This is a genomic window from Paenibacillus sp. 2TAB19, assembly GCF_052115185.1.
In the GTDB taxonomy this organism is placed as follows: domain Bacteria; phylum Bacillota; class Bacilli; order Paenibacillales; family Paenibacillaceae; genus Pristimantibacillus.
In genome coordinates this window covers 1-45,699 of the sequence record NZ_JBFRGE010000053.1, presented here as the reverse complement: position 1 = coordinate 45,699, position 45,699 = coordinate 1, and the positions used below count along the sequence as shown (strand labels likewise).

Below are 45,699 nucleotides of genomic sequence, written 5' to 3'. Positions count from 1 at the left end.
TTATTACACATAGCATTCCGTTCCGATTGGGACATTTTCACAAAAATATTTTTTTCCATGAAGTCGAAGTTAACGATTATTATGTATTCCGTTTCCCGCCCTATGATTTATCGCTTGCCAGCAAGATGGCTCAAGTGGCGAAGATGCAGCAGCTAGACCTGCTTCATGTCCATTACGCGGTTCCGCATGCGGTATGCGCTTATTTGGCGAAGCAAATGATTGGCGATGGCTTGAAGACAGTGACGACGCTGCATGGTACGGATATTACGGTACTGGCGCAAGACGAATCGCTTAAGGACTTGATCCGTCTAGCCATTCATCAAAGCGATGCGGTAACCGCCGTATCGAATGATTTGATTAACGAAACGAGAAACCTGCTCGATATTATGACGCCGATTGACTTGACGTATAACTTCGTCGACAAACGGATTTATTATCCGCGCGATTCGGCTTCACTGCGTGCCGATTATGTCAAGCCGCACGAGAAAGTGCTCATGCATATTTCCAACTTCCGTCCCGTGAAGCGGGTCGGAGATGTTATCGATATATTCGCCAAGGTGGCGGAGAAGATGCCTGCGAAGCTGATGCTTGTAGGCGAAGGGCCGGAATTGACCAAGATCCAATGCAAAATTAAAAACATGGGACTTGAAGATCGCGTTGTCTTTCTAGGCAAGCAGGAAGACGTTGCGCAAGTTATTTCACTTGCCGATGTACTGCTGCTGCCATCCGAGAAGGAGAGCTTCGGACTTGTTGCGCTTGAAGCGATGGCATGCGGCGTGCCGACGATCGGCTCTAACGCAGGCGGTATCCCAGAGCTTGTTACGCATGGGGAGACGGGCTTCTTGAGCCCAATTGGCGATGTGGAGAGCATGGCAGAAAACGCGATTCGACTGCTGCAAGACGAGAGGCTGCATGAGCAATTCAGAAAAGCATGTATATTCCGTGCGACGCATGAGTTCTGCAACGATGTGATTACTGCTCAATATGAACAAATTTATTACCGCGTACTCGGAATTGAAGCAGAAATGCCAATGATCGTCTGCGGAGAATAAAGTGCCGGCAAATTGACACATGTATCGGAGGCTGGATAACGTATGAAGCTTACATTGCCCACGCTGCTCGAAGCCGCTGTGCCAATTGTCGCTAAGCTTGAGGAAAACGGTTATGAAGCGGTGTTTGTAGGCGGCGCTGTAAGAGATACGGTAATCGGACTTCCGGTCAAGGACGTCGATATTGCAACCTCTGCGCGGCCTGAACAGGTTATGGCTTTGTTTCCAAAATGTATACCGACGGGTCTCCAGCATGGAACGATTACGATCGTTCATGAGGGTGAGACCTATGAAGTGACGACCTATCGCCAGGAGTCCGCTTACGAGGATTATCGCAAGCCTTCTGGCGTTGCGTACATAACGAGTCTGGAAGGCGATCTGTTGCGCCGCGACTTCACGATCAATGCGATGGCGCTTAAGAAAGACGGGAGCGTATACGATCCATACAGCGGCTCTGACGACATCGAGCTGCGTTACATTCGCTGTGTCGGGGATGCCGATGCGCGCTTTCAGGAAGATGCGCTGCGAATGATGAGAGCTGTCAGGTTCATAGCCGTCTATGGCTATCAGCCGACCGTCTCCACATGGAGGGCGCTTAAGAAGCATAGGGAACTTATGCAGCATATTGCAATGGAACGCGTTCAAGCCGAGCTCGACAAGATGCTTGCCGGCAGTGATCCGCGCAGAGCGCTCTCATGGCTGCATGCGAGCGGCTTGCTGTTTAAGTTGAAAGATAAGCTGCCTCTGCTTCAAAGTTTGATTCGGAATTGTACCTTATCCACTAGACAAAGCAGTAAAGTATATGGGCGGATCAGCCTGCTTGATGATTTGGATTGCAGGTGGGCTGCCGTGTTGATCGAGAGTGCAATTTCTTCGGAAGCTGCTGATGAATCATTACGACTGCTGAAGCTATCGAATAATCGAAGAATGAGAATTACAGGATTGATCCGGTTGCATGAGAACGCCCTTGGTGTGAGGAGTGAAGGAGCTGTCAACGCTCCTTCCCTTAAGCGGTGGTGGGTAGAGACTGTCATTCGCGAAGGCAGACAAATGTCGGAGGATTGGCTTCTCGTCGAAGCGGCCCTTCATCGTCATGAAGTCGGATCAGGTTCTGATGCAATCGATTTGGCGATGTTGAAGGATCAATTAAATGCGTTTCCAATCGTAACGTTAAAGCAGCTGGATGTGAATGGACGTATGCTCGCTCAGCGGCTTATGAAGCCGGCAGGACCTTGGGTGAGCCGATGTCTGCATCGTCTGCTTGTACATGTGGCTAGCTGCGAGCTCGCGAATGAACGAGAGACGCTGTTCGAGCAAGCCGAACTTTGGGATAAAGAGGACAATAACAATGAGTAACGATAAGCTGTTGCAAATGTTTTTGCGTGAGCCGGGTCAATATGTATCCGGAGAGAAGATGAGCCAGGAGCTGCAAGTGAGCCGTACGGCGATATGGAAGCAGATTCAGAAGCTGGAGACCGAGGGCTATAGCTTCGAGGCATCCCGACGTTTAGGCTACCGCTTGTTGAGCATTCCGGACAAGCTCGATTCCGATCTGCTCTCAAGCCGTATGACGTCAAGCCGCTTCGGTAGACACATTCTTATGCACGACACCGTTCAATCGACGCAGATTGTCGCTAGGGATGCGGCAGAGAAAGGCGCTCCGGAAGGGACGCTTATCATTGCAGAACAACAGACGAGCGGTCGGGGTCGCATGGGAAGAGGCTGGGTGTCGCCGAAAGGCAAAGGCATATGGATGAGCATGGTCCTTCGTCCCTCCGTGCCGATTCACTTTGCTCCGCAGTTGACTTTGCTTACTGCTGTAGCGTTGTGCAGAAGCCTGATACGGCTAACGGGGCTATCGATAGGCATCAAATGGCCAAATGACCTATTAATCGAAGGAAAGAAAATAAGCGGCATTTTATTGGAATCTGCTGCAGAAGACGAACGGCTTCGTTATGTAATTGCCGGTGTGGGCATTAGTGTCAATCTGGAGCCATCCGATTATGTTGACGGACTTCTCGAGAAGGCAACTTCACTGCGCATCGCTTCCGGACATACGTTGTCGCGTAGCGATATTATCGTTCAGTTCATGCAAGAATGGGAGCAATTGTACGATCTATACCAAGAGCAAGGGTTCGCCCCAATTATTACGTTATGGGAGGCACTCTCGATTTCGCTTGGCAAACCAGCGAGTTTGGTGACACCGCAAGGCACGATAACAGGCATTCCAGTAGGACTAGATACATCCGGCGCGATTAACATTCAATTGGAGGACGGCAGTATCATTCCCATTTTTTCGGCTGAAATGGGCGAACCGACATAAGCTGCGCGCATCCGTTTACGAATAGACAGAAGTCTGTTAAAATAGCGGTATCAGGCGGTATTCCTTGGAAGCTGCACTGACAATCGTTCGACAATTTAAGTTTTATGCAAATGGTTGGAAAAGCACACTCTGCTCTGAGCCGCTAGGACCGAGACAGAAGGAAGCACCATAAGAAATCGTTTCCTTTTCAGTTCGGGGACCTTTTTAGCGGCGGCTAAAAGGTTTTTTTGTGTTTAAAATATAAGAATAGACTTGTTCTGTTCTTATACCATTCGAAGGGGATGAGAAGCTGATGAGGAAACGACTGACGATCACATCGATGAAAAAAATGAAGCAGGAACGCAATGCGATTTCCGTGCTCACCGCTTACGACTATCCTTCGGCGAAATTAGCCGAGGAAGCAGGTATTGACGTCATATTGGTCGGCGATTCGCTCGGAAATGTCGTACTTGGCTACGAGACGACAATACCGGTAACGATCGACGACATCATTTATCATACAAGGGCGGTAGCTCGCGGAGCGGGGCAAACGTTCATCGTTGCCGACATGCCGTTCATGACATACGGCGCGTCACGCGAGACGACTCTTCGCAACGCGGCGCGGATCATGCAGGAGGGCGGAGCGCACGCGCTTAAGCTCGAGGGCGGAACAGAAATTGCGGCAGACGTCGAAGCATTGGTGAAAGCCGGCATTCCGGTGATGGGTCATATCGGACTTACACCGCAATCCGTGCATCAGCTTGGCGGCTACAAGGTGCAAGGGAAGCTCGACAAGGAAGCTGAACGTCTTATGAATGACGCTAAAGCCTTGGAGCAAGCCGGCGCGTTCAGCATCGTGATGGAGCTGGTAACGGAACCTCTCGCAGCGGCAATAAGCGGAGCGCTCACCATTCCTACGATTGGGATCGGGGCAGGACGCGGCTGTGACGGACAAGTGCTTGTCTACCATGATCTGCTGCAATACGCGTCGCCTTATACACCCAAAAAATTCGTTAAAACGTATGCTGACATCGGCACCACGATTAGAGATGCCATTCAGTCCTATGTTCAAGATGTTAAAGGGGCTGCCTTCCCAGCGGAAGAGCATGCTTTCCTGGGGCATACGTCGGCTGTTCAACCTCTATACGGAGGCAACGGTTCTGGTGCAACAACAGAAGGGCAGCTAGATGCTGAAGCGCAGAGAAGTCAGAGAAGTCGGGCTGCGGAGGTGAGATTGTCATGATCATTAGCCGAACGAAAGCAGACCTTAAGCAGCAATTAGCCACCTTCCGAAAAGAAGGTGCTAGCATCGGTTTTGTGCCGACAATGGGTTATTTGCATGAAGGACATGCAAGCCTGATGCGGCAATCGAAGGAAAATAACGATATTACGGTATTAAGTATATTCGTAAATCCGCTTCAATTCGGTCCGAATGAAGATTTGGACCGATATCCGAAGGATGAAGCAAGAGATCTAGCATTGGCAGAATCGGTTGGCGTAGATGTTGTATTTATGCCATCAGTTGCCGAGATGTATCCGGAGAAACCGCTGACTCGTTTGATCGTCGAGCAGGTTACTGATCGCCTATGCGGGGCATCGCGTCCCGGACATTTTGACGGAGTAGGTCTAGTTGTCAGCAAGCTGTTCCATCTTGTTCAGCCGGATCGCGCTTACTTCGGCATGAAGGATGCCCAGCAAGTAGCCGTGATTGAACAAATCGTGAATGACCTTGATATACCGGTAGAAATTGTGCCTTGTCCGATTGTGCGTGAGCCAGACGGACTTGCATTAAGCTCGCGCAACGTTTATTTAAGCGCGGAGCAGCGCAGCCAAGCGGTTGTGCTGTCGCAAGCTCTCGCACTGGCTAGCGAATGGTACCTGGAGCCTGACATGAACGCTGAACGTCTATTGGCTAAAGTGAAGCTTCATATTAGCCAATCGAGCGAAGCCGTCATTGATTACGTGGAGCTGCTTCATTATCCAAGACTTGACACACTGTCGCAAACGGAATCGTTGTCTGAAGTCATGCAGCCCTTGCTGCTTGCAATGGCGGTTAAATTCGGAACGACAAGATTAATTGATAATTGTTTATTGGAAAGAACGGAGGTACAGGACTATGTTCAGAACAATGATGAAATCAAAGCTTCACCGGGCCACGGTTACGGAAGCGAACCTCAATTATGTAGGTAGCATCACCATTGATGAGGATTTGATGGATGCAGCAGATATATGGGAAAATGAGAAAGTGCAGATCGTAAATAACAATAACGGGGCACGCTTCGAAACGTACGTCATTGTCGGTGAGCGCGGATCAGGCGTCATTTGCTTGAATGGAGCAGCTGCAAGGCAAGTACAGCCCGGAGATCAAGTCATAATAATTTCTTATGCATCTATGAGCAATGAAGAAGCGAAAGCGCATAAGCCGATCGTAACGATATTAGATGCCGATAACAAGCCGCTCCGTTCGCTGACGGAAGAGCTTCATTCAACGATTTTGTAACATTTGCAGTGAAGCGTTCGTTTGTTCTTTAGTTAATTCCTTGCTTATGTAACGGCTGGGATGCTGAATGAAAAGCGTCGTAAAAACAAAAAATGAGCATAACACACTCCTTAATTCTTTGGCGAAGGCGGGATGCGGTATGTTCCAGCATATGTTTACTGAAATGAATGAGCTGCTTGATCGGATGATCCAGCAATATCCTGATGCATGCGAGCAGCAAAAAAGACAGTTCGAGCAGCAAATGAACGAGCTTAAGAAGGTGAGCGATTCGTTCATCGAACAATGGCTTGAATTTGAAGAGAAGCTGTCTGATTTCAAGGACAGCTACGGCGAGCTTTTAAGCAAGTCCGCCCCCGCAACGTCAGGGGCAGGCGGCAGCGAAGCTGTGAAAGCTCTTGAGCAGGAACCAGCTGCATCTTCCGTTTATACAGCTTCTGCTTCGTCTGTTTGCAACAAAGCGGATCTAGAAATTCCTGAAGATGCTGCACCTATTATTTCCAAGGGACAAGGTTATTATAAGTTATTGATGTTCCCTGAAGCCGCGGCGCAGTTTCAAGTCGCTGTAGGGCAATCGCCGGAATGCAACCTTGCTCGTCTGTTTCTGGCCATGACCCATATGCATATGCAGAATTGGAACGAAGCCCAGCGGCATTTTCAATTATTGATTGCATTAACGGACTTCCCTAAATGGCTTGCTTTAGGCTATAATGCGCTAGGATGCATTCAAGCGGTTCATATGAACCTTGCCCATGCGGAGAAGCTGTTCATGAAGGCTCATCAAGTTTATCCCAGCTTTACCGACCCGCTGAACAACTTGAAGTCATGTCAGCAAACGCCTTTGCAATTATCGTTATATTTTGGAAGCACGGAGCTGTGCTGTTTGTGAGAGGATCGGGGAACGAATGAAATTTGCAGTACTGGATTTAGAGACGACCGGGCATAGCCAGTCCGACGATATTTTGCAAATCGGACTGGTCCTTGTTTCGGAAGAGCTTGAAGTATTACAAACGTTCAGCACTTTCGTACGGCCTACTGTACCGATACCGGCTTTTATTACTCAACTAACCGGCATAGACGATGCTGTAGTTGAAGATGCGCCGGAATTGCAAGAGGTGCTCGTACAGCTCATACCCTTGCTTGATGATGCAGTGCTCATCGCGCATAATGTTGGTTTCGATGCAGGCTTTCTGAATCAAGCGCTTGATCGTTGCGGTTACCATGGGTTCGCCGGACGCAGGCTCGATACAATTGAATTGCTTCGCATATTATATCCTTCCATTACGACTTATCAGCTTGGCGCCGTAACGGAAATGTTCGGCATCGAGCATGAAAGCCACCATCGCGCGGATAGCGATGCTCTCGCTACTGCGAACTTATTTATCGAAATTGTTCAGAAGCTTCGCCAATTGCCGCTGCTTACGTTGCAGCGGCTATCTGCGCTCATTAACGATGGAAGCGATTTAAGCTGGTTTATAGCAGAGACGCTGCAGCGTATGGAAGTTCGAAATGTGTTCGAGCCTGCAGAATACGATTACTTTAATCAATTTGCGCTTAAGGTTAGAGAATGGACAGAAGAACAGCCGCCGCGAGCCGAGAGCGACAACTTCTCGCTCGGCGAATTGTCTTTCGAACAATATTTGGCGGATGTGAAGGCGCGTTTCGAAGCTCGCTTCGAAAATTACGAGGAGCGCGAAGCGCAAACGGAAATGTTCCAAGAAGTGTACAATGCCTTAAACAGCGACCAGCACTTGCTTATTGAAGCGGGAACAGGAACAGGCAAGTCGTTAGGGTATCTGATACCGGCCTTGTATTACGGCATTCGCAACAATAAAAAGATTGTTGTCAGCACACATACGATTAACTTGCAAGAGCAGCTTCGGCAACGGGATATCCCGCTGCTCGAGGACGTGCTGCCATTTCCTTTCAAGGCTTCGATCTTTAAGGGGAGAGGCAATTACTTATGTTTGCGCAAATTCGAAGGCAAAGTGAATACGAAAGATCTTGTATCGCCAATAGATGATGTCATTACAGCCGCACAAATGGTCGTTTGGCTTGGTGAAACGGAGACCGGAGATCAAGAGGAGCTGAATTTCGGCAACAAAGGCGCTGATTTCTGGTCAACCGTAGCCAGCGATGCCGATTCCTGCCTCAACCGGGCATGTCCGTGGTTCAAACGTTGTTATTATCACCGTGCCAAGCAGGAATCGAACATCGCAGATGTATGTGTAACTAATCATTCGATGTTATTCACCGATATCCAGGCGGACCATCGTTTGCTTCCAACCTACAGCCATCTTATTATAGATGAAGCGCATCATGTGGAAGAGGTCGCGGGCAAGCATCTTGGCATGCAGGTCAGCTATTTCTCGTTCAATCAGGCCGTACAGCGTCTCTATAAGGACGCCAGGTCTGGCTTGCTTCCAGCGCTTAGAATTAAGCTGCAATACGAGGATGATGCGCATCAATCAGCTTGGCTTGAGACAATCGATACGGTCATCCCTATATTTAACGATATTAAAGAACATTGGGATAAACTATTCGAAATGTTCTATAGCTTTACCTCGATATCGAATGAGCTTGCTTCAGGCGAAGCCGGGCAAGCGGTGTGCCGATTGAAGATCGGCGAGCTGCCAGCCGGGTGGGACGACGCCGTTACGACTGAAGGTAATGTGCATACGGAGCTGAATCGGATTATTCGAACGTTGGACAAGATGGTTAATGATATTAAGGATCGTGTGGATGATTCAACGATTCAAGCCGCCATTACGGATCTTAACGGTGCTTTAAGGGATTTGACCCGCGTAAAAGATGAATTGCATATTTTCATCAAGCTGGAGCAGGCAGCGTCAGTATTCTGGATTGAGGCGAGCAGCGCCTATCGTTATCGTTCGGTTCATTTGTATGCAGCACCGGTAGATGTGAGCGAGCAGCTTCAGAAATATTTCTTCGATGTCAAAGACAGCATTGTCATGACTTCGGCTACCTTATCGGTACAGAAGTCGTTCCAATACGCGGCCGAACAGCTAGGACTTACAGGGTACGAGGAGCAAGGCCGGCTTAAGACCGTACAATTGCCGTCGCCGTTCAATTATCGGGAGCAGGCGCTCGTCGTCATCCCACGCAACTTCCCGGTATTGAAAGGCTCCTATGTGGATCAAGCCTACTTAGATATGTTGACGGAATCATTGGCGGCATCGGCGAAGGAAACGAAGGGAAGAATGCTTGTATTATTCACATCGTATAAGATGCTGAAGCAAGTGTATGAGCCGCTTAAGGAGCGTTTGTCTGAGTCCGGCATACAAGTGCTCGGCCAAGGCATCGACAGCGGCAACCGGACGAAGCTGACGAGACGTTTCCGGCAGCAGCCCGAATCGGTTCTGCTTGGGACGAGCAGCTTCTGGGAAGGGGTAGATATTCCCGGGGAAGCGCTCATCTGTCTAGCCATTGTACGCTTGCCGTTCCAGCCGCCTAACCATCCGCTTGCGGAGGCTAAGTCAGAGCTGCTGCTCAGGCAGAAGCAAAATCCGTTCATGAAGCTGTCCATACCGCAAGCCGTCATCCGATTCAAGCAAGGATTCGGAAGGCTCGTGCGAACATCGCAAGACAAAGGCATTGTCATCATCTACGATACGCGGATCATCGATGCGTATTACGGCAAGCATTTCCTGTATTCCTTACCAGGCCCGAAGATCGAGACGATGCATACGGAGCAAATGGTGCTGCGCATGCGAGAGTGGCTAAGCAGCAGCGTAAGTGCAACAGATAAGAAGGATTCGAATGAGCAAAAAACAGCGATATCAGAGGAGGAGAAAGGTTGAAGCAGACGAAAATATCAGAAGCTGTCGTTAGACGGCTGCCTATCTATCTTCAAGTGTTGAACGAGCTGCACACTCGTGAAGTTCAAACCGTTTCATCTCAGGAATTGGGCGTTAAGCTCGACCTTAATCCTGCTCAGATTCGCAAGGATCTCGCTTATTTCGGAGAGTTCGGCCGCAAAGGGATCGGCTATGACGTTCTGTATCTCATCGAGAAAATCAGACAAATACTGAAGGTCGATCAACCGATTAACGTGGCGCTCGCCGGCGCCGGTAATCTAGGACATGCTTTATGCAATTACAATAAGTATTCCAAAGACAATATGAAAATCACAGCCGTGTTCGACGCTCATCCGAGCAAGATCGGCATGAGCATTAACAACCTGCAGGTACTGCCGATGGAAGAACTGCCGCGAATTATCGTCCAGCAAAGTATTCGAATCGGTATTATTACCGTGCCTGCCCACGAAGCGCAGAACGTCGCGAATCAATTCGTGGAAGCCGGAATCGAAGGCATATTGAACTTCGCGCCCGCCATTCTGCGCGTTCCCGAGCACATTCGGATTCACAACGCCGATTTCACGCGTGATTTGCTTAGCTTGGCCTATTATTTAGCAGGAGAAGGAGAATCAGCTAATGAGTCAACTATGGATTGAGAACGGCTTATTCGTCACGATGGATGAGAGCCGCATGACGTTTAAAGGGCATATGGTCGTAACGAATGACCGTATTACATACTTGGGGGAAGCTGCGCCTGTTGCGCCTGTAGACGTTGCGGCCGATGCGCAGAAGATCGACGGCAGCAAGCTGGCTTTTATGCCGGGATTGATTAATACGCACGGACATGCGGCAATGACGCTGTTGCGCGGATATTCGGACGATCAAAATTTGCAAGTATGGCTGCAAGAGAAGATGTGGCCGATGGAAGCGAAGTATGTCGATCAAGATACGAAGGCGGGCAGCGCACTCGCTATCGTCGAGATGCTTAAGACAGGTACGACGGCGTTCGTCGATATGTATGATCGGATGGACCAGGTCGCTATGATGGTTGAGCAATCAGGTATTCGGGGCTGCTTGACGCGCGGCGTTATCGGCTTGTGCGAGAAGGAAGTGCAAGACGCGAAGCTGGCAGAAGCGATAGCCTTTGCTCGTGATTGGAATGGTAAAGCCGACGGTAGAATTACGACGATGATATCGCCTCATGCACCCTATACATGTCCGCCTGATTATATAGAGCGATTCGTTCAAGCGGCGCATGACTATAACCTGCCTCTTCATACTCATATGTCCGAGACAATTGCTGAGGTAGAGCAAAACGTTCGCGATTATGGACTTCGTCCTGTTGAGCATTTGGACAAGCACGGCTTTTTCTCCCGGCCATCGCTTGTAGCCCATGCCGTTCATCTTAACGATGCCGAGATTGAGCTGCTAGCCGCTCGCGGCGTTGCGGTATCCCATAACCCGGTCAGCAACTTGAAGCTGGCGAGCGGCGTTGCCCGCGTGACTGATCTTCTTAAGGCTGGCGTTACCGTATCGCTTGGGACGGATAGCGTAGCGAGCAACAATAACCTGGACTTGTTTCAAGAAATTCAGCTTGCCGCTCTTCTGCACAAGGGAGTATCTGGCGATCCGACAGCTATCCCTGCGGTTGAAGCGCTTCGTATGGGAACGGTATACGGCGCCCGCTCGATCTGGCAGCAAGATCAGATTGGCGTCTTGCGTGTAGGCATGAAAGCCGACTTTATTGCGATTAATTTGGATCAGCCTCAGTTCTACCCGCTGACAGATATCGTATCGCATTTGGTTTATTCCGGCTCGGGGCGCGATGTGCAGCATGTGTGGGTAGATGGACGTCAAGTTGTTCAAAATGGTGAAAGTACATTGCTGGATGAGGAACAAATCCGCTTCGAAGCGCAAGCGAGCTTCGAGCGTTTGCTGCAAGCCTAATGCGCGCGGATACGAAGAAACGCCAGCCGATTATGACTACGCAGCGATGGATCTTTGTCATCGTCGCCGTCCTGCTCATCATCATCACGACGACAGCGATTTATTATAAGGATATCAAGTCTCCTCGCTGGTCGGATGAGAGGGAGGCGAAAGCCGACGCGATAGAAGCAGCTGAATTGACGGAAGTCGATCAAATAAGCAAGCATATTTGGGATCAAGTAAGTTGGTTTGTTTCTGGTAAAAATGCGGATGGCGAACAGATCTACGTATGGCTGCCGCGACCTGTAGACGAAGAAACTGACGAAGAAACATCGACGCAAGAACCGGAACCGATTGTCGTGAAAGCATCCGAAGCAGAGGCGAAGAAGGCCATTCGGGCCAAGTTCGACCTCGCGAAGCCTGAAGCTGTTGTAAAGCGAATGCAGCCTGGGCTGCTTGGCGACAAACCGGTATGGGAAATCTTTTATACGCTTAAGGCAGACGAGACCCATTACTACTACGATTTTTATTCATTTACGAGCGGCGCTTTTTTGAACGAATATAAGCTGCCAGCGAAGACGGAGCCTCAATAGGCTCCGTTTCCTGTTTTTACACCGACCGATCTGCTGATAGATATGATATAATTTCGTATAGCGTGATTGATATACGGTTTATCTATCAATTAAATCGGAGGCGATAAAGAGATGAAAAAAATAAGCGTCGTACCGGTCATTGTTACAGCCGCTATATCCGTTGCTGTATTGTTCGGCGGATATACGATATATAATCAAGTCGCTGTTGCCGCGCCTCTTGAGGATGCGATTGCAGACGTGCCGGGAATTGTGAGTTCGGCAAAGCCGAAGATGAGCAAGGATCAAGTAACGATTGATGTCACGTTATCGCAAGATGCGAATCTGCGCGAGATCTATCAATCGATTAATCATAATGGTAAAAGCGCCATAGGCAGCCGTGAACTAAAGCTGGATGTTCTTAACGAATCGAACAAGGTGCTGGATGATTATTGGTATCAAGCGCTGTTCGAAGTAGCGGAAGCGATGGAAAATAAAGCTTACTCGAATATTCCTAAGGCGCTTGAAGAAGCAGGACACGATAACCCTGCAATTCATGCTGAAACCGAGATGGACGACAATAACATTTACATTACGTTGCAAACGGATGATGCGGTTAAGTTTATCGTATTGCCAAGAACGCCTGCACAGATGGGAGTGTGGGAAAATGCGTAATATACGCCAATACGGGATGGAAATTGCAATCGGCGTTGTACCGGTACTCATTGCTTTCTTTATTTATATTGGCTTGAATGTCGTTCCGATCGTAATGCTTGGTGTATTAGGATTTGCGCTTGTATATCTGGCAAGAGGCAAAGGACGGATGACGGCTGCATCAAGCCGGAAGCGCAGCGCCGGCACTAAATCGGCACCGCTTATGTTCGAGCAGATTGGCGGTCAAGATCGCGCGAAGCAGGAGCTTATTGAATCCCTTGATTTTCTAGTCAAGCAGGAACAGATCGCGAAGCTCGGCATACGTCCGATGAAAGGCATTTTATTGGCAGGTCCGCCGGGGACAGGTAAGACGTTGCTCGCAAGAGCGGCTGCCCACTACACGGATTCGATTTATTTGGCTGCTTCCGGTAGTGAATTCGTAGAAATGTATGTCGGTGTCGGTGCTGGCCGTATTCGCGATTTGTTCTCCGAGGCACGGACGAAAGCAAAGAAAGCAGGCAAAAAAAGCGCAGTTATTTTTATTGATGAAATCGAGGTTATCGGCGGCAAGAGAGACGGCGGCCAGCATCGCGAGTATGATCAGACGCTCAATCAGCTGCTGACTGAGATGGATGGTATCCATCCGAACGAATCGCCGCGCATCTTGTTAATTGCGGCAACGAACCGCAAGGAGATGCTTGACTCGGCCTTGCTTCGCCCAGGGCGTTTCGACCGTCATATCGGCGTTGAGCTTCCCGACAAGAAGGGCAGACTGCATATTCTAAATATCCACGCAAATAATAAACCTATGGATGATTCCGTAGATTTGGATAAGGTCGCAGCCGAGTCGTTCGGCTTCTCCGGGGCGCAGCTCGAAAGTGTGATGAACGAAGCAGCTATCTATGCGATGCGTGAATCAAGCGCAACGATCATCGAGCGTCATCTATCCATGGCGATTGATAAAGTCATGATGGGCGAGAAGACCGACCGCGAGGCGACAAAGGAAGAGCGAGAGCGCGTGGCGCTTCATGAGCTTGGACATGCGATTATGGCAGAGCTTACTCGCCCCGGCAGCGTATCGCAGGTCGCACTGTCGCCGCGCGGACAAGCACTTGGTTATGTGCGGCACAATCCGCAGCAGGATCGGTACTTGTATACAACGCAGTTCTTGAACAGTCAAATTATGATTGCGCTTGGCGGCGCGGCTGCCGAGGAAATGTTCTATGGCGAGCGCAGCACCGGCTCGCGAGGCGACTTCGAGCAGGCGATGAATATCGTGAAAACGTTAGTGGAATCGGGTCTGACCGAGGAAGGGATCGTAGATTCCTCGATGATGACACCCGAGGCTTGGGCAAGAATAAATCGTACGATATTGGATGAGCTGATGGTGGAAACAAAAACGATGCTTGAACAGAGACGCGGCGTGTTCACCAGCTCGCTTCAGACGCTGCTGAAAGAGGAAATGCTTAGCGGCGATGAATTCCGTAAATTGTTAGTTGCAGCTTGACGAAATATGTTGCATGATAGCAGAACAAATCTTACAATTTGAAGGCGGGCACTATGTCCGCCTTCTATTTTTGTTGAAATTCGTTATAATAAGAATGAACTACATATGCGTTCAAAACGTGCATTCCGGTTATAAGGGAGCATCGTATACCGGATTCAAAGGAGCAATGGGCAGTGTTGATTAAAACAGTTGGTGTCGTCGGCCTGGGAACGATGGGGCAAGGCATTACAGAGATGCTTGCAGCCAATGGCTTGGACGTTATCGTAGTAGAGCGTACTCAAGAACGTTTGACATATGGGATGGAAATGATCGTCCTAAGTCTCGATAAGCAGATCGAGAAATGGGCGCTCACGCAGGCGGAGCGGAAGCTCATTATGAATCGCGTGCAGACAACGTCAGATTATGACAAGCTCTCGGAATGTGAACTTGTAATCGAGACGATAACGGAAGATTTGGAAAGCAAAAAAACGATATTCGAGCAGTTGGACCAAATATGCGGCCCGGACGTGATTCTTGCAAGCAATACGTCTACGCTAAGCTTAACGGAACTTGCCAGCGTGACGAAATATTCGGATCGCGTGATCGGCATGCACTTCATTTATCCGGTATCGAAGATCGATATCGTTGAGCTTGTGCGCGGTTTGAAGACATCCGAGCATACATTCTCCAGAGCGAAACATTTTGTCGATGAGATCATTCACAAAAAAGGCATCATGGTATTCGAGTCGCCGGGCTTTGTTACGACTCGCTTGATCTGCCTGTTCATTAATGAAGCGCTGCATGTGCTGGAAGAAGGCGTCGCTTCCGCCGAAGACATCGATAACGCGATGCGTATCGGCTATTCGTTCCAGCATGGGCCATTCGAGATGGCTGACCGGTTCGGTCTCGATTCGGTGCTAGCTGCGCTAGACCGGATGTTCAGAGAATATGGCGAGCTGAAGTATCGCCCTTCGATCGTGCTCAAGAAGATGGTGCGAGCAGGTCATCTCGGCGCCAAGTCGGGCGTCGGTTTTTTCAAATACGATAAGGATGGAGACCGAATCTAATGAAAGTTCTTGTCATTAATGCGGGAAGCTCGTCGTTAAAATATCAGTTGTACGATATGAGGGATGAGTCTGTGCTTGCGAGCGGCAGAGTGGAGCGAATCGGTATGGATTCCTCGATTGTGACGCATGAGCCGGCGGGCAAGCCCGAGGTTCGCGACGTAAGTGAAATTCTAGAGCACGTAACCGCGGTTAAGCGGGTCATCGACATGCTGACAAATAAAGAGTATGGCGTGATCGGCAGTATGAACGAGATTGATGCGGTTGGGCATCGTGTTGTACACGGGGGTGAAGTGTTCAAGAGCTCGGTTCTCGTTACCCAGGATGTTAAGCTTGAGATTCGCAGGTTATTCGACTTGGCGCCGCTTCATAATCCGGCTCATATGATGGGGATTACGGCTGTTGAGTCGAATCTGCCGCATGTGCCGCAGGCCGTCGTATTCGATACGGCGTTCCATCAGACGATGCCTAATACTTCGTACTTATATCCTATTCCTAAAGTGTTGTATCGCAGACATAAGATTCGTCGTTACGGCTTTCACGGCACCTCCCATTCGTATGTAAGCGGACAAGCAGCCGCATACTTGGGCAAGCCGCTTGCGTCTTTGAAAATGGTATCCTGCCATATCGGTAACGGTGCTAGTTGTGCCGCTATATTGGATGGTCAATCGTTCGATACGAGCATGGGGATGACGCCGCTTGAAGGATTAATGATGGGCACGCGCAGCGGCGATATCGATCCGGCAATCGTTCCATTCGTCATGAACAAAGAAGAGCTTACGCTGAATGAAGTGAACTCGATGCTTAATAAGCATAGCGGCATGATTGCCATATCAGGAATCAGCAGCGACATGCGCGAGATTACTGAGGCGATGGAGGACGGCGACAAAAACGCCAAGCTGGCATTCGATATGTATGTGTATCGGTTGAAGAAATATATTGGCGCTTACGCAGCGGCAATGAACGGTATAGACACGCTTGTTTTCACGGCAGGCGTGGGCGAGAACTCTTCGGCAGTAAGAAAGGCCGTGTGCGAGGGCATTACGTTCCTTGGCATCGAGATCGATGACGAGCGCAACACGGTTCGCAGCAAGGAAGTACGTGAAATATCGAAGGACAGCTCGCGTGTGAAAGTTTTGGTTGTTCCGACAAATGAAGAGCTGCTTATCGCGAGAGATACGTATGAGCTGGTTAAGGCGGCACATTCGTCATAAGGAGAAGGGGGCCGGCAGACGATGAGCAACGAAATATGGAAAGCCTATTCACATGGCATGGCTGCCGCGCTGCAAGAAGGCGGCGTTTATTTGTCAGCCATGCTGCTCCGCAGTTATAGGGATCTGGAATTATCCGACTCAGAGGCGATGCTGCTGCTGCAGCTTATTGCTTTCGCAGAGGTAGAGCACAACGATTTTCCGACGCCGGAGGAGCTTGCGAACCGTATGGGCACGGGCTCAAGAGCGATCGGACAAATGCTGAACAGGCTCATCAAGGATCAATTTTTGACGATAGACGAATATATCGATAGCGTTACCGGTATGCAATCGGAGCGATACAATTGGAGCGGCTGGCTGATGAAGGCGGCTGATTGGACTGCCGAGCACAAGCGGGAGACGAAGAAGGCGGAGCGCCAGCTCATGAAAGCAACAGCAGAACCGGTTACAAGCGCCGGCGAAATGTTCCATGTGTTCGAGCAGGAATTCGGCCGTCTGCTGTCGCCATTCGAGTGCGAGACGATTAGCGTCTGGCTTGATCAAGACCGATATACAGAGGAACTCATTCTTCTCGCATTAAAGGAAGCTGTGTTCGCAGGCAAACTAAGTCTCAAATATATCGACCGGATTTTGTTCGAATGGGGACGCAACCGGGTTACGAACGTAGACGAAGCGCGAGCGCATTCCCAGAAGTTCCGCGGCGGCGGTCGAAACTAGAAGTTCATAATCGGAGCCGGATTGTGGATAACGCTTGAGTATGATTTCATAGGACCGTCAGGATTAACTTTCCTGACGGTTTTTGTTCATTCGAAGGGCATAAAGCAGGTAAACAGACGAGTGGAGCTCTTCGGCAACAACGGAGTAGCCGCGTGCAGTGAGCCAATGTTGCAGAGGAAGAGGCTGAACTGTCGTATCGGTTACTTCTTCGTAAGTCGCGGTTTGCATAATATCGGTAATTATGATTCGACCGCCCGGGAGCAGCACGCGATTCATCTCCTCGAGCGCAAGTAATTGCTGAGACGAGCTGAGATGGCGGAATGCGAAGCTGCAGCCGATAAATGAAAAGTTGGATTCGGCAAGCGGCAATGCGAGCATATTGCCTTGCTTAATCGAGGCATGCGGTATCCGAGCATGAAGCAGGTCGATCATTGCCACAGATTGTTCCACGACGGTGAGACTTGCTCCTGCGCTAGCCAGCATGACTGATAGATTTCCCGATCCGCCGCCAAGCTCAAGGCCTCTATCGCCCTCCTTAGGGTCAATCCAATCAAGGGTGCGAATTAATGCGTGCTCATATTGTTCTGCCGTAATAAGGCCTTCCAGTGCAGCTAGCGGTGCTTCTATGCCATATCGGACGGCCATCTCATTATAGTTCCACTGATCAGACCATGATTCGCGGATCATCCGATTTTGTTTCATACGCAAAGCCGCTTCTTCGGCATCGGCAAGCTGTGTTTCGCCCAGCTGCTGCCATGATCGGATCGTCTGGTCTAACGCTTGAAGCGATTGCGTTGCCGCGACCCAATCTTCGTAGAGCAGAGCTCTTGCCTGGTCAACTATACGAATGAACTCTAAGGGCCGATCGATGGCTTGAAGTGCTTCTTTGATGACGGAAAGGGGCATTCCAAGCTCTCTCAGTGAGACCGCCCAGCGAAGCTTCGTCATATCGATATCCGAATAAGCACGGTAACCGCTGTTTGGTTCTTTGTATGGATGAACAAGTCCTTTCTCTTCATAAAATCGCAACGTTCGCGGAGTCACGCCTAAGCTTCGTGCTGCTTCATGTACTTTCACCTGTTTTCCTCCTGTCCTGCTTGATACCATGATGGACCTTGACGCTGCGTCAAAGTCAAGTCAATCCTTATAGATACGAAGAAACCAGTCGACCTTTAGCGGGTTGACTGGTTCTTTTGTTTACGGATTAGCGTTTGTTCAGAAGCTCCCAGCGATAGACGTATTCGAATAGAAATTCGAACGTTTCGATGTGGCGTTTCGCCTCGAACGCGTTAGCGCCCCAAGCATATATGCCATGCTTGCGAAGCAGAATACCTGGAATTCGGCTATCAAGCCGATCCGTTACTTCAGGGATAATCGATGGTATGTTAGCGAAGTTCGATACGATCGGTATATCAATATGGGCCTCTTCCTCCCATATATTAAGACCTTTAATCAGCTCGACGCCATCTACGGGCACAGCCTTGCGATCCCAGAAATATTCAGAAACGATGCTATTGAATACGGAATGAATGTGAAAAATAGCTCCAGCGCCCGTAAGACGGTAAATCTCGCAATGGATTAACGTTTCGGCCGACGGCTTAAGACGGGTTGACTCGCAAGGCTTGCCGTCTTGGTCGACGAACAAATAATCCTCGGGCGTGTGAACGGTCTTGTCCTTGCCGCTTGCCGTAATGGCAAACTGGAATTGTTCAGGGCTGTAATCGCCGACGCGTACAGACAAATTACCGCTTGTGCCCGGGAACCAGCCGCGTGAGGAGAAAAGCTCTTTTACATCGCGCAGATCAGCGAACGCCTTCTGCTTATCTTCTAATGCAATTTGATCAAAGCTCATGCTGGATGTGACTCCTCTCGGACTTCATGCTATTTATAATGTCATGGAAAGTCTCGTATTCGGTATGTGCGATTCCAAGCTCTCTGCACTTTGTTGTCAGGTAGGAGCGGGAGTAGACGGTGTCAGCGAGCTTCGCGCCTTCAAAATCGGTTACGCTATCGCCAATAATGATTCTCTCATATTCATCAGCGGGAAAACGGCGCATAATCGTCGTCTTGCACATGCCGCAGTTATTGCTGCATTCATGATCGCAAGGATTCGGCCACGTAATCTCGATATGGTCACCCGAGAAGTCGCTTCCATTGCAATAGATATGATCCTCCGGTATGCCGAACTGCGACAAAATCGGATAGATGAAGAAATCGATGCCGCCGCTTGTTACGTAGAATTCGATCTGCTCTTCCTTGCAGTACGCTAGGAACTCTGCGAAACCCTCGCGTATGGCAGCATTCGTGATGCCGAACTCAACGACATCTCGCTCTAGCGAAGCAGGAAGGAGGCGGAACATTTGACCGACGCCATCCATAATGGACAGCTCCTGTGCGAGCGTCTTCTCCGCAATCTCCTTCCAGCCCGGCGGATTGAAGTGATTGATGATGGCAACGATGTTGTCGTTTACCGTAATGGTTCCGTCAAAATCACAAAATACGATGCGTTTCTTAGCTGTCATTATTCCTTAATCCCCCAAGCGTCAATTGCCGCCTTCAGCGGCTCGTTGCCTTCCTGCAGCGCAGCTTCGCGAAGCGGAACGCCGTTCAACGTTGCCGTAAACGCCATACGGAATGCTTGTCCTCCGGCTGCCGTACCCATCGGATGACCGTGAATGCCTCCTCCGGCGTTCACGACGACATCGGTGCCGAAGTCCTTCAAGATGAGCGGCACAAGTCCAGGATGAATGCCTGCCGATGGAACCGGGAAGCTTGTCCGCAATTGATGCAGCGGCTGCAGCAGAGCTTCCTTTACGGCCATATTCTCTTCCTTCGGCATGACGACGGAACCGTACGGGGAAGGGAAGAGCGCAAGATCGGCGCCGGCAAGCCTCATCAGCTTGCCAAGGAGCAAGGAAGCACTAATGCCGTAATGAGGCGATGGATACATAGCGCCGGCCAGAGCCGGATGCGATGCGATCGGAACATTAATCGCACTATCACTGCTTAGCTCATGCAGCACGTCATAGCCATACGACAGTACATTGAACAGCAAAGCATTCGCTCCAGCCGCAATTGCTTTGCGAGCATTAGCAGCAAGCTGCGAGGTTGGACCTGTCAGATTAACCGCGTAGAGCAGTTTCTGACCCGTTTCCTGCTCGGCTTTGCGCGCGGCTTCCATGCACGCTTCGACGCGTTTCTCCAGCGGAGTGAGCGGATTCTCGAACAATATTTCATCGTCCTTAATCAGATCGACGCCGCCAAGCGCTTGTTTGTAGAATTGATCCTGCAGGTTAGCGAGATCATGGCCGACAACGGACTTGAAAATACTCATAAGCAGCGGACGGTCGTGAACGCCAAGCAGATCACGAACGCCGTTCAAGCCGAACTTCGGACCAGGGAACACGGATGCGAAGTCGTCCGACACGTCGAGATCAAGCAGCTTGATGCGTCCGTCCATGGACAGCTTGCCGAATACGGTGACGAGCAGGGCAGGGATGTCCTGGCTGAAGTTAATATCGGGATATGCGATACGAATATCGGCATATCGCTCGCCGGGTGCGGCATTAGCCGGTTCATGCACATCGATCGACAACACTTTGCCGAGATGCTTCTCCATCTCTGCTTTCTTCGCTTCGGGAAGCTCCGTCCAACTGCCAACCGTTAAACCTACCGCGATCGAGAGCGCCTTTTTGTTAAAATCAGCTTTGTCGTCATAGGAACGATACGTCGCTATACAAACTCCGCTCATTCGTTAATGCTCCTCTCGATAGCAGCGCCTAACTCGCCTGCACGCTCAGCGGAGCGGTGCATGCCTTTAATGATCGTTTCCGTGAGCTGGAATTCTGCCATTTTCTCAATGGCAGCTTGTGTCGTTCCGTTCGGAGACGTTACTTTGCGCCGAAGCTCGGCTGGCTCTTCGCCGGTCTCGCGAACCATTTGCGCCGCGCCGAGTACCGTTTGCACGACAAGCTCCTTCGCTGCGCCGGCGTCAAGACCAAGCTCGCCAGCCGCCTTCATCATCGCTTCCATGAAGTAGTACACATATGCCGGGCCGCTGCCGGATACGCCGGTAATAGCGGATTGAAGCGGTTCTTCAACCGTCGCCGTAATGCCGACCGACTTGAAGATCGCCTCTGTCAGTTGTCGCTGCTGCTCCGTAACATGCTCCGAATAGCTGATTCCCGTAGCGCCAAGTCCAATCGTACTGGACGTATTCGGCATCGCGCGAACAATCGGTACAGGCGCGCCGAGCAGTTGTTCGATCGATGCGATCGATAGTCCCGCAATGACCGAAATAATAAGCTGATTCGTCGATACGAGCGACTTCATTCCTTTAATAGCTTCCGCGGCATCCTTCGGCTTCATGGCGAGGAAGATAATATCCGCTTGCTGGATATAAGCATCGTTGCTCGCCCCTTGAAGGATCGTTTGAACGCCGTATTGGGAATGAAGCTCCGTCAGTCTCTCTTGATTTTGACGATTAAGCATTGAGATTTGTCCTGAGGCAAGTAGTTCTTCATTAATGATTCCCCGTGCGATTGCTTCGGCCATGGAGCCGGCTCCATAGAAGCAGAGCTGCAGCGATGCAATGCCGGTTTGCGTTAATTGCGTCATGAGATTCTCCTCCAAGCTAAATAGTTGATTATGATTAACCGCGAATTTGTCCGTTGCCGTATATGCGGTATTTGGTCGATGTTAATGCAGGCAGTCCCATTGGACCGCGTGCGTGAAGCTTCTGCGTGCTAATGCCGATCTCCGCTCCAAAGCCGAATTCGAAGCCGTCCGTGAAGCGAGTGGAGGCGTTATGATAAACGGCTGCCGCATCTATTTCTTGAATAAAACGTTCAGCATTATCCGCGTTCTCCGTAACGATACATTCCGAATGCTTCGTTCCGAATTTACGAATATGCTCGAGCGCTTCATCCAGATTAGCGACAATGCGGACATTCATAATGTAATCATTATATTCCGTTGCATAATCCTCATCCGTAGCAGGCTTAACTTGAACGCCGCTCAGAAGCTCGGCGACACGGCTGCTGCCTCGAAGCTCAACGTTCGCTTCAACGAAAATTTCAGCAAGCTGCGCGAGATGGCGCTCGGCGAATGCTTCGTGTACGAGCAGCGTCTCCATGGAGTTGCAGACCGAAGGACGTTGAACCTTCGCGTTGAATGCAATGTCAGCCGCCATTTGATAGATTGCGCTATCGTCAACAAACGTATGACAAATGCCTGCGCCCGTCTCGATGACCGGCACTGTCGCGTTCTCGACGACATTCCGGATAAGTGAAGCGCCGCCGCGCGGAATAACGACGTCTAAGAGCCCGTTAAGCTTCAGCATTTCATTGACGGAAGCGCGGTCAGAGTCTTCGATGAGCTGGATGGCATCTGCCGGCAGAGCCGTCTCGGCAAGCGCGCTGCGCAGCACCTCCACGATTTTGCGGTTCGATTCGATAGCCGCAGAGCCGCCTCTTAGGACGACACTATTGCCAGTCTTGAGGCATAAGCCGGTTGCATCAACGGTTACGTTAGGACGCGCTTCATAAATCATGCCGATCACGCCAAGCGGAACACGGCGCTTCTCGACGCTCAGGCCGTTAGGACGATCGAATTGCTCAAGCAATTCACCTACAGGATCAGGAAGTGCGACAATTTGACGAAGCCCTTCCGCAATCGCTTCAACGCGGGCCTCATTCAATGCTAGTCGGTCGAGCAGGGATGGGCTGGTGCCTTGATCCCGTCCCCGCTGCAGATCAAGACCATTCGCCGCAATGATGGCCTCGCTCTCAGCGATTAACCGATCGGCCATACGCGCTAGCGCTTCATTCTTCTGCTCGGTTGTTAGATTATTCATTGTGCTCGCGGCTGTCTGCGCAAGCGTAGCTTTCTGTCTCACTTCACTTAACATTTCAATGTGCCTCCTTTATGAATCGTTATGGTTATAACGTAATCCATTCATCTCGATGTATGACTTCGATTCTTCCGACGTCAACCCGGCGCTTCACTTCCTCGGTCGACAACCCGACGACCGCTTGGATTTGCCAAGCCTCATAATTAATGACGCCGCGTCCGATCGTCTCGCCTTGAGGCGTGACAACCTCTACGACGTCTCCAGAATGAAACTCGCCTTCAATTGCCGTTATCCCGGCAGGGAGGAGGCTCTTGCCGCCCTTGATCAGCGCGGTAACGGCGCCGTCATCAACCGTGATCCGGCCTTGCGGCATCGAATGGAAGCCAAGCCATTGCTTCTTCATTGGAAGACTATGCAGCTTCGTGTCGAAGTACGTGCCTCGTCCATTGCCGCCAACGGCTAACGCAAGATCACCTTCCTGCTGCACCTTGCCGATGAAGGCAGGGACGCCGCCGCGCATGGCAATGCGGGCTGCTTCAATCTTAGAGCGCATGCCGCCTGTGCCAACCGACGAGCCTGCTCCGCCGGCAAGCTTCATAATATCCTCGGATATTTGCTCGACGCGCTCAATCTTGACCGCTTGCGGGTTTTTGCGAGGGTCCTCGGTATACAAGCCGTCCATGTCCGTAATGATGAGCAGCTTGGAGGCTTTCGCCATAGCAGCTACAAGAGCAGACAGATTGTCATTATCGCCGAACTTGGGCACCAGCTCATCTGTAGCTACCGTATCGTTTTCATTGATGATTGGAATAATTCGCTTATGCAGCAATTCTTCAAGCGTCATCAGAGCGTTCTGAATGCGCCTGCGATTGGAGAAATCGGCGCGTGTAAGCAAGATTTGGGCAGCGACCATACCGTACTTGCTGAAAGCTTCTTGATAAGCCTGCATAAGCAGTGCTTGGCCGACGGCCGCAGCCGCCTGCTTCTCATGAACGGCCTTCGGCCTTGATGCGTATCCGATCTGACGGAATCCGGCCGCAACAGCTCCCGATGTAACGAGCATAACGCTGTGACCGCTCGCATGTAGAGCAGCTAGCTCCGAGGCAAAATAATGGATCCGCTCGTTGTTCAAGCCGCCTTCCTCGGACGTGAGAGAGCTGCTGCCGATCTTAACAACAATTCGTTCGGACATAATAAAATCACTTCCCCGATTATGATTCATGAATCAACAAGCGTAAACGGTTGTCGTCCTATATTTGAACAAAAACAAAAAAGACCTCCGTCCATAAAGGACGAAAGTCTAAACTTCCGCGGTACCACCTTTGTTGACGGCCGTCTTCGTCGGCACATCCAGCTTAAGCCTTGTAACAGAAGGCGCTGTCCGGCAATCGCCGGCCGCTCGGAGGTAGGTTCGGCAAGGGGTCGAGGTAAATTCTTACAGCCCGGCGGAATTTACTCTCTGTTCACGACCTGATCTCGCTTACTGGTCCCGTCATCACGTTTCGTGTTCAATTGAACTTAGCATATCATGTTTCGCGGCGCGCTGTAAAGCAAGGCAAACGGCATGCCAGGCAATTAGCGGAGCTTAGAACAGACCTAACTTGCCTATGCGGAAGACAGCCTCTTGAAGCCGTTCTTCACTTGTCAGCAATCCGAGGCGCACGAAGCCCTCGCCATGCTCGCCGAAGCCGATGCCCGGCGCGACGACAACGTCTGCTTCCTGGAGGACAAGATCGGCGAAGGACTGCGACGTATGTCCTTCAGGCACAGGCAGCCAGCAGAAGAACGAGCCGCCGGGACGAGCGGCCTTCCAGCCGATCAGCTCAAGCGCAGAGAACAGCGCTTCACGGCGGCTCTCATATCTAGCTGTCAATTCGACTACGCAGTCTTGAGGACCGGTAAGCGCAAGAGCAGCCGCCTCTTGGATGCCGCCGAACAGGCTGCAATAATAATGATCCTGAATCAAGTTGATTAGCGATACGATCTGCGCATTCCCGATTGCAAAACCTACGCGCCAGCCTGCCATATTATACGTCTTGGACAACGTATAAAACTCTACGCCGACTTCCTTAGCGCCAGGCGTCTGCAAGAAACTGATCGGCTTCTTGCCGTCGAATCCGATTGCCCCGTACGCGAAATCGCTTGCGACGACGATTCCTTGCTCTGCGGCGAACTTCACCGTCTCCGCGTAGAACTCGCTGGTTGCAACTGCACCTGTCGGGTTGTTCGGGTAGTTCATGAACATCAGCTTGGCACGCCTTGCGATATCCGGTGTTATCGCGCTGTAATCCGGCAAGTAATCGTTATTCGCCGTTAACGGCATAAACGACATTTCGGCGCCTGCGAGCGCAACGCCAGACCAATAATCCGGATAACCGGGGTCCGGTACAAGGCATACATCGCCAGGATTAAGCAGACATTGGCTAATTTCCACTAGTCCGGTCTTGCCGCCGAATAGAATTGCTACCTCAGTGGCTGGATCAACATCGACGTCGTAATCCTCCTTATATCGCTTGGCGACAGCTTCCTTCAGAAAGGCGTAGCCGCTGAAAGGAGGATATTTATGATAAAGAGGGTTCGCGGCTGACTCTTGCAGCTTCGCTACGATATGGGAAGGGGTCGGCTGGTCCGGATTGCCTTGTCCCAAGTTGATTACATCATGGCCTTTGGCGGCTTGCGCGTTCGCCTTGCCAACCAGCTTGGCGAAAAATTGCGTCGGAAGCACTTTCATACGTTCCGCAGGCTCAATGCGTTGTTGCCCGATATTTGTTTCCATTCGATTCACTCCACCTGATTAATACTTCATATATTTTAATAATGTAGCATGAATGGATCATGAAGAGAAGCAAAAAACAGGCCGAAGCGGTCGCTTCGAGCCTGTTCGATTAGATGCGATATAAGCCTTACGGGAGAGCCGGGATTCCTACTTTTTGAATAAATGGCTTAATGTCGGCTTTGACTAAAAATAAGAACGGCTTGCGGTTCTCGTCAAATGCGAGCAGAAGCGGCGGCTTGTCTTTGCAATAAAATAAGAAAAGATCGGCTGTCGATACCGAAATCTCCTTAACCTTAATCGTAACGGGTTTCGTTAGCGGTACTCGGTATACATAGCCGCAGCTCTCATCAGCCGACAGTTGGGGAGCAAGGTCGGTAATGGAGCCAACCCAATCAGCAGCCATCTTCTGAAAGCTGGCATCGTTAGCTATCGTCTTGACGACTTTGCCGGCAGCGACATCAAATACTTGCACGGGCTTTTGTTCAATCTCAGACAACGTTTCGTTATTACTCTGAGCAGGGTCAAATACATACGCGGATGCGGATTGGCCTGCCATGATCATTGCGAAACATGCGATTAGCATGATCGTTGCTCGTTTGAGCCACATGGGCAATTCTCCTTTGTTGACTGCATAGTAGTTAGGACTGTATCCATAACGTTCCCATCTTGACACTGAACCATGAGAGGGTATCATTAGGGAAAATAATGATGTAACTGGAGGAAGCGGATATGACAACGGCGTTGCGGCTTGCTTTGCTGCAAATGAATATAGAAGCGGGAAATCCGGAGGCAAACTTTGGCAGGTTGAAGGAAATGCTGGAGGAGGCTGTTTCTGGGGCAAAGAAACCTGATGTAATCGTGTTCCCGGAAATGTGGAATACCGGTTACGCGCTTACTGAAATTGAAAGTCTTGCTGACAAAAACGGGGAGCGCACGAAAGCCATGCTCTCAAGCTTCGCCAAAGAGCATCAGGTTCATATTGTTGCCGGTTCGATCGCAGAGGCGAAATCGGACGGCGTCTACAACACTACGTACGCCTTCGATCGTGAAGGCAGCGCAGCAGGGGATTATTCCAAAATTCATCTGTTCCGTCTTATGGATGAAGAGAAGTATTTGCAGGCAGGAGACAAGCCGGGATCGCTCACCATCGAGGGCGAGCAAGCCGGTATGATGATCTGCTACGACATTCGGTTCCCGGAGCTTGCGCGGAAGCTGGCGCTGCAAGGCGCGAAGCTGCTGTTCGTGCCAGCGGAATGGCCGCATCCGCGCCTGCATCATTGGCGCACGCTGCTGACCGCGCGCGCAATCGAGAATCAAATGTTCGTCATTGCCTGCAATCGGATGGGCAAGAGCGGAGATACGAGTTTCTTCGGTCATTCGATGGTGCTTGATCCATGGGGCGAGACGATCGCCGAAGCGGGCGAGGAAGAAACGATTCTGTATGCCGACATCGACTTATCGTTAGTCGATACGGTAAGAAACAAAATCCCCGTATTCGAGGATCGCAGACCTGCGCTTTACAACGAATAATTAACGGTAATTGGTTAATGTCTTATTTAAGGTTCGAATAAAGGCTTCAGCAGCCTTGGACAAATAACGGCCTTTGCGGCTCGCTATAACAAGGGTGCGAGTCGGCTTCGTCGTGAATGAGAGGTAGGCGGGAGCGAATTCCGAGCCTTTGGGCCGTGTAAGCATCTGCGGAACGAAGGCTATGCCCATGCCGCCTGCTACGAGCGACTGGATCGTCTCCATATTGCTGCTCTCGAATACGATGCGAGGCGTGAAGCCGGATTGTTCGCATAGCTCTACCGTTATTTGACGGAAGCCCTGTCCGCGCTTGAGGACAATGAACGGCTCTTCCTGCAATTCACTAATGTCGATGGGCTCCTGTCGGTTCGCAAGCTGATGATGGGGGGGGACGGCTAGACATATTTCTTCCTCTAAAAAAGGCTCCCAGGACAGCGACGCATCGATCAGCGGCAGCGAAAGCAGACTTAAGTCGGTACCGCCGCTTGCGGTCAATTGTTCAAGCTTTGACGTCGTATCCTCGACGAGCACAACCTCGATCTGCGGATATTGAGCGCCGAAGACAGGAAGGACGAGCGGAAGTATATGAGAGCCGGTTATCGGCAGCGTACCTACGACGAGGCGGCCGCGGCGCATCTGAGCCATGTCGTCCATCTCTTGCTTCAATTGCTCGACGGCATCAAGTATCGATTGCGATTTATTAACGAACACTTGTCCTGCTTGCGTGAGCTCAACAGAGTTCGTCGTACGGCGAAACAATAATACGCCGATTTCTTGCTCCAGCTTGGATAGCTGTTGGCTGAGAGAAGGCTGCGCGATATGCAGCTTCTCGGCCGCTCTCGAGAAATTTTTTTCAATAGCAATTTGAATGACATATTGCAATTGTCTAAGCTCCATGGTCATTTCCTACTTTCGATTGTAAAAGTTGTAAACATTATTTCCATTATAGTTATTACCTATAGACGTTATAGATATTATATCTTGGTTCAATGAAGAAAGAAATGCTATGATAGGTTCAGTTAACAGAGCAGAAAGATTCAAGTAAATGATGGGGTGAGCATAATGACGAAAAAGACAATGTTTGAGAAGATCTGGGATAATCACGTCATTCATCAAGAAACAGGCAAGCCGAGCGTAATTTATATCGACTTGCAGCTTGTGCACGAGGTTACATCGCCGCAAGCGTTCGAAGGCCTTCGCCTTTCGGGCCGCAAAGTGCGCCGTCCTGACCTGACATTCGCAACGATGGATCACAACGTACCTACCAAAGACCGGTTCAATATTAGCGATCCGATCTCGAAGCAGCAGATCGATACGCTGACGCAGAACTGTAAAGACTTCGGCGTTAAGCTGTTCGATCTTGACAGCATCGATCAAGGCGTCGTTCACGTTATGGGACCTGAGCTTGGCTTGACGCATCCGGGTAAAACAATCGTTTGCGGCGACAGCCACACTTCGACGCACGGCGCATTCGGCGCACTTGCATTCGGTATCGGAACGAGCGAGGTTGAGCACGTTCTTGCAACGCAATGCTTGCAGCAATCGAAAGCGAAGACGATGGAAATTCGCTTCAACGGCACGCGCAAGCCTGGCGTAACGGCGAAGGACATGATCCTCGGCGTAATCGCTCAAGGCGGCACGGACTTCGCAACAGGTTATGTAATCGAGTATACGGGCGAAGCGATCACTAGCCTGACAATGGAAGAACGTATGACGGTCTGCAACATGTCGATCGAAGCCGGCGCCCGCGCAGGTCTGATCGCACCGGACGAAACGACGTTCAACTACCTTCGCGGCCGCGAATACGCGCCAGCGAACTATGAAGAAGCAGTAGAGGCTTGGAAACAACTGACGACGGATGAGGGCGCTGAATACGACACGGTTGTATACTTTGACGTTGACGCTTTGATCCCGCAAGTAACTTGGGGAACGAGCCCGGGTATGGGTACTAACATTACGGCAAAAGTACCATTCCCTGCTGACCTTCCTACCGAGAATGAGCGCAAAGCCGCAGAAGCTGCGCTTGAGTATATGGATTTGAAACCAGGCACGCCTATGACGGAAATCGAAATCGATTATGTGTTCATCGGCTCTTGCACGAACGGCCGTATCGAAGACTTGCGCGCTGCAGCAGAGATCGCTCGCGGCTACAAAGTAAGCGAGAAAGTAACGGCAATTGTCGTACCGGGCTCCGGCCGCGTTAAGATTCAAGCGGAGAAGGAAGGCCTCGACAAAATCTTCACAGAAGCGGGCTTCGAATGGCGTGATGCTGGCTGCTCGATGTGTCTGGCGATGAATCCGGACGTATTGAAACCAGGCCAACGCTGCGCATCGACTTCCAACCGTAACTTCGAGGGTCGTCAAGGCCGCGGCGGACGTACGCACCTTGTATCGCCGGCTATGGCTGTCGCTGCAGCTGTTAACGGACGCTTCACAGACGTACGCGATTGGGAAATCAAAACCGAAGTGTTGAACTAATTGAACGCGAGAGAGGGGTATTCTAGGTATGGAACCGTTTAAACAACTTACAGGCATCGTCGCCCCGGTCGACCGGGTCAATGTCGACACTGACGCTATTATTCCTAAACAATTTTTGAAGCGCATCGAGCGCAGCGGCTTCGGACAGTTTCTCTTCTTCGAATGGCGCTTCCATGAAAGCGGCGAAGTAAATGCCGAGTTCGAACCGAACAAACCGCGCTACGAAGGCGCATCCGTACTCATTTCCCGTGCGAACTTCGGTTGCGGCTCCTCCCGTGAGCATGCGCCGTGGGCGATTCTCGATTATGGCTACAAAGTCATTATCGCGCCGTCGTACGCTGATATTTTCTACAACAACTGCTTCAAGAACGGCATTCTGCCAATCAAGCTTAGCGAAGAGCAAGTGGAAGACTTGTTCCAGCGTACTGCGAAGCATGTAGGCTACAAGCTGTCGGTCGATCTTGAGAACAAATTGCTGACTGACGAACATGGCCTTAGCATCGCTTTCGAGCTTGACGAGCACCGTCGTCAGTTCCTGCTTCAAGGTCTCGACGATATCGGCTTGACGCTTCAGCATGAATCGCTGATTACGGCTTACGAGCAGAAGCACGCAGCGCGTCTCGGCTAGTGTAACGCTTGAATGATAAGAGGACAATTACCGGCAACGGCGATTGTCCTCTTTTTTCCTCTAAACGCAACTTTTTCTGACAAGCTGCGTCTATATTTGCGTCTGTAAAAGTCGAATGTTCACATTCGATGCGGGCAATTCAGTCATCGAGGTGGAAAATGAAGAAATTTGTAACCATTCTATTGTTCATGTCCGTATTGTTCACGATGTTTGCTAGCGTAGGACAAGCTGCCGAAGCTGTTCCAAAGCTGTATCTGAACGGTCAGCTGCTTCAGCCAGACGCTGATCCGCAGATTGTGAACGAGTCTACGATCGTCCCTATCCGGGTCATATCGGAAGGACTTGGTTTCCAAGTTGATTGGGACAATACGACCAAAACAGTTACGATCAATGACGGAAGCAAAGTTATTATGCTTGCTATTAATAACGATGCTGCACTTGTAAACGATCAAGTGGTTCAAATGCAAACGAAGCCGGTCATCGTTAATAAAACGACGCTCGTTCCTCTTCGTTTCATTGGCGAGCAATTCGGACTTGAATTCGAGTGGAAGGCAGACACGAAGGAAGTACATATCGTTCAACCGCCGAAAGGCCCGACAGGATGGATTACAGGAGTAGGCTTCGACGGTATTGGCGGCGTCATCGTCAATTACGAAGGATCGTCCAAGCCTAATAAGGTGCAAGTTCTCGATAATCCGAAGCGAATCGTACTCGACTTCCCGAATACGAGCTATTCCTCCGATCTCGCAGCCACTCTGGCTAACGGTCAAGTGAAAGCGGAAGTAACGGATAACCCGTTAATTACGGGCTATCGCTATTCGATCTTCTCCAATAGCCCTACCGTAGCGAGAGTTGTGCTTGATGTGAACGCGGATACGGGTTATATCATGACAGAAGGTGTTGGAGAATTCCGAATTGATCTCATGCCGTCTGGCGAAGTACCGCCTGAGCCGGAGACGCCGACAGACCCGGAACCAGAAGTTCCTGTGGAACCAGAAGTTCCCGTAGATCCCCAGCCTCCGGTCACGGATAACGTGTATGATGTTGTTATTGACGCCGGTCATGGCGGAAGCGACCCAGGAGCCCAAAGCGTCCTGAACAGATGGGAGAAGGAATTTAATCTGAGCGTTGCCCTCAAGATGCAGAAGCTTTTGGCGAACGAGAAGTCGATAAAGGTTCATATGACGAGAACGGGCGATACGTATCCGACACTGCTGGAGAGGATCGCGTTCGCCGAAAACCTGAAGGCCGACATGTTCATTTCCATTCATGCCAACAGCCTGAAGGGCAGCAGCGCTACCGGTTCCGAAACGTATTATTACCGCGAAAACAGCAAGAGCTTGGCGGAGGTCATTCACAAGCATCTGATAGCAGGTACGAAACTCAAAGACCGCGGCGTTAAGAAGGAAGCGTTTAAAGTCATTAAGGAGACGACGATGCCGGCCGTGCTTGTAGAAGCAGGGTTCCTATCGAATGCGGCAGACGCGAAATTACTTTATGACGATGCTGTCCAGAATCGGATTGCAGCCGAGCTAGTAGCCGGCATTAAGGAATATTTCAAATTGAAATAGAAAGCAGGTGTTCAGTCGTATGACGAATGTCAAAGCAAGAGGGCTGCTGGCTGCCTTTCTATTAACATTGACGATTACTGGCTGCGGGGGACAGGACAATCTTCCATCTGGCAATGATATGTCCGGAGCAACTACCCCGCCGACTGAGGAACAATCGATTGCCGTGAAGCGAACGATTTCGGTGTATTCGACGGATTCCGAATTGTCGAAAACGTCAGCACGCGAAGTCGAGATTGAACTGAGCGATGGCGACGATGAGCTGGCTCTAGTGAAATCAACGCTTTCTGAGCTTCAGAAGGACGGCGGCGCAGAAGAGATTTCCTTATGGAAGGCGATCAGCTTCGACAAAGTGAGCTTGGAGGACGGTCTTGCAACCGTCGATATCCTGCTTCCTGATGAAGCGAGGCTGGGAGGACCGGGCGAGATTCTTGCCATCGAGTCGCTCACCAAGACGCTGTTTCAATTCGACTTCGTAGATGCAGTCGATATTTTAGTAGACGGTGAAGCGTTGGAGACTCTAATGGGCCATGTCGAGCTCGAGCATCCGTACCGCAAATAATATAAGGCTTAAGCATAACTATAGGGGGACTTATACATGCCAATTCATATTAATGGGAAAAAAGCAGTGATCGGGGCGCTTGCTTTATCACTTGCCTTTGGCGGAGGATATGCGGCTGCTCCACATGCAGCTTACGCTGCTGCCAATGGATTGAACACGCCTTTCAGCGATATTAGCAGCGGCCATTGGGCGGAGAAGCATGTCGCCAAGCTTGCGCTGCAGAACATTATTTCGGGTTACCCGAATGGCACCTTCGCTCCCAGCAAAGACGTTTCCCAGCAAGAAGCCGTCCTAATGGCGCTTCGTTTCGCGGGACTTATGGACAAAGTAGACAACGATCCGAGTGCCGTTATTGAGTTTAACGATTCGTTCGTCGTCAGCAACAGTTTCAAAAAATACGTATTGGTAGCCTTCAATGAAGGTTTGCTTGATACTTCCGAAATGTCGCAAGCGGCCAACGTTCCCGGAACGCCATGGGGTACGAAACCTGCTTCGCGGGAATGGGTTACAAAACTCATTATTAAAGCGATCGGCAAAACAGGATTGGCTGACGGATTAAAAAATACCCCATCCTCGTTCACCGATGGCGGCCAGATCGATTCGCGATACCTGGGCTATGTAAACGCCGCAGTCGAGCTAGAGCTCGTCAAAGGCGTAACGGAGACAACGTTCCAGCCGAAAGCGAATATTACGCGGGCAAGCTTGGCTACGATTCTTAGCTTCGCGCAAGCACAATTTGAAGTTGACTACGAAGGTCAGACGAGCGGTATCGTTTCGAAGCTGTCCGATTCTTCACTGACGGTATACGAGAACGGTGTTGAAACTTCGTATGCGCTGGATGAGAACACGCTTTATTACACGTACAAGAATACGGTGCCGATCAGCAAGTCCAACTTGTTGTTGTACGGCGATATTACCGTCATTGCCAAGGACGGCGTTGCGAAATACGTAGAAGTGAAAAGCGATACGGTACATACGACGACGGTAGCCGGAACCTTCTTGCGCAACGTGGCCGACGAGAAAAAAATATATTTATGGATCAACAAAGTCCCGGTACCATTCGATTACAACGATTCGGTCATCGTAGAAGATACAGCGGGCACTCCGGTGAAGCTAAGCGATCTGAAAGCCGACAGCCCGATCAGCATCGTGCAGGATTCGTTCCGCGACAAGCCGTTGGTGGTCAAAATCGTAACTGCTCCCGTCGCTAGCCAAAACACGGTGAAGGGATTGTTTTTCTCGACGGACGGCAAGATTATCACGATCAAAGAGGGCAGCTCGCTCTCCACAAAATATCTTGCCAAAGAGGTTGAAGTCGAGATCGAAGGCCTTAAGGAGGCTGCGCTGGATGATCTGCTGAAAGAAACGGATCAAGTCGAGCTTACGTTAAACGCAGACGAGCAGGTTACGAAAATCAAGGTCGAAAGCCGCAAGGTTGAAGTGCTGGATCAAGCTAAGATCGCCAGCTTCGTCGAAGACATGAAGCTGCTTACGATCGTCGACGCGGAAGGCAAAAATCCGAAGTCTCTCTACCTTACGGACAAGACGAAAGTGGACTTCTATGGCACGTTCATTTCGGTCGAAAGCTCTTACGACTTGCTGCTGCAAGGCACGCAAGTGATATTGTCCTATACAGGGGACAAAGTCGTTTCCATTAAAATCGTAACGTCGTATACGGGTAAATTCGTGTCGATCGATACGCTTGATTACGAGTTAAAACTCAAGCTTGATACGGGAGCAACGCTTACGCTTCCATACTCGGCCAACTATGTCGAGACGCCGGGATCGAATACGACGCCTCTCGCTCAGCTTAAGAAGGATGACCTCATCACAGTCGAGCTTAATCCGACGCAAGAGAGCGTCATTAAGATTAAAGCGCATCGCGATGTGACTTATACCGTTCAAGTGATTGATATCATGAACAAGAAGATTCGCGTGCAGCCGGCAACGGGAAGCGCGTTCGAACTGTCGATCAAAGACTTGCCGCTAACGGATAAGGACGGCAAGGAAGCGACGATTGGCAATATTTCCGTAGGCAGCTCGATTACGGCTTCTTATGTAGGATTGCTGCCGACCGCTATCCGCGTGAACTAAAGCAAGGGAATAAAGGCTTAAATTAGGATGTTTCGTGAAAAAACTGCCTTACGGGGCAGTTTTTTTTATAGAAAGTGGCTGTTTGCGGTTGCTAAGCGTGACAAATTTCGCTACACTTTGAACGATAGTGTTAGATTGGAGAGAGGACGATGAATGCGAAGCAGAAAATGCGTCATATATTGGACATCATTGCTGAGATGTTTCCGGATGCTCATTGCGAGCTCAATCACAGCAATCCGTTCGAGCTAACGATAGCCGTCCTATTGTCCGCGCAGTGTACGGACGAAACGGTAAATAAAGTAACCGTATCGTTATTCCAAAAGTATAAGCGGCCTGAGGATTACTTAGGCGTGCCGCTGGAGGAGCTGGAACAGGACATCCGCCGAATCGGTCTGTTTCGCAGTAAAGCGTCCAATATCCAGAAGCTAAGCCGCATTTTGATCGATAAATACGACGGTGAGGTGCCGGCAAGCCATGAAGGCTTGACCGAGCTGCCAGGTGTAGGACGGAAGACGGCTAACGTCGTCATGTCCAATGCCTTCGATGTACCAGCGATCGCGGTAGATACGCATGTGGATCGTGTATCGAAACGTTTAGGCATAGCTAAGCTAGACGATAATGTGCTTGAGGTCGAGAAGAAGCTGATGAAGCTTGTTCCGCAAGAGGAGTGGACGGTGACGCATCACCGGCTCATTTTTTTCGGCCGCTATCATTGCAAAGCTCAAAATCCGCAATGCCCGATCTGTCCATTGCTTGATATGTGCAAGGAAGGCAAGCAGCGTATGAAGGCTGGCAATAAAACGAAAAATAAAGCTGAACTGAAAATAGCTGGTAGGGGATGATAAGGATGAAATGTATTTCCGTGTACACAAACAATTTTGAGCTTTTCTCCGATATTTACGAGCAGGTGCTTGAAGCGCCTCCGCAAGAAAACGAAGACATCGTCGTTGAAGGCATTACGGTCAGCGGCTCGGGCGACGTGCCTGAACAATACATCGAGCGTATGCGCATTAAACCCGAGGTTGTCGTGATGAAGGAGAAGGCGCGCAACATTATGATTTTGCAGCACGGCAACGTGTTCGAAATTTGCTTGCCATCTGACGAAGAGGAAGCAGTGTAAGGAGCAGAACAATGACTGAAATGACTGTGCAGAGCATAGCGGGAGCTATTGCGAGTGCAGCCGGCGATATGGCTGCTGCAGGAGATAGGCAACATTCACAGCAAGTGCAGGAGCTGAACAGTAAGCTGACCGAAGGTCGGCTTACTGTCGCTTTTTGCGGACATTTCTCGGCAGGGAAGTCCACCCTTATTAATAAGCTATGCGGTACGAAGCTGCTGCCATCAAGTCCAATCCCGACGAGCGCGAATGTCGTATCGATCCGCGGGGGAGACAGAGCTTACGCCGCTGTGGAGACGATCAAGAACGGCGTCACCTCGCAGGCTGAGGTTCGAATTGATGAGCTTGATAAATATTGCGTAGACGGCGAGCAGTTCACGTCGGTGTCCATTATTTATCCGAGCGAAACGCTTGGCGACCATACGGTGCTGCTTGATACGCCGGGAATTGATTCTACGGATGACGCGCATCGGATGGCGACGGAATCGGCGCTTCATTTGGCAGACGTTGTGTTCTACGTAATGGACTATAATCATGTCCAGTCTGAGATTAACTTCGCATTTGCGAAGCAGCTTAAGGACTGGGGCAAGCCCTTATACTTTATTGTTAATCAAATTGATAAGCATCGTGATCGCGAGCTGTCGTTCGAGAGCTATCGCAAAAGCGTAGAGGAAGCGTTCCATGCTTGGCATCTTGAGCCGGCAGGGATCGTTTATTTGTCGTTGCGCGAACCGAGCCATCCGCATCAGGAATGGGATAAGCTCCTCGTGCTGCTTAAGCAGCTTGCCGAGCTTAGAGCGCCGCTGTGTGCCTATAGCGTGGATGCGTCGCTTAGACATCTCGTCAAGGGCCACTTGAAGTGGATGCAGGAGCAGCAGGGGCCGGAAAGAGAACGGCTCACAGAGGAGGCTGGCGGGGAAGAAGCGCTTAGCCAGCTTAAGTCGGAAATGGACGGGTTGACGAAGCGCATTCGTTCGCTTCAGGAGCAGAAGGAAATGTTCGGCGCTGAACTTCGCCAAGAGCTGCAGAAGGTGCTTGATAACGCGAATATTACGCCAGCGGGGCTGCGTGATCTAGCGCAGACGTTCCTGGAGAGCCGCAAGCCGGGCTTCAAGGCGGGTTTGCTGTTCGCAGGAGCGAAGACGGCTGCCGAGCAGGAGCGCCGTCTCGAGGCGTTCCGGGCGGAGCTAAACTCGTTAATTAGCGCTGCTATCGAATGGCATGTGAAGCATTTGCTTCGCCAAGCGGCTGAACGGATCGGTTATAACACGGAACAGCTGGAAACGCAGTTGGCCGAGAAGCTGACGTGGCTGCCTGAGCCGGGTTGGATCGTTGAACGCGTGAAGACTGGAGCCGTGATCGGGAACGAGTATACGATGATCTATAGCCGCGAGCTTGCCGCGGATGTGAAAGGGGTATACCGCCAGCGCGCGTTCGGCATTATCGAAGCGCTGGCGGATCATGCGGCGGCAGCGAGCAGCAGCGCTGCCGCCGAGGCGCAGGCGCAGCTTGCGGGGCTACGCTCGCAAGCTGGCGCCGCAGAGGCGCTGGCAGCGCTCGCGGAGCGCGCTGCCGCGCATGCGGCGAGGCTCGCAGCTGAGCTGCCGAGCCCGGCGGCGAAGCCGCAACTGCCGGCGCCGAGCGTATCGGCTGCCGGAGGCGGTTCCGGCGCGGCGGCGGATGCGTCCGCGCCAGCAAGCGGCGGCGGCGCAACGCCGCAGCAGGCTAGCGCGGCTGCGGCTGCTGCTGCTGCCGGCGAAGCTCGCGCGAAGCGCCGCTCGCTCGGAGGCGGCGCCGCACTCGCGCAGCAGCATAGCGCTGCGACGCGGCTGCTGCGCGCCGCAGAGCTGTTAGAGCCGCACGCGGCTCTAACAGCAGCCGCGCATGCGATGCGCGACAAAGCGAACCGGCTGCAGAACAGCCGGTTCACCATAGCGCTCTTCGGCGCCTTCAGCGCCGGCAAGTCGTCGCTCGCCAACGCGCTGATCGGCGAGCCGGTACTGCCGGTATCACCGAATCCGACGACGGCGGCGATCAACCGTCTCGTTCCGCCGACGGCGGAGCGGCAGCACGGCACGGCGCTTGTCGTCATGAAGACGCGCGATGCGATTCTTTCCGACGTGCGCTATTCGTTAGCGCTGCTCGGCGAGCAGGCATCCGAGGATAAGCTGCCGGATGCCTGCTCGCTCATGCGCGCCATCGATAAGCTGTCGCCGGATAAGATTCAAGCGGGCGGACGGCCGCATTACAGCTTCCTCCGCGCCGCGCGCGCGGGGTGGGAGCAGCATGAAGGTCAGCTCGGCCAGCAATTGGTAGTCGATCAAGCGGAATATGAGCGTTACGTAGCCGAAGAGGCGCGTTCTTGCTTTGTTAGCGAGATCGAGCTGTACTATGACTGCGATCTGACTGCGCAAGGCATCGTGCTCGTCGATACGCCGGGAGCCGATTCGGTCAACGCCCGTCATACGGGTGTTGCCTTCAACTACATCAAGAACGCTGACGCGGTCTTATTCGTCACGTATTATAACCATGCGTTCTCGCAGGCTGACAGACAGTTTCTGATGCAGCTTGGACGCGTGAAGGACCAGTTCGAACTGGACAAAATGTTCTTCCTCGTTAATGCCGCCGACTTGGCTGCGGATCAGGAGGAGCTGGAAGGCGTGCTTGCGCATGTCGAGGATAACTTGACGAAACATGCGATTCGTAATCCAAGGCTTTATCCGGTATCGAGCCTGCAGGCTCTTGACGGCAAAGTCGACGGTAACGCCGAACTGCTAAGCCGTTCAGGCATTGAAGCCTTCGAAGGCGCGTTCCTCTCCTTCATCCAGAATGATCTCGGCAAGCTGGCGATCGATGCCGCTGAGCAGGATCTTAAGCGTGCTGCGGCTACCGTGGCAGGCTGGGTGAAGAGTGCGGAAGGTGACGCAGCAGCGCGGGAAGCAGAGCTTAACGGCTTGCTTAGGGCTGTTGCGGCGAGCGAGAGCGACCTGGCAGCACTTCGCACCTCAGCTGCGCCAGAGCAACTGGAGCAAGAGGTTAGCGAGCTGCTCTATTATGTCGTGAAACGGATTCAGCAGAGATTCGGCGAGTTCTATAACTTCGCATTCAATCCAGCGTCGCTTCAAGACGATGGACGCGATCTGCGCAAAGCGATTTGGACTTCGTGGCTCGAATTGCAGCGGTTGATTCAGCTGGAACTGTCACAGGAGCTCCAAGCGACTTCACTGCGTATGGAACGTGGAGTGCACACATGGCTGCAGAAGCGCTATGAACGTTGCGCTGGAGTGCTGCAAGAGGCTCTAGAGGGCTATGACGCGATTCCATATCGTCCTGATGGTCTGCCTACGCCTCCGGAAGCTGCGGCATGGGAAGCAGGCGAGATCGAGTCGAAGTGGCTCTGGAGCCGATTCAAATCGCCTAGACAGTTTTTCGAAGGGGAAGGCAAAGGGAATCTGCGCAAAGACTTGGAAAATGTGCTTGCCCCGTCCTTGAACGGTTGGATGGCAAGCCGCATATCCGAATGGAACGTGCTCTACACTGAATATTGGCAGACAGGTTCCGAACAAGCATCGACAAGACTGCGCGAAGACATGTTAGCTTATGCGGCGGGCAAGCAAAGTACCCTTGAAGGCGGCTCGAATTCCGAGCAGTTGAAGGAACTGCACCAACAGCTTATTAATCTCTAAATATCAATGAACTAAACCGTATCAATCGCAATTATCGCTGAATGCTATTTTGGACGCTGAATTCGTCTGAAATAGCATTTTTTATATTTGTGTGTTTTCATACAAAAACGGAGCAATATGCACATATATGTCACGATTTAAGACTATTTGGGAGCATTGACGGAGTGGCATTCCTATATCGCGAGTATAAGCGACTTCAATCAAATATACGCAATTTTATACTGTTTGCCCCTGTATATGGATGCTGTTAATATTCACTCATACTTATAAAACAGCATACGGGGAGATGTTTTTTCTTGGACGTGTTAAGGCAATTAAAACGATTTTATTGGGCTGAACGAAAGTTTATGTTCGCCTCGATCGCGGCGCTCATGTGCGCTACGGCACTTGGGATTGTATATCCCAACCTGCTGCGATACCTGATCGATGATGTCATTACGCCTAGACGTTTCGATCTGGTGCCCGCGCTTGCGTTCACAGTCGTAGGCGTCGTCGCATTCAAAGCCTGCTTGCAGTTTCTGCACGGCTTCTTCGGAGGAAGACTAGGCAACCGCGTAGCATTCAGATTGCGGAACGCCAGCTATGACAAATTGCAAACGCTGTCCTTCCAATATTATGACAAGGCGAAGACAGGCGATCTGATGTCCCGTCTTACAGCCGATTTAGAGGCGATCCGCAACTTTGTCGGCTTCGGATTCGCACAGATTTTGAACATGGTGCTGATGGTAGTGTTCGGCGGCATCATGATGATGACGATTCATTGGCAATTGACGCTCATAACGCTAGTTACGATTCCATTGCTCATATTCACGGCGCTTCGCTTCGAGAAAAACATTCATCCGGCTTTCCGTGAAATGCGCAAAGCGATGAGTAATCTGACGACTGCGGTCCAAGAGAACATTACAGGCGTCCGTACGGTCAAATCGTTCGCAAGGGAGACGCATGAAGTATCGAAGTTCTCGACGCGCAGCGAGGCTTATCAGACGAACCAAGTCGGCGCGGCCGTCATATGGGCCAAATTTTTCCCCGTAATGGAGCTTGTGGCGAACGTGAGCGCCGTTATCTTGCTTGTAGCAGGAGGCATTCTCGTTATTAACGGAGAATTGAAGCTAGGCGAGTTCGTTGCCTTCTTCAGCTTGATTTGGTACATTATCGGCCCGATGTGGGGACTTGGCTTCCATATCAATAACTACACGCAATTCAAAGCGTCGGGGGAGCGGGTGCTGGAGCTTCTCAATGAGCATATACACGTGAGAAATATCGAGAACGCGGTTGAAGTAACTAACGAGACGGTCAAAGGCCATGTAAGCTTCGAAAATGTAACGTTCAGCTATCCGGACAAATCGCCGGCGGTTACGAACATCAACATCGACGCACCGGCCGGTTCGGTCATCGGGATGCTCGGCGCGACCGGTTCAGGCAAGTCAACGCTCATTCAGCTTCTGATGCGGGCTTACACCGTGAAGCAAGGCGTCATTAAACTTGACGGCATGGATATCCGCAATTTGGACGTGGCGAGTCTTCGCCGCCAAATCGCGCCAGTTTTCCAAGAGACATTCTTGTTCTCGGCATCTATCCGCGACAACATAGCTTACGGAGTGAAGGATGTAACGAATGAACAGATCGAAGCTGCCGCTAAGCTGGCCAAGGCGCATGACTTTATTATGGAGCTGCCGCTTGGTTACGCGACGATCGTCGGCGAGCGGGGGATGGGCTTGTCTGGCGGACAGAAGCAGCGTATCGCCATCGCGCGTGCGTTAATCAAAAATCCGCGCATTCTCGTCCTTGACGATGCTACAAGCGCGGTAGACATGGAGACCGAGCATGAGATTCAAGCAGGCTTCAAGGAGCTGATGGCCGGACGTACCACTTTTGTCATCGCGCATCGGATCTCTTCACTGCGTCACGCCGATGAAATTATCGTGCTTGATAAAGGGGTTATCGTACAGCGCGGCAAGCATGCCGATCTGATTGCGGTAGACGGTCCTTATCGCGATACGTACAACATTCAATATGCCGACTTTTTACAGAAAGACGATGCCGCTTCAGCTTTAACAGCGCAAGGTCAGAAAAGGAGCACCGTATAATGAGCACAAGTTCCCATACGCAAGCCAAAGCTAAAAACAAAAACGAACGGTTCGTATATCAAGACGACGAGCTGATCGAAAAGCCGTTCAACTGGGCGCAGCTGCGCAGGCTGTTTATGTATATGAAGCCGTATTCGAAACAGCTGATGCCCGTCATCGTAATGATGATCTTAGGTACGTTGACGAGGCTCGGCGTACCGGCGCTCGTCATTCTCGCTATCGACGAAGCGATTCAACCGGAGAACGGCGCTTCCGCAAGCATTACTAAGCTGCTTGTTATTGCTGGCATTATGTTATTCCTTTATGTAATACAATGGGCTTCTAATACTTATCGGATTAAGTACACGAACATTATTGGGCAGCAAGTTATTTATGATCTTCGGAACCACTTGTTCCAGCACATTCAGAAGCTGTCGTTCCGCTTCTATGACAAACGTCCAGCCGGATCCGTGCTCGTGCGGGTAACGAATGACGTCAATGCGCTGCAGGACTTGTTCACGAACGGCGTCGTCAACCTATTGATGGACTGCGTGCAGCTGTTCGGTATCGTAATCATCCTGCTCGTCTGGAACTTCAAGCTTGGTCTCGCGGTTATGATTACCGTTCCGATCATGTTCTTGGTCTCGACTTCGCTTCGCAAAAGGATTCGCTTTGCTTGGCAAGACGTGCGCATTAAGCAATCACGTATCAACTCGCACTTGAATGAAAGTATTCAAGGGATGAAGGTTACGCAATCATTCGTGCAAGAGAAAGACAATATGGGTTTTTTCGATCATATGAATACGGTTAACGTAAAATCGTGGAACAAAGCTTCCGCGCTGAACCAAGCGTTCGGTCCCGTTATTGAGATTACGGCAGCAATAGGCACGTTCATCCTGTTCTGGTACGGTGCACATCTGATTCAGCAGGATGTTATCACAGTCGGTTTGCTAGTCGGCTATGCGAACTACATCGGCAACTTCTGGGACCCGATTAACCGCTTAGGCCAAATGTACTCTCAACTGCTTATTGCTATGGCATCGTCCGAGCGGATCTTCGAGTTCATCGATGAAGAGCCGACGGTAGGCGAACAAGAGGAAGCAAGAAGCTTGCCGCAAATTAAGGGCCAAGTGAAATTCGATAATATTATTTTCGAATACGAGCCTGGCAGACCGGCGCTTAAGGGAGTGACCATCGACGTCAGAGAAGGCCAATCGATTGCGCTTGTCGGTCATACAGGCTCGGGTAAAAGCACCATTATTAATCTGCTCTGCCGGTTCTACGATCCGGTGCAAGGGCGCGTATTGATCGACGGCATTGATATTCGCGATGTAACGATCGAGAGTCTGCGCTCGCAGGTCGGAATCGTGCTGCAGGATACGTTTATCTTCGCTGGTTCGATTCGCGACAACATCCGTTACGGCCGTCTGAATGCGACCGATGACGAGATCGTGAAAGCTGCGCAAGCCGTTCATGCCCATGATTTCATCATGAGCTTGCCGGATGGCTACGATACGCAGGTAGAGGAACGAGGAAATGTGCTCTCGATGGGCCAACGCCAGCTTCTATCGTTCGCACGCGCATTGCTTGCTGATCCTCGTATTCTTATTTTGGATGAGGCAACGGCAAGCATCGATACCGAAACCGAATTGAAGATTCAGGAAGCGCTCAAGGCGCTCTTGAAAGGCCGTACTTCATTCATGATTGCGCATCGTCTGTCGACGATTCGACATGCGGATGACATTATCGTGCTGGATCACGGTGAGATTGTAGAGCAAGGAAATCACGAACAATTAATTCGCAAGCGCGGCGTATATAACGGATTAATTGAGGCGCAGTACCGTTTCTTGTAAGGAATCTGGTCATTTATAGTTGATTTTTGATGAAGAAACCTCCACAATGAAAGAAAAAAGCCGAACATCGGTTAGACCGTGCTTTATCTCGCGGTTTATCGGAAATGGCTTACTTTCAGGAGGTTTTTTCTCATTATGTATGGATCACCGCTATCTCCGAATGCCCGTAAACTGCTTCTGCTCGGTTCGGGAGAGCTTGGCAAAGAGGTTGCCATTGAAGCGCAAAGGCTCGGAGTCGAGACCATTGCCGTCGATCGCTACGACCATGCTCCTGCCATGCAGGTGGCTCATCGCAGCTATGTGACGGATATGCTGGATGGCGCAGCGATTCGCCGTATTATAGAAGAAGAGAAGCCTGATTTTATCGTACCTGAGATAGAGGCGATCGCCACAGAAACGCTGATTGAGCTCGAACAGGAGGGACATCGCGTCATCCCGACGGCTCGCGCTGCGAGATTGACGATGGATCGCGAAGGCATCCGCCGTTTGGCAGCCGAAACACTTGGATTACCTACTGCGCCCTATCAGTTCGCCGATTCCTTGGAAGAGCTTCGACAAGCAACTGCTGTTTTAGGCTTCCCGTGCGTTATTAAGCCGATTATGTCATCATCGGGCAAAGGGCAGAGCGTATGCCGTTCCGAAGCGGATATTGAAGGCTGCTGGAATTATGCGATGGAAGGCGGAAGAGCGAAGAAGCAGCGCATTATTGTGGAAGGCTTCATCACCTTCGAATCGGAAATTACATTGCTAACTGTTCGTTCGGTCTCCGGCACAAGCTACTGTGCGCCGATCGGTCATATACAGAAGGACGGAGATTATATTGAGTCCTGGCAGCCGCATGATATGACGATGAGTCAGATCGAGGAAGCGGAAGCAATCGCCCGCCAAATCACGGACGAGCTAGGCGGTTACGGCTTATATGGCGTGGAGCTCTTCATTACGAAGGACGGCGTATTGTTCAGTGAAGTTTCGCCAAGGCCTCATGATACCGGCATGGTGACGATGGCGACACAAGATTTAACGGAGTTCGCCCTTCATGTGCGTGCCATCCTCGGTTACCCGATTCCGACAATCCGTTTGTTGTCGCCAGGCGCTTCCTATACGCTTAAGGCGGACCGCGAGAGCAGCAGCTTCGCCGTTGGCGGCTTAGAAGAGGCGTTGTCCGTACCGAACACGCAAGTACGCGTCTTCGGCAAGCCGGAGACGAAGGTTGGCCGTCGCATGGCCGTTGCGCTGAGCAGCGGCGCAGATGTCGAGCAAGCCCGCCAGCAGGCAAGACAAGCAGCCGAAGCGCTGTATATCGAATATAAAGAATAAGCTAGCGTAATAGAGAGCGGTCTGGTTTTTTAGAGTGGAAATCGTCCAACCAAACAGGCAGTTGAACAGCTATCAAGCACATTTGATTGGATAACATACAGCCTAAACCGTCTTTGTAGCTCATTTCCGCCTAAATTACCTCATTAGCCTGTAGAAAATCCAATCAAACTGCTTTTTTGATCTCATTTAGCCCATTAGGCTGGATGAAATCCAATCATAGCCCCTAATTCTTAAAGAACCGTTTCTTGATAGATGGAAGTACGACCAACCATTTACGAAAGGAACGGTTTTTTTGTATCCTCGAAATTACATCCCATGCTTAGCCTGTTGGTGACAGAATAAAAGACATTGAAATAACTAGTATCTCTAATGAAATTTTGTTATGGTTTTAGTAGGGATATATTTCCTGTTAAGGAAGGGAGAATGAATAGGATGTGAAATACCATCTCAACATGCCTTTTGGCAATAGGTGTACTTTTACTTGCTATTAGCTTTATCTCAGGAATTACATTAGCAACCGATGAATATGGCGATTTCCAAATAGAAATTGCTTTGTATTGGTGGATTTCAGGTCTAATTTCAGGGTTTGTTTTTATTGGATTATCCGAGATTGTGAATTTACTGCAAAAGTTGCTAGATAAAAACAGTGGTGTTACTCAGTCGATACCATCCATGTCATCCTATACGCGTGATGAAAATGTAATTAAAGAAACCATTACACCCTCGTCTAATGGTGAGAATGAGACGGATGAAACCGAAATTAAAGTTAAGGATCTAACGATTCTTATTGATGATGAACAGATTAAGGGACAATTTTGGATCACTAATTCTAATGTCAGAATAATGAAGAAGTCTATGTTTCAATCTGATTCCGAAGCTCAGC

The 45,699-nt window shown here is 50.7% G+C and carries 39 protein-coding genes; 29 read left to right on the top strand and 10 right to left on the bottom strand.

Going from position 1 to position 45,699, the window contains the following annotated elements:
• From bshA to AB4Z33_RS21345, 16 genes are all read left to right on the top strand, one after another.
• Positions 1–1,052, top strand: a 1,052-nt coding sequence (gene bshA, locus AB4Z33_RS21420; RefSeq protein WP_442051829.1) for an N-acetyl-alpha-D-glucosaminyl L-malate synthase BshA, incomplete at its 5' end; no start/stop codon positions are given.
• A 42-nt stretch (positions 1,053–1,094) separates the two neighbouring features.
• A complete protein-coding gene (locus tag AB4Z33_RS21415; protein WP_442051828.1) occupies positions 1,095–2,405 on the top strand; it encodes a CCA tRNA nucleotidyltransferase in 1,311 nt (436 codons plus the stop codon).
• Positions 2,398–3,372: a biotin--[acetyl-CoA-carboxylase] ligase gene (locus tag AB4Z33_RS21410; RefSeq protein ID WP_442051827.1), complete on the top strand. Its 975-nt coding sequence runs from the start codon at positions 2,398–2,400 to the stop codon at positions 3,370–3,372. The genes AB4Z33_RS21415 and AB4Z33_RS21410 overlap by 8 nt, the downstream gene beginning before the upstream one ends.
• Before the next feature lie 292 nt (positions 3,373–3,664).
• Positions 3,665–4,594 carry a 3-methyl-2-oxobutanoate hydroxymethyltransferase gene (panB, locus tag AB4Z33_RS21405; RefSeq protein ID WP_442051826.1) on the top strand — a complete coding sequence of 310 codons (930 nt, stop codon included), beginning with the start codon at positions 3,665–3,667 and terminating at the stop codon, positions 4,592–4,594.
• On the top strand, positions 4,591–5,541 hold the full coding sequence (gene panC / locus AB4Z33_RS21400; RefSeq protein WP_442051825.1) for a pantoate--beta-alanine ligase: 951 nt from the start codon (positions 4,591–4,593) through the stop codon (positions 5,539–5,541). Before panB ends, panC begins: the two co-directional genes overlap by 4 nt.
• The gene (panD, locus tag AB4Z33_RS21395) at positions 5,468–5,851 is read left to right on the top strand and encodes an aspartate 1-decarboxylase (RefSeq protein ID WP_337103435.1); all 384 of its coding nucleotides are present in this window, start codon (positions 5,468–5,470) and stop codon (positions 5,849–5,851) included. Before panC ends, panD begins: the two co-directional genes overlap by 74 nt.
• Before the next feature lie 139 nt (positions 5,852–5,990).
• Entirely contained in the window at positions 5,991–6,737 is a 747-nt protein-coding gene (locus tag AB4Z33_RS21390; protein WP_442051824.1) for a hypothetical protein, read from the top strand.
• Between the two features lie 4 nt (positions 6,738–6,741).
• Positions 6,742–9,669 (top strand): ATP-dependent DNA helicase DinG, encoded by a 2,928-nt coding sequence (gene dinG, locus AB4Z33_RS21385; protein ID WP_442051832.1) that lies wholly within the window; start codon positions 6,742–6,744, stop codon positions 9,667–9,669.
• Complete coding sequence (locus AB4Z33_RS21380) at positions 9,666–10,322, top strand: redox-sensing transcriptional repressor Rex (RefSeq protein WP_442051823.1); 657 nt, start codon at positions 9,666–9,668, stop codon at positions 10,320–10,322. Before dinG ends, AB4Z33_RS21380 begins: the two co-directional genes overlap by 4 nt.
• Positions 10,303–11,613 carry an amidohydrolase gene (locus AB4Z33_RS21375; RefSeq protein ID WP_442051822.1) on the top strand — a complete coding sequence of 437 codons (1,311 nt, stop codon included), beginning with the start codon at positions 10,303–10,305 and terminating at the stop codon, positions 11,611–11,613. The genes AB4Z33_RS21380 and AB4Z33_RS21375 overlap by 20 nt, the downstream gene beginning before the upstream one ends.
• Positions 11,613–12,185, top strand: coding sequence for a cell wall elongation regulator TseB-like domain-containing protein (locus AB4Z33_RS21370; RefSeq protein WP_442051821.1), 573 nt, complete (start codon positions 11,613–11,615; stop codon positions 12,183–12,185). The genes AB4Z33_RS21375 and AB4Z33_RS21370 overlap by 1 nt, the downstream gene beginning before the upstream one ends.
• 111 nt (positions 12,186–12,296) lie before the next feature.
• Positions 12,297–12,836 carry a hypothetical protein gene (locus tag AB4Z33_RS21365; RefSeq protein WP_442051820.1) on the top strand — a complete coding sequence of 180 codons (540 nt, stop codon included), beginning with the start codon at positions 12,297–12,299 and terminating at the stop codon, positions 12,834–12,836.
• A 1-nt stretch (position 12,837) separates the two neighbouring features.
• Positions 12,838–14,322, top strand: a complete 1,485-nt coding sequence (locus AB4Z33_RS21360; RefSeq protein WP_442051831.1) for an AAA family ATPase — start codon at positions 12,838–12,840, stop codon at positions 14,320–14,322.
• A gap of 173 nt (positions 14,323–14,495) precedes the next feature.
• On the top strand, positions 14,496–15,368 hold the full coding sequence (locus AB4Z33_RS21355) for a 3-hydroxyacyl-CoA dehydrogenase family protein (RefSeq protein WP_442051819.1): 873 nt from the start codon (positions 14,496–14,498) through the stop codon (positions 15,366–15,368).
• Entirely contained in the window at positions 15,368–16,579 is a 1,212-nt protein-coding gene (locus tag AB4Z33_RS21350) for an acetate/propionate family kinase (protein ID WP_442051818.1), read from the top strand. The genes AB4Z33_RS21355 and AB4Z33_RS21350 overlap by 1 nt, the downstream gene beginning before the upstream one ends.
• 21 nt (positions 16,580–16,600) lie before the next feature.
• Positions 16,601–17,293, top strand: coding sequence for a DnaD domain protein (locus tag AB4Z33_RS21345; RefSeq protein WP_442051817.1), 693 nt, complete (start codon positions 16,601–16,603; stop codon positions 17,291–17,293).
• Between the two features lie 63 nt (positions 17,294–17,356).
• On the opposite strand, the gene AB4Z33_RS21340 is transcribed toward AB4Z33_RS21345, so the two are convergent.
• The 9 genes from AB4Z33_RS21340 to AB4Z33_RS21300 form a co-directional block, all read right to left on the bottom strand.
• Positions 17,357–18,370 (bottom strand): MerR family transcriptional regulator, encoded by a 1,014-nt coding sequence (locus tag AB4Z33_RS21340; protein WP_442051816.1) that lies wholly within the window; start codon positions 18,368–18,370, stop codon positions 17,357–17,359.
• Between the two features lie 127 nt (positions 18,371–18,497).
• Entirely contained in the window at positions 18,498–19,145 is a 648-nt protein-coding gene (gene mtnB / locus AB4Z33_RS21335; protein ID WP_442051815.1) for a methylthioribulose 1-phosphate dehydratase, read from the bottom strand.
• Positions 19,135–19,815 carry a 2-hydroxy-3-keto-5-methylthiopentenyl-1-phosphate phosphatase gene (locus tag AB4Z33_RS21330; RefSeq protein WP_442051814.1) on the bottom strand — a complete coding sequence of 227 codons (681 nt, stop codon included), beginning with the start codon at positions 19,813–19,815 and terminating at the stop codon, positions 19,135–19,137. Before AB4Z33_RS21330 ends, mtnB begins: the two co-directional genes overlap by 11 nt.
• The gene (locus tag AB4Z33_RS21325) at positions 19,815–21,044 is read right to left on the bottom strand and encodes a 2,3-diketo-5-methylthiopentyl-1-phosphate enolase (RefSeq protein WP_442051813.1); all 1,230 of its coding nucleotides are present in this window, start codon (positions 21,042–21,044) and stop codon (positions 19,815–19,817) included. Before AB4Z33_RS21325 ends, AB4Z33_RS21330 begins: the two co-directional genes overlap by 1 nt.
• Positions 21,041–21,910: a pyrroline-5-carboxylate reductase gene (gene proC / locus AB4Z33_RS21320; protein ID WP_442051812.1), complete on the bottom strand. Its 870-nt coding sequence runs from the start codon at positions 21,908–21,910 to the stop codon at positions 21,041–21,043. The genes AB4Z33_RS21325 and proC overlap by 4 nt, the downstream gene beginning before the upstream one ends.
• A 34-nt stretch (positions 21,911–21,944) precedes the next feature.
• Entirely contained in the window at positions 21,945–23,201 is a 1,257-nt protein-coding gene (locus tag AB4Z33_RS21315; protein WP_442051811.1) for a glutamate-5-semialdehyde dehydrogenase, read from the bottom strand.
• A gap of 31 nt (positions 23,202–23,232) precedes the next feature.
• Positions 23,233–24,336 carry a glutamate 5-kinase gene (proB, locus tag AB4Z33_RS21310; protein ID WP_442051830.1) on the bottom strand — a complete coding sequence of 368 codons (1,104 nt, stop codon included), beginning with the start codon at positions 24,334–24,336 and terminating at the stop codon, positions 23,233–23,235.
• Positions 24,337–24,729: 393 nt separating this feature from the next.
• Positions 24,730–25,920: a pyridoxal phosphate-dependent aminotransferase gene (locus AB4Z33_RS21305; RefSeq protein WP_442051810.1), complete on the bottom strand. Its 1,191-nt coding sequence runs from the start codon at positions 25,918–25,920 to the stop codon at positions 24,730–24,732.
• A 127-nt stretch (positions 25,921–26,047) separates the two neighbouring features.
• The gene (locus AB4Z33_RS21300; protein ID WP_442051809.1) at positions 26,048–26,527 is read right to left on the bottom strand and encodes a hypothetical protein; all 480 of its coding nucleotides are present in this window, start codon (positions 26,525–26,527) and stop codon (positions 26,048–26,050) included.
• Positions 26,528–26,649: 122 nt separating this feature from the next.
• Here AB4Z33_RS21300 and AB4Z33_RS21295 point away from each other — a divergent pair, with 122 nt between their 5' ends.
• Positions 26,650–27,450, top strand: coding sequence for a carbon-nitrogen family hydrolase (locus tag AB4Z33_RS21295; RefSeq protein ID WP_442051808.1), 801 nt, complete (start codon positions 26,650–26,652; stop codon positions 27,448–27,450).
• Here the strand turns inward: AB4Z33_RS21295 and AB4Z33_RS21290 are convergent, their stop codons facing one another.
• Positions 27,451–28,344 (bottom strand): LysR family transcriptional regulator, encoded by an 894-nt coding sequence (locus AB4Z33_RS21290; protein ID WP_337103417.1) that lies wholly within the window; start codon positions 28,342–28,344, stop codon positions 27,451–27,453.
• A gap of 165 nt (positions 28,345–28,509) precedes the next feature.
• On the opposite strand from AB4Z33_RS21290, the gene leuC reads away from it, so the two are divergent.
• The 12 genes from leuC to AB4Z33_RS21230 form a co-directional block, all read left to right on the top strand.
• Positions 28,510–29,925: a 3-isopropylmalate dehydratase large subunit gene (gene leuC / locus AB4Z33_RS21285; RefSeq protein WP_442051807.1), complete on the top strand. Its 1,416-nt coding sequence runs from the start codon at positions 28,510–28,512 to the stop codon at positions 29,923–29,925.
• 28 nt (positions 29,926–29,953) lie between these two features.
• Entirely contained in the window at positions 29,954–30,553 is a 600-nt protein-coding gene (gene leuD, locus AB4Z33_RS21280; protein ID WP_442051806.1) for a 3-isopropylmalate dehydratase small subunit, read from the top strand.
• A gap of 158 nt (positions 30,554–30,711) precedes the next feature.
• Entirely contained in the window at positions 30,712–32,124 is a 1,413-nt protein-coding gene (locus AB4Z33_RS21275) for an N-acetylmuramoyl-L-alanine amidase (protein WP_442051805.1), read from the top strand.
• Between the two features lie 19 nt (positions 32,125–32,143).
• Positions 32,144–32,683: a GerMN domain-containing protein gene (locus AB4Z33_RS21270; RefSeq protein WP_442051804.1), complete on the top strand. Its 540-nt coding sequence runs from the start codon at positions 32,144–32,146 to the stop codon at positions 32,681–32,683.
• Between the two features lie 36 nt (positions 32,684–32,719).
• The gene (locus AB4Z33_RS21265; protein ID WP_442051803.1) at positions 32,720–34,777 is read left to right on the top strand and encodes an S-layer homology domain-containing protein; all 2,058 of its coding nucleotides are present in this window, start codon (positions 32,720–32,722) and stop codon (positions 34,775–34,777) included.
• 149 nt (positions 34,778–34,926) lie between these two features.
• On the top strand, positions 34,927–35,619 hold the full coding sequence (nth, locus tag AB4Z33_RS21260) for an endonuclease III (RefSeq protein WP_442051802.1): 693 nt from the start codon (positions 34,927–34,929) through the stop codon (positions 35,617–35,619).
• Positions 35,620–35,624: 5 nt separating this feature from the next.
• Positions 35,625–35,897 carry an NAD/NADP transhydrogenase alpha subunit gene (locus tag AB4Z33_RS21255; protein WP_307201479.1) on the top strand — a complete coding sequence of 91 codons (273 nt, stop codon included), beginning with the start codon at positions 35,625–35,627 and terminating at the stop codon, positions 35,895–35,897.
• Between the two features lie 11 nt (positions 35,898–35,908).
• The gene (locus AB4Z33_RS21250; protein ID WP_442051801.1) at positions 35,909–39,580 is read left to right on the top strand and encodes a dynamin family protein; all 3,672 of its coding nucleotides are present in this window, start codon (positions 35,909–35,911) and stop codon (positions 39,578–39,580) included.
• 296 nt (positions 39,581–39,876) lie between these two features.
• Positions 39,877–41,667: an ABC transporter ATP-binding protein gene (locus tag AB4Z33_RS21245; protein ID WP_442051800.1), complete on the top strand. Its 1,791-nt coding sequence runs from the start codon at positions 39,877–39,879 to the stop codon at positions 41,665–41,667.
• On the top strand, positions 41,667–43,499 hold the full coding sequence (locus AB4Z33_RS21240; RefSeq protein ID WP_442051799.1) for an ABC transporter ATP-binding protein: 1,833 nt from the start codon (positions 41,667–41,669) through the stop codon (positions 43,497–43,499). Before AB4Z33_RS21245 ends, AB4Z33_RS21240 begins: the two co-directional genes overlap by 1 nt.
• Before the next feature lie 135 nt (positions 43,500–43,634).
• Positions 43,635–44,816 (top strand): formate-dependent phosphoribosylglycinamide formyltransferase, encoded by a 1,182-nt coding sequence (purT, locus tag AB4Z33_RS21235; RefSeq protein ID WP_442051798.1) that lies wholly within the window; start codon positions 43,635–43,637, stop codon positions 44,814–44,816.
• 459 nt (positions 44,817–45,275) lie between these two features.
• A partial coding sequence (locus AB4Z33_RS21230; RefSeq protein ID WP_442051797.1) for a hypothetical protein occupies positions 45,276–45,699 on the top strand: 424 nt, incomplete at its 3' end.

Coding starts and splice junctions, on each gene's coding strand:
- AB4Z33_RS21265 (WP_442051803.1), top strand. CDS start 32,720: ATGCCAATTCATATTAATGGGAAAAAAGCAGTGATCGGGGCGCTTGCT.
- AB4Z33_RS21270 (WP_442051804.1), top strand. CDS start 32,144: ATGACGAATGTCAAAGCAAGAGGGCTGCTGGCTGCCTTTCTATTAACA.
- AB4Z33_RS21290 (WP_337103417.1), bottom strand. CDS start 28,344: ATGGAGCTTAGACAATTGCAATATGTCATTCAAATTGCTATTGAAAAA.
- AB4Z33_RS21390 (WP_442051824.1), top strand. CDS start 5,991: ATGTTCCAGCATATGTTTACTGAAATGAATGAGCTGCTTGATCGGATG.
- leuC (WP_442051807.1), top strand. CDS start 28,510: ATGACGAAAAAGACAATGTTTGAGAAGATCTGGGATAATCACGTCATT.
- AB4Z33_RS21305 (WP_442051810.1), bottom strand. CDS start 25,920: ATGGAAACAAATATCGGGCAACAACGCATTGAGCCTGCGGAACGTATG.
- AB4Z33_RS21250 (WP_442051801.1), top strand. CDS start 35,909: ATGACTGAAATGACTGTGCAGAGCATAGCGGGAGCTATTGCGAGTGCA.
- nth (WP_442051802.1), top strand. CDS start 34,927: ATGAATGCGAAGCAGAAAATGCGTCATATATTGGACATCATTGCTGAG.
- panD (WP_337103435.1), top strand. CDS start 5,468: ATGTTCAGAACAATGATGAAATCAAAGCTTCACCGGGCCACGGTTACG.
- AB4Z33_RS21370 (WP_442051821.1), top strand. CDS start 11,613: ATGCGCGCGGATACGAAGAAACGCCAGCCGATTATGACTACGCAGCGA.
- AB4Z33_RS21350 (WP_442051818.1), top strand. CDS start 15,368: ATGAAAGTTCTTGTCATTAATGCGGGAAGCTCGTCGTTAAAATATCAG.
- AB4Z33_RS21240 (WP_442051799.1), top strand. CDS start 41,667: ATGAGCACAAGTTCCCATACGCAAGCCAAAGCTAAAAACAAAAACGAA.
- AB4Z33_RS21365 (WP_442051820.1), top strand. CDS start 12,297: ATGAAAAAAATAAGCGTCGTACCGGTCATTGTTACAGCCGCTATATCC.
- AB4Z33_RS21275 (WP_442051805.1), top strand. CDS start 30,712: ATGAAGAAATTTGTAACCATTCTATTGTTCATGTCCGTATTGTTCACG.
- panC (WP_442051825.1), top strand. CDS start 4,591: ATGATCATTAGCCGAACGAAAGCAGACCTTAAGCAGCAATTAGCCACC.
- AB4Z33_RS21300 (WP_442051809.1), bottom strand. CDS start 26,527: ATGTGGCTCAAACGAGCAACGATCATGCTAATCGCATGTTTCGCAATG.
- AB4Z33_RS21295 (WP_442051808.1), top strand. CDS start 26,650: ATGACAACGGCGTTGCGGCTTGCTTTGCTGCAAATGAATATAGAAGCG.
- proC (WP_442051812.1), bottom strand. CDS start 21,910: ATGACGCAATTAACGCAAACCGGCATTGCATCGCTGCAGCTCTGCTTC.
- proB (WP_442051830.1), bottom strand. CDS start 24,336: ATGTCCGAACGAATTGTTGTTAAGATCGGCAGCAGCTCTCTCACGTCC.
- AB4Z33_RS21325 (WP_442051813.1), bottom strand. CDS start 21,044: ATGAGCGGAGTTTGTATAGCGACGTATCGTTCCTATGACGACAAAGCT.
- AB4Z33_RS21330 (WP_442051814.1), bottom strand. CDS start 19,815: ATGACAGCTAAGAAACGCATCGTATTTTGTGATTTTGACGGAACCATT.
- panB (WP_442051826.1), top strand. CDS start 3,665: ATGAGGAAACGACTGACGATCACATCGATGAAAAAAATGAAGCAGGAA.
- AB4Z33_RS21345 (WP_442051817.1), top strand. CDS start 16,601: ATGAGCAACGAAATATGGAAAGCCTATTCACATGGCATGGCTGCCGCG.
- purT (WP_442051798.1), top strand. CDS start 43,635: ATGTATGGATCACCGCTATCTCCGAATGCCCGTAAACTGCTTCTGCTC.
- AB4Z33_RS21255 (WP_307201479.1), top strand. CDS start 35,625: ATGAAATGTATTTCCGTGTACACAAACAATTTTGAGCTTTTCTCCGAT.
- mtnB (WP_442051815.1), bottom strand. CDS start 19,145: ATGAGCTTTGATCAAATTGCATTAGAAGATAAGCAGAAGGCGTTCGCT.
- AB4Z33_RS21410 (WP_442051827.1), top strand. CDS start 2,398: ATGAGTAACGATAAGCTGTTGCAAATGTTTTTGCGTGAGCCGGGTCAA.
- AB4Z33_RS21415 (WP_442051828.1), top strand. CDS start 1,095: ATGAAGCTTACATTGCCCACGCTGCTCGAAGCCGCTGTGCCAATTGTC.
- leuD (WP_442051806.1), top strand. CDS start 29,954: ATGGAACCGTTTAAACAACTTACAGGCATCGTCGCCCCGGTCGACCGG.
- AB4Z33_RS21375 (WP_442051822.1), top strand. CDS start 10,303: ATGAGTCAACTATGGATTGAGAACGGCTTATTCGTCACGATGGATGAG.
- AB4Z33_RS21315 (WP_442051811.1), bottom strand. CDS start 23,201: ATGTTAAGTGAAGTGAGACAGAAAGCTACGCTTGCGCAGACAGCCGCG.